This window comes from Streptomyces sp. NPDC052114, from assembly GCF_040680155.1.
Lineage (GTDB): Bacteria > Actinomycetota > Actinomycetes > Streptomycetales > Streptomycetaceae > Streptomyces.
Genome location: NZ_JBFAWC010000003.1, coordinates 172,088 through 227,898, shown reverse-complemented (window position 1 = coordinate 227,898; position 55,811 = coordinate 172,088). Strand labels below are relative to the sequence as shown.

The following is a 55,811-nucleotide window of genomic DNA, read 5'->3' as shown; positions in this document are numbered from 1 at the left end:
CGACGCGCCCGGCGCCCGCGAAGAGGCGCTGCGCCGCGCCGCCGCCTGCGGCTACCTCGGCGTACCCGACACGACTGAGCAGGAGGTCGAGCGATGAGCCGCCCCGGAGGTCACCCCGCCGAACCGCGCCGCCTCACCCCGTACGAGTACGCCGCCACCCACGGCCCCCGCGCAGGTGACCGGGTCCGGCTCGGCGACTCCGGTCTGACGATCCGGGTGGAGTCGGATGCGCAGTTGTACGGGGACGAGTTCCTTGCCGGGTTCGGGAAGACGGCCCGGGACGGGTTGCATCTGAAGGCTGCCGCTGTCCGTGAGACGTGTGACGTGGTGATCAGCAACGTCGTGGTCATCGACGCCGTGCAGGGCATTCGGAAGGTGTCGATCGGGATCCGGGAGGGGCGGATCGCCTCCATCGGGCGGGCCGGGAATCCCGACACCCTCGACGGCGTCGACGTGGTCGTCGGCACCGGCACGTCCATCGTGTCGGGGGAGGGGCTCATCGCCACCGCCGGCGCCGTGGACACCCACGTCCACCTGCTCTCGCCGCGGATCATGGAGGCGTCGCTCTCCTCCGGTGTGACCACGATCATCGGCCAGGAGTTCGGGCCGGTGTGGGGCGTGGGCGTCAACTCGCCCTGGGCGCTGCGCCATGCGTTCAATGCCTTCGACGCCTGGCCGGTCAACATCGGCTTCCTGGGCCGGGGTTCGTCCTCCCACGACGCCCCGCTGATCGAGGCGCTCGCGGAGGGCGGCGCGTCCGGCTTCAAGGTGCACGAGGACATGGGCGCGCACACCCGGGCCCTGGACACGGCGTTGCGGGTGGCGGAGGAGCATGACGTCCAAGTCGCCCTGCACAGTGACGGGTTGAACGAGTGTCTGTCGGTCGAGGACACCCTGAAGGTCCTGGAGGGGCGGACCATCCATGCCTTCCATATCGAGGGGTGCGGTGGTGGTCACGTACCGAATGTGCTGAAGATGGCGGGCGTGCCGAATGTGATCGGCTCCTCGACCAACCCGACGCTGCCCTTTGGGCGGGACGCGGTTGCCGAGCACTACGGGATGATCGTGTCGGTCCACGACCTGAAGACCGATCTGCCCGGGGACGCGGCGATGGCCCGCGACCGCATTCGTGCCGGGACGATGGGTGCGGAGGACGTGCTGCACGACCTGGGCGCGATCGGGATCACGTCCTCGGACGCGCAGGGCATGGGCCGGGCCGGGGAGACCGTGCGCCGCACGTTCGCGATGGCGGGGAAGATGAAGGCCGAGCTGGGCCCGATGGAGGGCGACGGCGCGGACGACGACAACGCGCGCGTGCTGCGCTACATCGCCAAGCTGACCATCAATCCCGCCCTCGCCCATGGTCTGGCCCACGAGGTCGGCTCCATCGAGGTCGGCAAGATGGCCGACATCGTCCTCTGGCGCCCGCAGTACTTCGGTGCCAAGCCGCAGATGGTCCTCAAGTCAGGCTTCCCCGCCTACGGGGTCACCGGCGACCCGAACGCGGCCACCGACACCTGCGAACCCCTCGTCCTCGGCCCGCTGTTCGGCGGGCACGGCCCCGTACCGGCCGACATCTCCGTGGCCTTCGTCGCCCAGGCCGCCGTCGACCAGGGCAACGACACCATGCCCACCCGCAGGCGCCGCGTCGCCGTCCGGGGCACCCGCGGCATCGGCCCCGCCGACCTGCGCCTGAACTCCCGTACCGGAGCCGTCGACGTCGACCAGCGCACCGGCCTGGTCACCCTCGACGGCGACCCGGTCCGCTCCGAGCCCGCCGACTCCGTCTCCCTCAACCGCCTGTACTTCCTGTGAGGACCCCGCGATGACCTTCCGCATGCCCCCCGAGTGGGCCCCGCACGAGCGCACCTGGATGGCGTGGCCGAGCCCCAACCCCACCTTCACGAACGAGCGGGAACTCGCCGAGGCGCGGGCGGCCTGGGCGGGCGTGGCCCGCGCCGTGCGCCGCTTCGAGCCCGTCACGATGATCGTCGGCACCGGCCAGGCCGAGTCGGCCCGCGCGCTCCTCGGCCCCGACGTCGAGCTGGTCGAGCGGGAGCTGGACGACGCGTGGATGCGGGACATCGGCCCCACCTTCGTCCACGACGGCGAGCGCCTCGCCGCGGTCGACTGGACGTTCAACGGCTGGGGCGCCCAGGAGTGGGCGCGCTGGGAGCACGACGCGAAGATCGGCCGGCACGTCGCCGACCTCGCGGGCGTCCCCGTGCACCCCTCGCCCCTCGTCAACGAGGGCGGCGGCATCCACGTCGACGGCGAGGGCACCGTCCTGCTCACCGACACCGTCCAGCTCGACCCGCACCGCAACCCCGGCCTGACCCGCGAGCGGGTGGAGGAGGAGATCCACGCCCGCATCGGTACGGAGAAGGCCATCTGGCTGCCGCGCGGACTCACCGGCGACTACGGACAGTTCGGCACCCGCGGCCACGTCGACATCGTCGCCGCCTTCGCCGCCCCCGGCGTGGTCCTCGTCCACTCCCAGCAGGACCCCGCCCACCCCGACTTCGAGGTCAGCGAGGAGATCGTCGCGACCCTGCGCGGACAGACCGACGCGCGCGGCCGCACCCTGGAGATCGTCGAGGTGCCCGCCCCGACCGTCCTGAAGGACGACGAGGGCTGGGTCGACTACTCGTACATCAACCACTATCTCTGCAACGACGGCGTCGTCCTGTGCGCCTTCGACGACCCGAACGACGAGGTCGCGGCGGGCATCTTCCGCCGTCTCTTCCCCGGCCGGACGGTGACGCCCGTCGACGCCCGTACGATCTTTGCCGGGGGCGGTGGCATCCACTGCATCACCCAGCAGCAGCCGAAGGTGTGATCAAGGAGTACGGGATGGCAGGGCAGGCCCGCGCGCGGAAGAACGCCCCACCGCGTGAGGACGTGCTGTCCGCCGCCATGGAGATGATCGCCGAGCGCGGCCTGGAGAAGCTGACCATGGCCGCGCTCGGCCGCGCGGTCGACATGAGTTCGGGCCATCTCCTCTACTACTTCCGCACCAAGGACGAGCTGCTCCTGCGCACCCTGGAGTGGAGCGAGGGCCGCCTCGGCGCCGAGCGCGGCCGGCTCCTGGCCCGCGCGGGCACGGCGCGCGAGCGCCTCGACGCCTACGTCGAGCTGTACGTCCCCGACGGCGTCGGCGACCCCCACTGGACGCTCTGGCTGGAGGTCTGGAACCGCTCCCTGAACGCCGACGAGGAGGGCCGCGACCGGCAGGCCGCCATCGAGGGCGCCTGGCACCGCGACCTGGTGGCGCTGCTCGCCGAGGGCGTCTCGCGCGGCGAGTTCGGCGCGGTCGACCCGGACCGGTTCGCGGCGCGCCTGCGGGCGCTGCTGGACGGCTTCTCCATCCACGTGGCGATCGGCCTGCGCGGCACGGGACGCGAGCAGGTCCTCACACACGTGCGGGAGTTCCTGGACGGGACGCTCGCCCCGGACGACGCTCGGGACCCCCGGCGGCCTGTCTAGGCCGTACGCGGTCCGACGGACTGCCGGGCGTCGGGTGGTGGCTTGTATCCCCCCGCCACGTGCGGTGAGACCGGAGTGAACAGAGAGATCCACGAGGTCAGAGCGATCTGAGCGAAACAGGCCCCGCGCGGGCGGCACGTCCACGCGCCGCCCGCATCGTGAGACGAGGCCGCGCGGGGCGCGCGCGCTGTGGCAGCATGCCCCCGTGCTCTCGTTCGCCATGATTATTGGCAGCAGGCGCGCCGGTCCGCAGTGACCGCCTCGTACCACCACGTACGGGCGGACACCGTCGTCCTCGACCCGCGCGCAGACCTCTCGCACCCGCGAGGGGTTTTTTCGTTTCCCGGCCCAACCGCAGCCGGGCACGGAGCGCACGGGATCATGGGGGGCGGTGGCGCCGGTCCTTCCGGTAGACCGAGATCCGAATCAGGAGCCAGACAGCATGACGGAAACCAGCACACCCGACGATTCCTTCCATGTCTTCGACACGACGCTGCGCGACGGCGCGCAGCGCGAAGGCATCAACCTCACCGTCGCGGACAAGCTGACCATCGCCCGCCATCTGGACGACTTCGGCGTGGGCTTCATCGAGGGCGGCTGGCCCGGCGCCAACCCGCGCGACACCGAGTTCTTCGCGCGGGCCCAGCAGGAGATCACCTTCCGGCACGCCCAGCTCGTCGCCTTCGGCGCCACCCGCCGCGCCGGCGCCAAGGCCGCCGACGACCCGCAGGTCAACGCCCTGCTCGCGTCCGGCGCCCCGGTCATCACGCTGGTCGCCAAGTCCCACGACCGGCACGTCGAGCTGGCCCTGCGCACCACCCTCGACGAGAACCTGGAGATGGTCCGCGACACCGTCTCCTATCTGCGGAGCCAGGGGCGGCGCGTCTTCGTCGACTGCGAGCACTTCTTCGACGGCTACCGCGCCAACCCCGAATACGCCAAGTCCGTCGTGCGGGCCGCCGCGGAGGCGGGCGCCGACGTCGTCGTCCTGTGCGACACCAACGGCGGCATGCTGCCCGCGCAGGTCCAGGCCGTCGTGGCCACCGTCGCCGCCGACACCGGCGCCCGGCTCGGCATCCACGCCCAGGACGACACGGGCTGCGCCGTCGCCAACACCCTCGCCGCCGTCGACGCCGGCGCCACGCACGTGCAGTGCACGGCCAACGGCTACGGCGAGCGCGTCGGCAACGCCAACCTCTTCCCCGTCGTGGCGGCCCTGGAGCTCAAGTACGGCAAGCAGGTGCTGCCCGAGGGCGCGCTGCGCGAGATGACCCGCGTCTCGCACGCCATCGCCGAGGTCGTGAACCTGACCCCCTCGACGCACCAGCCGTACGTGGGCGTCTCCGCCTTCGCCCACAAGGCCGGGCTGCACGCCTCCGCGATCAAGGTCGACCCCGACCTGTACCAGCACATCGACCCGGACCTCGTCGGCAACCGCATCCGCATGCTCGTCTCCGACATGGCGGGCCGCGCCTCCATCGAGCTCAAGGGCAAGGAGCTCGGCATCGAGCTCGGCGACGACCGCGATCTGGTCGGCCGCGTGGTGGCGCGCGTCAAGGAGCGCGAGCTCCAGGGGTACACCTACGAGGCGGCCGACGCCTCCTTCGAGCTGCTGCTGCGCGAGGAGGCCGAGGGCAGGGCGCGCCGCTACTTCCGCGTCGAGTCCTGGCGGGCCATCGTCGAGGACCGCCCCGACGGCACGCACGCCAACGAGGCGACCGTGAAACTGTGGGCCAAGGGGGAGCGCATCGTCGCCACGGCCGAGGGCAACGGCCCCGTCAACGCCCTGGACCGCGCGCTGCGCGTCGGCCTGGAGCGGATCTACCCCCAGCTCGCCAAGCTGGAGCTGGTGGACTACAAGGTCCGCATCCTGGAGGGCAAGCACGGCACGTCCTCGACCACGCGCGTCCTGATCTCCACCTCCGACGGCGTCGGCGAGTGGTCGACGGTCGGCGTCGCGGAGAACGTCATCGCCGCGTCGTGGGGGGCGCTGGAGGACGCGTACACGTACGGGCTGCTGCGAGCCGGCGTCGAGCCGGTCGAGTAACCCGCCCGCGACCTCGGCTCCACCCCTCCCCGGGCCTCCGTCGGCGGCGCCCCTGAGTTACGTTCGAAGCATGAGGAATCGGACGAAGCGGATCACCGTCGGTCTGTCCGGGCTGCTGCTCGCCCTGGGTGCCGTGTCGATCACGGCGGCGCCCGGGGCCTTGGCCGCGCCCGATGCCCCGGCCGGGCCCGGGGCGCTGTCGGCGTCCAGCGTGTCGGTGGTCGCCGACGCCTGGGAGAAGAGTCCGGTGTACGTCGATCCCGCGGCGTCGGACCAGCTGTCCGACGCCCAGGCGGACGCCCTCGCCCAGAAGATCAAGAAGGCGGACAAGCCGGTCTTCGTGGCCGTGCTGCCCGACGACTTCCCGCAGCAGGACCTCTTCAGGAAGCTGCGGGCCGAGACCGGTGTGACGGGGGTGTACGCGGTGCGGCTGGGCAGCGCCTTCGACGCGAAGGCCGACCGTTCGGTCCTGCGGCCCAACGCCGTCGAGAACCTCGTCGCGCTCGTCCAGGGCGAGGACACGAACCGGCAGCTCAACCACTTCGTCGACCAGGCCGTCGTCCAGGCGGGCGGCACGGCTCCGCAGTCCTGGGGCGGGGGCTCGGACGACGGCGTCTCGGTGGGCGCGCTCGTCGGCGTCGGCGTGGTGGCCGTCGCGGGTGTCGGCACGGCGTACGCCGTGGTGCGGCGCAAGAAGCGGCGGCACGAGGAGGAGCAGCGCGAGGCGCTGCGCAAGCTGGCGGTCGTCGTCGACGAGGACATCACCGCGTTCGGCGAGGAACTGGAGCGGCTCGACTTCCACCCCGCGGAGGCGGGGGCGGACGACGCGATGCGCGCGGACTACGAGCGGGCGCTCGACGCGTACGAGAAGGCGAAGTCGTACATGGCGGCGGCGACCCGGCCCGAGGACGTGCGGGGGGTGACGCAGGCGCTGGAGGACGGCCGGTTCTCGCTGGCGCTGCTCGCCGCGCGGCGCGAGGGGCGGCCGTTGCCGGAGCGGCGGGCCCCGTGCTTCTTCGACCCGCGGCACGGGCCTTCGGCCGAGGACGCGACGTGGGCGCCGGCGGGCGGGGCGGCGCGGTCGGTGCCGGTGTGCGCCGCGGACGCGGCGCGGCTCGCGGACGGTGAGGACCCGATGGTGCGGACCGTGGCGACGGAGTCCGGGGAGCGGCGCCCCTACTGGGAGGCCGGGCCGGCGTACGGGCCGTGGGCGGGCGGCTACTTCGGCGGCGGCATCCTGCCGGGTCTCCTCATCGGCACGATGCTGGGCGGCATGATGTCGAGCCCCGCCTACGCGGCGGACTACGGCTCCGACTACGGCGACTTCGGCGGCGGCGACTACTCGGGTGCGGACTTCAACGCGGACGACTTCGGCGGAGGCGACTTCGGCGGGGGCGGCGACTTCGGAGGCGGCGGCTTCTGACTGGCGGGGGCGCCTTGGGCGGTGCGCCTCCTGTCCGTCTTGGGGCGGGGCTGCGTTGGCGTCTTGCGGTGTGTGGTCTGCCGTCTCGGGGGCGGGCGTCGTTGGCGTCTGCGCCTTGTCGGGTCTGCGCGGTTGCTTCGTCTGTGGGGCGGGGCCGCGGGGGTATGTGCGTACTCGCCATCCCTGCGCCCCGCCTCAAGTCCAAAGGCGCTATTGCTGGCTCGGTGCTCCGTTCGCACATACCCCCACGTCCCCTCGGGAGCGCTTGCGGGCGCGGCCCGGTGGGGGCCGGTGCGCTCGCGCTGCGCCCGGTGGGCAACCTGCCGCCGGTCCCGCCGCTGTGGGCGGCGGCGCTGTGGGCGTCTGGCCGTCCCTGCTGTGGGCAGGCGTTCCGCAAGGCGGAACGGGTGGGCACAGCCCACGGTGCCGGGCAGCGGGAAGCGTGGCTCCAGCCCCGGCGCAGCCGGACCGTGCCGGGTGGCGATGACCGTGGCGCCCGCCCCGGTGCAGGCGGGGAAGAACCCCGGTGCCGGGCGGCGATGAGTGTGGCCCCAGCCCGGCGCAGCCGGAGCGTTCAGGGGCGCAGTAGCGTGAGGTCCTCGCCCCAGGAGTCGACCGTGCCCCCGTGCCCCGCCCCCCGCGCCGCCCGCTCCACCAGAGCGAACAGCGCCCGCTGTGCGACCAGATCGCCGTCGGCGACGATGCGGTCGAGGACGGGCAGGAGACGGGGAAGCGACCAGTGCGGGGCGCCCAAGGGATACCTGGCCAGCTCCCACTCCAGGTACTTGTTGTACGGCCGCACCCGCCCGTGCAGCGCGAACAGCGCGGTCAGGAACCACGGCACGCTCTCGGCCGCGTCGAGGTGCGCGGCCCGACGGCGGCCGTCGCGATGGCTCTTGGCCGAGCGGTAGAGCGAGTTGATGTAGGCGTCCAGGCTGTCGGCGGCGAGCCGGCGCGCCTCCTCCGGGGTCAACGTCGCCTTGCGCGCCACCAGTTCGGCGACCCCGCCGTCCAGCCGGTCGAGCAGGACCCGGCAGTGCACGAACGCATACCTGTCCCACGCGTACGCGTCCCCCGGCAGCCCGCGTGTACGGAACCGCGACAGCGGCAGCACCACCGCGTCCAGCTCCGGCGAGCGCAGCCCCGCCAGGTCCGTCGTCTCCGCGTCGTCCGCGGTGATCACGTACATGTCGTGGTCGGAGTGCTCCGTCGCCATGTCCTCCCGCGCCCGTGAGCCGCTGAGGACCAGGCCGACGACGCCGGGATCCGCCTCGGCTCGCGTCACGTAGGTTTCGAAGGCGTTGCCCATGAGGACGACGGTATCCCCTCGTTCCTCAGCCGAGTCGGGGCGCCGCCCGGTCCGGTGGCGGCATCGTCCACTGGCCCGAGTGGCCCGGTGGGAGTGCCAAGTCCCTGCGTACCGCCGCGTAGTAGCCGTGACGCGCACCGCGCTGGCGCTCCAGCAGATCGCTCCAGGCCCGGGGATCCCGCGTCCCGTCACGCAGGAACCGTTCCATCTCGATCACCGTCACCACCCACGTCCGCGCCTGCTCCACCACGTCCGGCGCGCCCAGCATCAGCAGCGCCTCGCCCGCCGGATCCCGCGCGTCGGCGGCCTCGGTGAGCTGGCGTTCCGCGTCCGTGGGGGAGAGCGGGTGGGGATGGGGGTCGTTGCCGAGGTGCGCGGCCAGCCGGTAGGTGAGGGTGACGGTCTGCTTCAGGACCCTGGCGTACTCGGTGTAGACCGCGAGCCGCCGCTCCTCCCACCGGGCCGCCTGCTCCCGCCGGAACCGGATCCGGTCCCCGCGCATGATCGCGACGTAGGAGCCGAGGGCGCCGATGATCACGCCGATGAGCGCGGGCAGTTGCTGTATGAACTCGGGCACGGCGAAACCGTAGCCGAGCGCCCGCCGTCCGTGGGGGCGGAGGCGGGCGCGCTCGTGGTGCGGCTCGGCCGGTGCGCCGGCCGGAGCTGACGGTGGATCAGCCGGCGTTCTTGATGGCCGAGATGTCGAAGTTCAGCTTGATCTTGTCGGAGACGAGGACGCCACCGGTCTCCAGCGCCGCGTTCCAGGTCAGGCCCCACTCCGAGCGCAGGATCGTCGCCTTGCCCTCGAAGCCCACGCGCTCGTTGCCGAACGGGTCCTTCGCCGAGCCGTTGAACTCCAGGTCGATGGAGAGCGGCTTGGTGGTGCCCAGGATCGTCAGGTCACCGGTGATGCGGTAGTCGTCGCCGCCCAGCGCCTCCGCCTTGGTGGAGCGGAAGGTCATCTCGGGGAACTCGTCGGTCTTGAAGAAGTCCGCGCTCTTCAGGTGACCGTCACGGTCGGCGTTGCCGGTGTCGATGCTCTCCATCGTGACGTCGATGGAGGCCGTCGAGGCGGTCGGGTCCGCGCCGTCCAGGTGCAGCGTGCCCGAGAAGTCGAGGAAGGAGCCCTTGACGTTCGTGACCATGGCGTGCCGGGCGACGAAGCCGATCGTCGTGTGCGCCGGGTCGATCGTGTAGTCGCCGGTCAGCGCGGCGAGCTCCGGGTTCACCGCGGCGGTGGCGGCGGCCGGGGCGGCGGTGGTGTCGGTGTCGTTCTTGCGGCCGAAGAGACCCATGACGTGCTCCTTGGGGACGAGCTCCTGTGGGGAGCTGCTGTTGAATGTTCAACGAGATTGAATGTAGCGCGATTCGGTTCAACATTCAACCTCTAGCGGAGTGTGCCCGGGATGTGACGCGCCGGGGTCGCGCGGTGGTACTCAGTCTCTCCGTGCCCCGGTGATTCCGCGCGGCGTGGCGGGGGTGATGTCCGGTGGTGGCGCGTGTCGTCGCGTGGCGTCATGTGGCGTCATGTGGCGTCGGTGTGGTGCCGGTGTGGTGCCAGATTTTTTTCGCTCCTTTTCTTGCACTGCTGACCTGCGCAAATGTCGTCATCGGGACGCGCGTGGGGCGCGCATGGCGCCCGTGGCACTTGCTGTGGCGCCAGAGTGATGCCACTATGGCGTCATGAACCTCACGCAGTACGTCGACCAGCTCCGGCAGGAGCTCGCGGTCGCCGCCGAAGCCGGCGGCGAAGAGGCCCGCGCCCTGGCCGAGCGCCTCACCGCCCCGCTGGAGTCGGCCACCCGGCTCACCCTGCTCAACGCCCTGTCCGCCGCCGCGGAGGAGATCACCAGCGATCTCGCGCCGGGCTCGGTCGACCTGCGGCTGCGTGGCCTCGATCCCGAGTTCGTGGTGACACCCCCGCCGTCGGTCGACACGTTCGACGCCCAGGCCGAGTACGCGGCGCTCATGTCGGCGCAGCCGGCACCCCCGCCGCCGCCCCCCGCCCCCGACGCGGCGGACGACGGCACCACCGCCCGGATCAACCTCCGCCTCCCGGCCCACCTGAAGGCCCGCGTCGAGGAGGCGGCGAACCGCGACGGCCTCTCGGTCAACGCCTGGCTCGTCCGCGCGGTCTCCGGCTCGCTCGACCAGCCCGGCGGCCGGGCGCCCACCCGCCGCGAGTCCCGCCGGGAGGGCAACGGCTTCACCGGATGGGTGCGGTAGCCCCCGTCCGGAGGCCGCCGGCACACCGCCCGCGCACAGCAACGCACTTCACCCACACCGAGCCGCCGAGCCCCGCCAGCGGAGCGTTCGGGCTCGCAGAGCCACGAGGACGGGACAGCCATGCCTTCTTACGACACTCCGAAGCCCATCACCGTCGACGTCAGCCTCTACGCCGGGCGCCTGCGGGTCGTCGCCGGTGACCGCGCCGACACCGTCGTCGAGGTGCGTCCCACCAGCGAGAGCCAGGAGCTGGACGTCAGGGCCGCCCAGCGCACCCACGTCGAGTTCTCCAACGGCAAGCTGCTGATCAAGGGCCCCAAGGACCGCCTGCTGTTCAGCAGGAGCAACCCGTCGGTCGACGTCGAGATCGCGCTGCCCGCCGGCTCCGCCCTGTACGCCGCCACCACCGCGGTGCACCTCACCGCCGAAGGCACCCTCGGCGACTGCGAGTTCAAGACGTCCGCGGGCGACGTGCAGGTCGAGCGGGCGGCCCGGGTCAAGCTGGGCACCGGCTTCGGCGAGATCGCCGTGGGCCGCGCGAACGGTGCGGCCGACATCAGCACGGGCTCCGGCCAGATCCGCGTCGGTGAGGCGACGGGCCCCCTCGGCATCAAGAACTCCAACGGCAGCGTCCACCTCGGCGACATCGAGGCCGCCGCCACCGTGAAGACCGCCAACGGCGCCATCACCGTCGACCGCGCCACCGCCGACGTCACGCTCAAGACCTCCAACGGCGCGATCGAGGTGGGCGAGCTGGTGCGCGGCACCGCCGTCCTGGAGTCGGCCGCGGGCCGGATCAAGGTCGGCATCCGCCAGGGCACGGCCGCCTGGCTCGACGTACGCACGAAGTTCGGTGTCGTGGACCAGGAGCTGGAGGCCTCGGACGCGCCCGGCGAGCCCACGGACACCCTCAAGCTCCAGGCCCGCCTGGGCATGGGTGACATCACCGTCCACCGCGCCTGAGGCCCTCGCCCCCCTGGCCCCCGGCGCTCGCCCGTAGCGGCCTTCCTTCCCTGCCGGCTCCGGCTGCGCCCCTCTTTCCCTCCACCCCCGCTGTCGCCCAGGCAGCCGTCCGGAATCAGTTTCGAACTGGTGTCCGGTACCGAGGCTGCCCCCACCCGAAAAGGAACGGACATGGCAACGCCCCACCAGGCGCGCCCGGCGGCGATCACCGCCACCGGCCTGCGCAAGTCCTTCGGCGAGAAGACCGTCCTCGACGGCATCGACCTGCGCATCCCCGAGGGCACGATCTTCTCCCTGCTCGGCCCCAACGGCGCCGGCAAGACCACCGCCGTGCAGATCCTGTCGACGCTCGTCCCGGCCGACGCCGGAGAGGTGCGGATCGCGGGCCACGACCTGGGCCGCGAACCGGAGAAGGTGCGCGCCGCGATCGGCGTCACCGGCCAGTTCTCCGCCGTCGACAACCTCATGACCGGCGAGGAGAACCTGCTCCTCATGGCCGACCTCTACGGCTTCGGTCGCCGCCAGGCCCGGCAGATCACCGCCGACCTCCTGGACCGGTTCGACCTCGTCGAGGCCGCGCGGAAGCCCGCGGCGACGTACTCCGGAGGCATGCGGCGCCGGCTCGACATCGCGATGACCCTGGTCGGCAGCCCGCGGATCATCTTCCTCGACGAGCCGACCACCGGCCTCGACCCGCGGAGCCGCCACGGCATGTGGGAGATCGTCCGCGACCTCGTCTCCGACGGCGTCACCGTCCTGCTCACCACGCAGTACCTGGAGGAGGCGGACCAGCTCGCCGACCGCATCGCCGTACTGAGCGGCGGAAAGCTCGTCGCCGAGGGCACCCCCGGCGAGCTCAAGCGCCTCGTCCCCGGCGGCCACGTCGTGCTGCGCTTCGCCGACCTGGCCGGTCTAGAGCGCGCCGCCCGCACCCTCGGCATCGGCACCCGCGACGACGACGCCCTCAGCCTGCAGATCCCCAGCGACGGCAGCGTCAAGTCCGTGAAGTCGCTGCTCGACTGGGTCGAGGCCACCGAGACCGAGGTCGAGGGCCTCACGCTCGACACCCCCGACCTGGACGACGTCTTCTTCGCCGTGACCGGCCGCACCGACAACGAGAAAGTGACGACCCGATGAGCGCCTCCGCCCCCGCCACGTCCGCCGCCGCCCCGGCCGTCGTCCGCGCCCACACCCCCGTGCCGACCACGGCGCTGCGCAACTCCCTGACCATGCTGCGCCGCAACCTCAGACACGCCCGCCGCTACCCGGCGATGACGATCAGCCTGGTCAGCATGCCCATCGCCATGCTGCTGCTCTTCAACTACGTCTTCGGCGGCGCGATGGCGACCGGCATCGGCGCGCGGTCGTCCGGCGAGTACCTCGACTACCTCGTCCCCGGCATCCTGCTGATGGCCGTCGGCGCGGGCGTCCTGCCCACCACGGTCGGCGTCTGCACCGACATGACCGAGGGCATCGTGGCCCGCTTCCGGACCATGCCGATCAGCGGCGCCTCGATCCTGACGGGCCGCGCCGTCGGCGCGGTGATCCAGATCCTGCTCAGCGTCGTCCTGGTCATCGGGGTCGCCCTGCTCGTGGGGTTCCGCTCCGACGCCGAGCCGCTCGCCTGGGTCGCCGCGGCCGGACTCCTCGCCCTGATGTCCTGCGCCCTCACCTGGCTCGCGGTCGCGCTCGGCCAGCTGGTCAAGGCCCCGGAGGCGGCCAGCAGCGTCGCCCTGCCCTTCTCCTTCCTGCTGCCCTTCCTCAGCAGCGTGTTCGTGCCGCTCGACTCGATGCCCGACTGGCTGCGCCACTTCGCCGAGTGGCAGCCCTACACCGCCTTCACCGAGACGCTGCGCGGCCTCCTCGTGGGCGGCGAGATCGGCAAGTTCGGGCCGCTGGCGGTGGGCTGGGGCCTCGCCATCACCCTGGTCGGCTTCCTGTGGGCGCGCTCGCTGTTCCGGCGGGCCGCCACCCGCTGACCCCCTGACCCCGCGGAGCCACGGGGGTGCCTCGCGGACGGGCGCCGCGCGACTACAGTGTCGCGCGGCGCCTCCTCGCGGTTGCGGAACCGGTGCCCACGGTTGTCGGCCCTCACCAATCGGACCGTCGGCCGGACCCCCGTTCGGGCCTCCGATGTGAGATGCCTCTCGCCCGGGGCCGGGCCGCCCGGCCGCTGACATCCCACTGTCATCCCGCTGTCAGATGACTGACATCGCACTGACACAGGGGTCACTAGGGGTAGCCCGGGCGGCACCCCTTTGTGGAACTCCCACAACGGAACCGGGTCTGAACCGTCACTTCTTCAGTGCCCCCGACCTCTTCTGTCCGGGGGTGCCAGGAAAACGGCCCGGAGACTGTACAGAGTCGACGGTCCGTTTCCCTGGGGGCGCTCCGTAAGGTCGCTACATGACCGTTTTGGACGAGACCGCTTCATCCGGGGGCGAGCCCACCGACTCGCGTGGGCGCGTGGCCGAGCTGCACGAGATCCGTGCGGAGGCGCTGCGCGGGCCCAGCGAGAAGGCGACCGAGGCGCAGCACGCCAAGGGCAAGCTGACGGCGCGCGAGCGGATCGAGCTCCTCCTCGACCCGGGTTCGTTCAACGAGGTCGAGCAGCTGCGCCGGCACCGGGCCACGGGCTTCGGCCTGGAGGCCAAGAAGCCGTACACGGACGGTGTCATCACCGGCTGGGGCACGGTCGAGGGCCGGACGGTCTTCGTGTACGCCCACGACTTCCGCATCTTCGGCGGCGCGCTCGGCGAGGCGCACGCCACGAAGATCCACAAGATCATGGACATGGCCATCGCGGCCGGTGCCCCGCTGGTCTCCCTGAACGACGGCGCGGGCGCCCGCATCCAGGAGGGCGTCTCGGCGCTCGCCGGCTACGGCGGCATCTTCCAGCGCAACACCAAGGCCTCGGGAGTGATCCCGCAGATCAGCGTGATGCTGGGCCCGTGCGCCGGTGGCGCCGCCTACTCCCCGGCGCTCACGGACTTCGTCTTCATGGTCCGTGAGACCTCCCAGATGTTCATCACCGGCCCGGACGTGGTCCGCGCGGTGACGGGCGAGGAGATCACCCAGAACGGCCTCGGCGGCGCGGACGTGCACGCCGAGACGTCCGGCGTGTGCCACTTCGCGTACGACGACGAGGAGACCTGCCTCGCCGAGGTGCGCTACCTCATCTCGATGCTGCCGTCGAACAACCGGGAGAACCCGCCGGCCCACGAGTCGGAGGACCCCGCCGAGCGCCGCTCGGACGTCCTGCTCGACCTGGTCCCCGCGGACGGCAACCGCCCCTACGACATGGCCAAGGTCATCGAGGAGATCGTCGACGAGGGCGACTACCTCGAGATCCACGAGCGCTGGGCGCGGAACATCATCTGCGCGCTGGCCCGCCTGGACGGCAAGGTCGTCGGCATCGTCGCCAACCAGCCGCAGAGCCTGGCCGGCGTCCTGGACATCGAGGCCTCCGAGAAGGCCGCGCGCTTCGTCCAGATGTGCGACGCCTTCAACATCCCGATCCTCACCCTGCTGGACGTCCCCGGCTTCCTGCCCGGTGTCGACCAGGAGCACGGCGGGATCATCCGCCACGGCGCCAAGCTGCTGTACGCGTACTGCAACGCCACCGTGCCGCGGATCTCCCTGATCCTGCGCAAGGCCTACGGCGGCGCCTACATCGTCATGGACAGCCAGTCCATCGGCGCCGACCTGACCTACGCCTGGCCGACCAACGAGATCGCCGTGATGGGCGCCGAGGGCGCCGCCAACGTGATCTTCCGTCGGCAGATCGCGGCCGCCGAGGACCCCGAGGCCATGCGCGCCCGCATGGTCAAGGAGTACAAGGCCGAGCTGATGCACCCCTACTACGCCGCCGAGCGCGGTCTGGTCGACGACGTCATCGACCCGGCCGAGACCCGCGAGGTCCTCATCAACTCCCTCGCGATGCTCCGGAACAAGCACGCCGACCTGCCCTCGCGCAAGCACGGCAACCCCCCGCAGTAGCAGCCGGACCTGCCCCTGCGCCGCAGTAGCCCACAAGGAGAACGCTGCACATGACTACACCTGACATCCGCGTCGAAAAGGGCCACGCCGAGCCCGAGGAGGTCGCGGCCATCACCGCGATCCTGCTGGCCCGCGCCGCCGCGCAGCCCGCCGCCGCCCCGGCCCACCGCGGCCGCGACAAGGCCGGCTGGCGCCGCCTGGAGCGCACCCCGGGCTTCCGGGCGCCGCACAGCTGGCAGGGCTGACCCACCGCCGTACGAGGCCCCGCTCTCCTCCTGGGAGGGCGGGGCCTCGACGCGTTCCCGGACCGGGACGTGACGCCGCGACCGCCGTAGACTTGAGGGGCGGCAGTGCACCACGGCGTGGTCCGGTCATGAACGCACGCATCGAGGACTACGCCCTCATCGGCGACCTGGAAACGGCCGCGATCGTCGGCAGGGACGGGTCGGTCGACTGGCTGTGCCTGCCCCGCTTCGACTCACCGGCCTGCTTCGCCGCCCTGCTCGGCACGGACGAACACGGGCTCTGGCGGGTCGCCCCGGTGCACGGCGGCCCGTGCGCCCGGCGCTCCTACCGCCGGGACACCCTGGTGCTCGACACCTACTGGGAGTGCCCCTCCGGCACCGCGCGCGTCACCGACTTCATGCCGCCCCGTACGGCCCACGGTCCCTGCCTCGTACGGGTGGTCGAGGGCCTGACCGGCACCGTGGCCATGCGCAGCGAACTGCGGCCGCGCTTCCACCACGGCCGGGTCACGCCGTGGACGCGGGCCGAGGGGCGCTGCACGGTCGCCGTCGCCGGACCCGACGCGCTCTGGTGGAGCGCGGACGGCCCGATGGAGATCCGCGGGGACACCACCCACGCCTCCCTGGTCGACTTCACCGTCCGCGCGGGCCAGTGCCTCTCGCTGCGGCTCGCCTGGGCGCCCTCGCATCTGCCGGACCCGCCCCAAGCGCTGGCCGTCCCCGCGGAGACGGCCCTGAAGGCGACCTGCGACTTCTGGTGCCGGTGGACCGCCCGTTGCTGCTACCAGGGCCCGTGGCGCGAGGCCGTCACCCGCTCGCTGATCACGCTGAAGGCCCTCACGTACGCGCCCACCGGCGCCATCGTCGCGGCGCCGACCACCTCGCTTCCCGAGCGCCTCGGGGGCGAACGCAACTGGGACCACCGCTTCTGCTGGCTGCGCGACTCCGCCCTGGCCCTCTCCGCCCTGCTGCGCGGCGGCTACCGGGACGAGGCGACGGCCTGGCTCGACTGGCTGGTCCGCGCCGTCGCGGGCGACCCCGCGGGCCTGCAGGCGGTCTACGGACTCGCCGGGCAGCGGCGGCTGCCGGAGACCGAGGCGCCGTGGCTGCCGGGATACGAGGGATCGAGGCCCGTCCGGTTCGGGAACGCGGCGGTCGACCAGTTCCAGCTCGACGTCTACGGCGAGGTCCTCGACACGCTGCACCTGGCGCTGCGCGCGGGCGTCCCGGTGGGACCACATCTGTGGAGCCTGGTGACGTCCCTGATGAGCCAGTTGCGGGCGCGCTGGCGCGAGCCGGACCGGGGGCTGTGGGAAGTGCGCGGCGAGCGGCGGCAGTTCGTCCACTCCAAGGTCATGGTGTGGGTCGCCGCCGACCGGGCCCTGCGCATGGGCGACATGCTCGGCAGGACCGAGTGCGCCGCGCAGTGGCGCGCCCTGCGCGACGAGGCACACCGGGAGGTGTGCCGGGCCGGCTGGGACGCGCGGCGGGGTTCGTTCGTCCAGGCCTACGGTGCGCCGGAGCTGGACGCCTCGGCCTTGCTGATCCCCAGGGTCGGCTTCCTGCCCGCCCACGATCCCCGGGTGCGCGGCACCGTCCTCGCGATGCGTGCCCTGGACCACCACGGCTTCCTGCGCGGATCCACGCGGGGAGGGCCGGGCCCGCGCGCCGTGGACGGCCCGCCCGGCTCCGAGGGCACGGTCGTGGCCTGCTCCCTCTGGTACGCCGACGCGCTGGCGGCGACGGGCCGTACCGCCGAGGCCCGGGAGGTCTTCGAGCGCGTCCTGGCCGTCCGCAACGACGTGGGCCTGCTCGCCGGGCAATGGGACCCGGTGAGCCACCGCCACCTGGGCAACGCGCCCCGGGCGGCCAGCCATGTCGCGCTGGTCGACACGGCGTTCGCCCTTCAGGACGCGGGGGCGTGACCCCGGCGCCGGACCGCTGTCAGGAGGACCATGCCCGAGTCGCCGTAGTCCGGCAGCGTCGGGTCGGCGTCGATGCGGGTGACCGCGAGCCGTTCCGTGACCGGCGCGAACACCTCGGTGACGAGCGCGGGATCCACCGGACAGCCGGGCCATCGCGAGGCGGCCCCGATGCGATACGTCGGCATGTTCTCCATGAACGCCGCGACCAGGTGTCCACCCGGCACGACCGAGCGCGCGAAGCGGTGGCAGAAGTCGGTGAACTCCGCGAAGTCCTCGGTGACGCCCTCCGCGACGAAGTTCATCGACGCGATGTCGTACGTCCCCTGCGGCACCGCGCGCACGTCCCCGTGCACCACCCGCACCGGCTCCAGGGCCTCGGGCAGCGTCGCGGGAAGCGCGGGATCGAGGCGCCGGCACAGCGCGTAGAACGGCAGCCAGCTGTCGTCCGGGCCCTGCTGGAGCTGCCGGCGCAGATAGGCGACACCCGCGGCGCTCGCCTCGACGGCGTCGACACGGCGGCTCGCGGCGGCGGCGAGCATCAGCGGGTAGAGGTTGGGGCCCGCCCCGAACTCCAGCGAACGGGCGGCGGCCCGCGGGGCGAACCGGCGGTAGAAGGCGGAGTGGTGGGCGATCACCGCGGCATCGGAAGGGTGCAGCTCACGGTAGTTCTCACCGAGGTAGTCCCCGACGGGCCAGCCGTCCCAGTCCACGTCGTCGTTGCGGATCACCGGCATGGCGGTCAGTTCCCCGGCCGGGCGGGAAACCGCTCGAAGAGACGGGTCAGCACGGCGTTGAGCCGGTCGATGTCCCGGTCGGAGTTGAGGGCCGTGACCTGGACGCGGAACCCGACACGGTCGCGCGGCACGAGCGGGTAGGCGGCCAGTGTCACGTAGATGCCCTCCTGCCACAGGTACTCGGCCACCGCCGCCAGGTCCGACGCGTCGCCGAGGGGGATCTCCACGATCGGCAGCCGGTCCGCGTTGAGCGTGCGCACGCCCAGTCCCGCCAGGTGGTCGAGGACCCGGACGGTCTTGCGGTACAGCTCGGCCCGGATGGCGTCGCCACGCCGGTCGTTGACCTCCAGACCGGCGAGCGCGGTGGCGAGCGACGCGGTCGGCGAGGGGCCGGAGTAGAGGTAAGGGGCCGCCGCGACCTTGAGCTCGTCCTTGAGCCGGGTCGGCAGCGCGAGGAAGGCGAGCAGCGACGAATAGGCCTTGGAGAACCCGCCGACGAGCACGACGTTGTCGTAACTCTCGCCGGTGTGCCGCACCACGCTGTTTCCCCGTGCCCCGTACGGACACGGTTCGCCGGGTCCCCGTTCGCCGATCACGCCGAAGCCGTGGGTGTCGTCGAGGTAGAGCGTGGCGTCCAGCTCCCGGCACAGCCGGGCCAGGGCGGGTACGTCGGCGATGTCCCCGCTCATGCTGTTGACGCCGTCCAGGCAGACCAGGCGCGTCGACCCCGGGGGCGTCCGGCGCATCATCGTGGCCAGTTCGCCGGGGCGGTCCGCGTGGAACCGGTGCAGCGTCGCGCCCTGCCCGCGGGCGGCCACGCAGCCGTCGTACACCGTCCGGTGCGCCGCCGCCTCGACGAACACGTGCCCCCGGTCCGCCAGCACGGGGATCACCGAGGCGTGGATCAGCGTGGCGGTCGGCAGGAGCAGGGTGTCGGGGGCGCCCAGCAGGGCGGCGAGACGTTCCTCGATCTCCGGATAGAGCCGGGGGCTGCCGAGCAGCCGGGACCAGCTCGGGTGCGTTCCCCAGCGGCGGACCGCGGGCTCCACGGCGTCGATGATCTCGGGATCGCAGTCGAATCCCAGGTAGTTGCAGGACGCGAAGTCGATGAGCCAGTGGTCCCGGCTGCGGATGTGCCGGCCGCGGACCTCGTCCAGGACGGCATCGCTCATCGGGCTGGTCCGCCGCAGGTGTGCCAGATCGCTCCGGCGCGGGTCGACGGGCACGCGCGGGAGCCCGGTGTCGTCGCTCATGGATCCTCCCTCTCCGGCCACGGGGAGACCGGGGACACCGGGGCGGCCGGGGCGAGCGGGGTGCCCCGGCCGCCCCGATCGCCCCGCTCGCCCCGGAGCAGGCACCGCCCCTGCTCCGCCGTCAGCGGCCGCGCGAAGAGATACCCCTGCCCGAACCGGCAGCCCATCCCGGCCAACAGGTCCCGCTGGACGGGCTGTTCGATCCCCTCGGCGATGACCTGGAGCCCCATCGTGTCGGCGAGGTGCACGATGCCCTCGACGAGGGCGACCTGACGGGCGTCCTCGGCGATCTCGTCGATGAAGCTCTTGTCGATCTTCAGTACGTCGATGGGGAAATCGCGGAGATAGCGCAGCGAGGAGAACCCGGTGCCGAAGTCGTCGACCGCGATCCGCACGCCGAGGTCCTTCAGCGCGGTCATGACCGACTGGATGCGGGCGTCCTGCCGCATCAGCACCGATTCGGTGAGTTCGAGCTGCAACGACCCCGGCGCGAGTCCGGGCGTATCCAGGGCCCTGCGCACCTCGTCCAGGAAACCGGTGTCGCGGAACTGGCGCGCGGACACGTTGACGCTGACATAGGGATCCCGGTCCCGGGCGTGCCCCACCGCCTGCAGGGCGGCCATGTCCGCGACGGCGCTCCCGAGGACCCAGGCACCCAGCGGCGTGATGTGTCCGGTCTCCTCGGCGAGCGGGATGAACTCCTGCGGCGGTACCGGACCGCGCCCCGGGTGCGGCCAGCGGGCCAGCGCCTCGAAGCCGACGATCTCGGCGGGGGCCACCGCGACCCGCGCCGCCGGCCGCCCCGCCGGGGCACCGTGCCCGGCGATGTCGACCACGGGCTGGTAGCGCAGGGTGAACTCCCGCTCGGCGAGCGCCCGCTCCAGGCTCGCCTGCAGCGCGTGCCGCTCCCGTATGCGCACGTGCAGCCGCTCCTGGAACCGGCGCCACTGACGCTTGCCCGCCGCCTTCGCCGCGTATAGGGCCAGGTCGGCGTGGGCGAGCAGCTCCTCCGCCCCCGTGCTGTCCACGGCCGTGGCCACGCCGACGCTCGCGGACACGCTCACGGAGTCACCGGGCAGGTCGAACGGCCTGCTGAGGGCCTGGACCACCTGCGCGGCGAGGATCTCGGCGTCGGCGGGCTCCTTGGCATCCTCCATCAGGACGGCGAACTCGTCGCCCCCCAGGCGGGCCGCGGTGTCACTGCGGCGCAGCGTCCCCGAGAGCCGGGTGCCGACCGCGGTGAGGAGCCGGTCCCCGACCGCGTGCCCGAGTGTGTCGTTGACCGTCTTGAAATCGTCCAGGTCGATGAAGAGCACACAGGTCAACGTCGACTCCCGGCGCCCGCGCAGCAGCGCCCGCTCGATGCGTTCCAGGAGCAGCGTCCGGTTGGGCAGGCCGGTCAGCGCGTCGTGGAAGGCCCGCTGGGTGAGTTCGTGCTCCAGCTGACGCTGCTCGGTCACATCCCGCAGGGTGACGACGAGCCCGCGCACGGCCGGGTCCTGACGCAGATCGCTGCACCGCACCTCCACCTCTATGTGGCCCTCGTCCCGCGGCACCCACCAGTGGTCGTGGGAGTCCTGGCCGATGCCCGCGCGCAGCGCCGTGAACACCCGCCACGCGCGGTCCCGGTCGCGCGGGTCCACCAGATCGGGAAGGCGCGATCCGGTGGGCGCCGCGGCGCCGAAGACGGCCCGCGCCGAGGGGGTCGCGTACCGGACGGTGTCGTCGTCGTCCACGATGAGGATGACGTCGGAGGCGTTGCGCACCAGCGCGGCGAAGTACGCCTCGCTCTCCCGGCGGATGATCTCCTCGCGCAGGGCGATCCGCTCCAGCGCAAGCCCGGCGTGCGAGGCGAGGATCTCCAGGGAGCCCCAGATCTCGGTCAGCTGCCGTTCGGACCCGGCGGCGACCAGGAGGCCCTGGGGCGTGCCGTCCGCGGGGCGGTGGCGCGGGACCATCGGGCAGATCAGCGCGGTGTCCGCCCCCGCGAGGCGGGCGGCCACGTCCGGCTCCAGCGTGTCGACCGGCACCAGCCGGGTGCGGCGCGGGGCGGGGGCCGGGGACGGCACCGGCGACGCCGTGCCGGTGGTGAGGACCAGGGACGCGGTCCCGGGCCCGGAGAGCGCGGCGACCGTCCGCTCGCAGGTGTCCGTGATCTCCTTCGTGGTGATCGCCGCGACCAGCGAGGCCGCGGCGGCCCGCAGCGCACGCTCGCGGTCGACCGCCCTGCGGTGCGCCACCACCATGCCCGCGAGGCGCAGGATCACGAGCAGGAACAGGACGACGGAGAACCCGGCGATCACGGCCGCGTCATGGGCGCCGCCGACCAGCGCCTCGGTGAGCAGGACGCCCGGCGCGATCAGCGTGGCCAGGGCGAGCAGCACGAGCCGGTGCCGGGGCGGCAGCAGCGACTGCCGCTGCTGTGCGCCGGCCGTCAGCTCCACCATCGACGGGTGCAGCCCGGCAAGCCCCCAGGCCGTGTAGAAGACGATCCAGCCCGAGTCGAGGAGCGTGCCCGCCTGCCAGGACCCGCTGAGCTGAAGGATCCCGTAGGCGATGTCGAAGCCCAGGAGCGTGAGCGTGCCGAGAACCAGCAGCCGCAGGGAGCGGTTGGGCCCGGACACGGAGCCGGGGGTGAGCAGGCGCGCCAGGAGGGCGAGGACCAGGACGTCCCCGAGCGGATACGCGATGCTGATGACGCGCTGTGCCCAGGTGAGCCCCTCCACCTCGGTGAGCGGCTGGACCAGGTAGACCCAGACGGGCAGCGCGAGCCCCGCGGTGATGATCAGGGCGTCCAGCAGGCTCGGCAGGTCGCGGCCCGCCCAGCGGTAGCGGACGAGACCGAGGAGTCCCGCCGCGAACAGCGCGTACACCGCCAGGTAGCAGCCGTCGGCGGGGGAGGGGAACGGGTTCGACTCGTGTGCGTACTCCTCCAGCACGTTGTAGTACGTGTCGCCCGTGGCGAACGCCAGCAGCCCGGCGGCCAGCGCCCACCAGGGCCAGCGGTGCGCGGGCCGGTGCACGTGCACTCCCACGAGCACCGCGGCGACGCCCCCGAGGCCGATCAGCGCCCACAGCGGGGCGCGCAGCCCGGGAAGCGTCATGTACGCGGTGGTGAGGCCGGCGACCAGCGCGCAGTAGCCGATCGTGAGCCGGCGGGCCCGTGGCGGTCCCGGAGGATGTGCCCGAAGCATGGCCAAGCGCCTCCCCGCAGGGCAGGGACACCGGGCCGAGAGTCACGCGTCAACCCCGGGGTCTCGCTTCTCTTGATCGTAGGCCCGCCCGCCGGGCGCCTGCATCTTCAGCGCTCGTCGGGCAGCGCGGCCCCGACCGGTGGGGGCGTACCGACGGTCCGCCCGAAGTAGTCCACGCTCCCGGTGTCGGTGCCGAACAGCTTCCGCAGGTCGAGGCCGTCGTCCGCGAGGGCGGAGCAGTCCGGTGCGAGCAGGTGCGCGTCGTCGGGGGAGTCGACGGCGGGCAGCGCGCCGCCCGCGAAGCAGGGGTCGGTGCTCAGGCCGACCGGCTCTTCGCCGAGCCGCTCCTGGCCGGTCGCCCGGCTCCACGCGCCGAGGTCGTGGAAGGCGCGGTCGCCCCACTGAATGGTCCAACGCCCCTGCTGTACGCGGTAGTTGTTGCCTTGCAGGACGGCGTTCGCCGCGGTGAGGCCCTGGTCCACCACGGCCAGCGGGGACCCGTCGGTGACGAAGTTGTTGTTGCGGACGGTGACGCCGCTCTCGCCGTCCATCAGCCGCAGGGCAGGGCCGCCGGCACCGTCGTCCGTCGCGGTCATCACGACCGTGTTCTGGTAGATCAGCAGATCGCGTACGTCGTGGCCGTAGACGGCGAGCCCGCCGAAGCGCGGCAGCTTGCGGCCGTTGTCGGCGCTGAGGTTGTAGCGGATCGCGTTGTCGGTGTGCGCCCCGTTCACCGCGCGTGTGTAGGCGTAGATGCCGGGGCCGTCGTTGTGGAACGCCAGGTTGTACTGGATCGTCGAGTGGGAGACGTTCTCGTCGAAACCGAACCCGGCGCCGTCGACGTCGGAGCCGGTGTGGTTGCGGTAGGAGGTGTTGTGCTCAAGCACCACCCCCGTGGCGTCGTACGCCCAGATCCCCACCGGTCCCGAGGGTGCCGTCGCCGCCCCGTCGGCGCCGTTGTCGTGGGCGCTGGAGCCGCGCACCACGGCGTCGCGCACGGCGCCGAGGACGATGCCGTTCCCGGTGTGGCGGTCGGCCGCCGAGGGGTCTCCGGCGTTGCGGTACGCCTCGACGTCCTCGACCTCGACGTTCTCGTGGGAGTAGGCGGGCCCGCCGGGATCGAAGGAGGGGCCGTAGGTGAGCAGACCGGCGTCCTTGTTGCCGTGCAGCCGGGCGTGCCGCACGGTCACGTCCTTGAACCCGGCGCCCTTCGCGATGCCGCCGACGGAGATGCCCACCCGGAACCCGGAGACCGTGACGTCGAGGACGGCGACCCCGTCGAGCCTGCCGCCGCCCGGACGGTCGTTGTAGAGGTTGATGCCGCTGGAGCTCCGGTAGGCGCCGCTGTCCCCGGTGAGGGTGAGACCGCGGATCTCCACCCCCGCGGTGTTGTGCACGGAGACGCCCGGGGTGCCGTCGGCCGCGATCTCGGCCCGGCCCGTTCCGTACGACCCGATCACCACGGGACGGTCCGCCTCGCCCGCCTCGGTGCCGTTGACGGTGACGGTGCCGCTGAACCGGGCCCCGCCCTCCAGGAGCAGCCGGTCGCCGGGCCGCAGCCCTACGCGTTCGGCGCGGTCGAGGGAGCGCCACGCCCGGTCGGGGGCGGTGCCGTCGTTCCCGTCGTCGCCCCGCGGGCTGACGTAGTACGCGGTGGCCGACGGCACGTAGTGGGGCGTGGCCGCGCAGCCGCCGGTGACGAGCAGCGCGCTCACGGCGACGGCGCCGACCGGGACGGCACGGCCCCGGGCGGCGGTGCCCGCGGCTCTCCCGCGCACGGGGATCAGGCCTCCACCGGCAGCCGCGCGGCCCGTGGGGCGGACTGCGCGGAGAACCACGCCACGGTGTGCCGCAGCCCCTCGTCGAGGGGGACGCGCGGCATCCAGCCGAGCTGCTCGACCGCCGCGTCGATCACCGGACGGCGGCGGGCCGGATCGTCGACGGGCAGCGGGAGGTGGACGATCGGCGAGGCCGATTTCGTACTGCGCAGCACGAGTTCGGCCAGCTCGCGGACGGTGCGCTCGCTGGGGTTGCCCAGGTTCACCGGGCCGGGACGGTCGCTGTCGAGCATGGCGGTCAGGCCCCGGACGAGATCGTCGACGTAGCAGAAGCTGCGGGTCTGGCCGCCGTCGCCGTACAGGGTCAGCGGCTCGCCTGCCAGAGCCTGGCGGATGAAGGTGGAGACCACCCGCCCGTCGTGCGGCCGCATGCGGGGACCGTACGTGTTGAAGATGCGCACGATGCCGACATCGACGCCGAGGGTGCGCCGGTAGGCCGTGGACAGGGCCTCCGCGTACCGCTTCGCCTCGTCGTAGACACTGCGCGGGCCGATCGGGTTGACGTGGCCCCAGTACCTCTCGGGCTGCGGGTGGACCTCCGGGTCGCCGTAGACCTCGCTGGTGGAGGTGAGCAGGAAGCGGGCGCCGTGCCGCTGGGCGAGGCGCAGGGCGTTCTCGGTGCCGTGACTGCCGACGGCCAGGGTCTCCAGGGCCAGGCGGTGGTAGTCGGGCGGCGACGCGGGGCTCGCGAGATGGGCGACGGCGTCGACGGGCCCCGGCACGTCGAAGGGCACCGTCACGTCGGTGTGGACGAAGCGAAAGCGGGGCGAGCCGTGCAGGTGGGCGATGTTCGCCGGTTCCCCGGTGCAGAAGTTGTCCAGGCACCAGACCGTGTCGCCCCGGCGCAGCAGTGCCTCGCACAGGTGCGAGCCGACGAACCCGCCGCCGCCGGTCACCACGACTCTCATGACGCACCTCCCGCCGGTGCGGCCGACGCGGCGGACGGCGAGAGTCCGGGGCGGCCCGGGGCGTGCACCGCCCAGCCGGCCGCCGACCACAGGTGCGGGTCGAGGGCGTTGCGGGCGTCCAGGAGGACGGGGGAGCGCACCAGCGAGGCGAGCGCGACGGGGTCGAGGCTCCGGTAGGCGGGCCAGTCGGTGAGGTGCAGGACCAGATCGGCGTCCTCGCACGCCTTGTCGACCTCCAGGGCGTAGGCGAGCTCGGGGCGGACGGCGCGGGCGTTGTCGAGGGCCTCGGGGTCGTGCACCCGGACCTCCGCGCCCTGCTCCCGCAGGGCGGCGGCCACGGCCAGCGCGGGCGAGTCCCGGACGTCGTCGCTGCCCGGCTTGAAGGCGGCGCCGAGCACGGCGATCCTGCGTCCGGTGAACGAGCCGCCGAGGAGCCGGCGGGCCCGGTCGACGGTGCGCCGCCGCTGGCGCGTGTTGATCCGGTCGACCTCGTGCAGGAACGCCACGGCTTCCCCGGCACCGATCTCCTCGGCCCGCGCGGCGAAGGCCCGGATGTCCTTGGGAAAACAGCTGCCGCCGAAACCGAGTCCGGGGGAGAGGAAGCGCGGGCCGATCCGGGAGTCGGCGCCGATGGCCCGGGCCAGGAAGGACACGTCGGCACCCGCGGCGTCGCACACCTCCGCCATCGCGTTGATGAAGGAGATCTTGGTGGCGAGGAACGCGTTGGCCGCCACTTTGACGAGTTCCGCGGTGGCCGGATCGGTGCTGAAGAACGGTACGCCGACGGTGATCATCGGTGCGTAGACCTCCCGGAGCACCTCCTCGGCGTGCGGCGAGGCCACGCCCACGACCAGCCGCTCGGGCCGCAGGGTGTCCTGGACCGCGGACCCTTCGCGCAGGAACTCGGGGTTCCAGGCGACCTCCGTCCCGGGCGCGGTCCCGGCCAGGCGGGCGGCGATCCTGGCCGCCGTGCCCACCGGAACGGTCGACTTGCCCACGAGGAGGCTGCCGGGCCGCAGACGCGGGGCCAGGCCGTCCACCACGGCATCCACGTGGCGCAGGTCGGCGGCTCCGCCGTCGGGACGCTGCGGGGTCCCCACGCACACGAAGTGGGTCCCGGCGAACGCGGCGCCCTCGGCGAGCGAGGTGGAGAACCGCAGTCTGCCCGAGGCGACGTTCCGGGCGAGCAGTTCGTCCAGGCCGCGCTCGTGGAGGGGCGCCCGGCCCGCGGACAGGGAGGCGATCCGGTCGGCGTCGATGTCGAGGCCGAGGACCTGGTGGCCGATGTCGGCCATGCACGCGGCGTGCACCGTACCCACGTATCCGGTGCCGATCACTGTCATCCGCATGACGACGCTCCTCAGGGGGTGTGCTGGTGGTTGTCAGGGCGCCGGCCGGGACCGGTGTAGCCGTGCGGGTTGAGCTGCTGGAAGCGCCACGCGTCCCGGCACATGTCGGCCAGGGTCCGGGTGGGGCGCCAGCCCCAGGCGCGTGCCACGGCGCGCGCGTCGGCGACGAGTTCGGCCACGTCGCCGGGGCGGCGCGGCATGATCTGGTACGGGACGGGCCGCCCGCAGGCCTCGCCGAACGCGGCGACGACGTCGAGGACCGAACGGCCCGAGCCCGCACCGAGGTTGAACACCCGCATGCCGGTGCCGTCGGCGAGATGGTCCAGGGCCACGCGGTGCGCGTCCGCGGTGTCCATGACGTGCAGATAGTCGCGGACCGCGGTGCCGTCTTCGGTGTCGTAGTCGGCGCCGAAGACGGGCAGGCGCTCCAGCCGTCCGGCGGCCACCTGGGCCACGTAGGGCATCAGGTTGTCGGGGACGCCGCCCGGGTCCTCGCCGAGCAGTCCGCTGGGATGGGCGCCGACGGGGTTGAAGTAGCGCAGCGCCAGCACGGTGAACTCCGGGCAGCGCGCGCACACGTCGGCGAGGATCTGTTCGCAGAGCCATTTGGAGGCCGCGTACGGGTTGGTGGGCCGGGCGGGCGTCGTCTCGTCGAGGGGGCCGTGACCGGCGTCGCCGTAGACCGAGCAGGAGGAGGAGAACACCAGCTGGTGCACTCCGTGCTCCCGCATGACCCGCAGCAGCGCGGTCGTGCCGCCGACGTTGGTGTCGTAGTACTGGACGGGCATCCGCGTCGACTCGCCCACGGCCTTGTGCGCGGCGAAGTGCACGACGGCGTCCACGGAGTGACGGTCGAAGACGGCCGACAGGGCGCGCCGATCGCGGATGTCCAGCTCGTACACGGCACCGACGAACCGGTCGGCGATCCGCTCCACCCGGTCGAAGACCCGCGGGGTGCTGTGGGAGTAGTCGTCGATCACGATCACCTCGTAGCCGTGGTCCAGGAGTTCGACGCAGGTGTGGCTGCCGATGAATCCGGCTCCGCCGGTGACGAGGATCGTGGAGGGTGCGCTCATGGCCGGTCACCAACTCAGGACGGCGGCTGCGTACGCCGGGTAGAGGACGAGGCCGGTGGCGACGGGCAGGGCCGCCAGCAGGCCGAGGATCAGCGGGACGCGTGCGGCGGGCAGCGCACGGGTGAAGGGGAGGCCCGCCGCGCGTGCCGTCTCGCGCACGTGGAGCAGGGGGACGGCGAGCCCGACCGTCGCGTACGTGGCGGCGGCGAAGAGGCACAGGAAGACGTAGCCGGCCGAGGGGCGGGCCAGCTCGCCGAACAGGGCGACGCAGGACAGGGCGGCGGCGAGCAGGAGGTAGGGGAGGGTGAGCCGGGCGGGGAACGGCCGGAGCCCGCCCGGCTCCTTGGGAGTGACCTTGAAGACGACCGGTCGCGAGCGCAGCCGCTGGCCGACGGCGCCGAACAGCCCGAGGACGACGTAGGGCCAGCGGGCGAGCGCGAAGAGCCAGGTCTCCCAGCTGACCAGCGGCGCGGAGGGCGGGCGCAGCAGGCCGCGGCGGCGCAGCAGGCACAGGGTCAGGAGCAGCCATACGGGCATGGACCAGAAGCGTGCGAGGAAGTCGAAGTAGTTGACGTTCATCCACGGCAGTCCGGTGAGCACGGCGACGGGCGGGAGTGCCAGGCCCGCGACGATCATCAGGCCGAGGAGCGGGTAGTAGCCCAGGGCGTAGGAGAAGCGCAGCCGCAGCACGAGGGGGAGCCGGAGCACATGGCGCGGGAGCAGGCCGACCAGCATCGTGGTGAGGCTGCGTGACCACTGGTACTCCTGCGTGATCATGTCGGCGAAGCTGAGGGGCCCGTCGCCGTGCGCCTCCGCGTCGATGGCGAAGGCGCCGTGCCAGCCGGCCGAGTTGAGCAGGTACGTGGTGGAGAAGTCCTCGGCGAGCTCGGGCCCCAGGCCCCCGATGTCCCGCAGGGCGCGGGTGCGCACGGCGTAGTGCGAGCCGATGCACATCGGCGCGAGCCCGTCGCTGTGTCCCAGCTGCACGGCGCCGTGCCAGACGGCCTCCCGGTACAGCCGCCCCCGGGCCGCCCACGACGCCGTGCCGTTGGCGTCGCACATGCTGGGCGCGGCGACGTAGCCGATGGCGGGGTCGCCGAACGGCCTGACCATCTCCGCCAGGTAGGTCGCCGCGGGGACGTGGTCGCAGTCGAGCTGCGCGACCACGCCGTAGTACCGGTAGCCCCAGCAGTCGTAGAAGAAGGCGAGGTTGCCCTCCTTGCAGCGGGTGCGGCGCGGCCAGCTGTCCCGGTGGTACGCGGCGACCCCGCGCCGGGAGGACATCCGCACCCCGTGCGCGCGGCACCAGCCGGTGATCTCCCCGGTCGGGTCCTCGTCGCACAGCCAGACGTCGTAGGCACCGGGGAAGTCCTGGGCCAGCATCGCTTCGAGGGTCCGCCGGGCGGTGGGCCACGGTTCCGAGGGGGCGCGGGTCACGACGAACGCCACGGGCAGGGCCGGAACGGGAAGGTCCGGGTTGATCCGGCGCAGCCGCAGGGCGGCCACGAAGAAGTAGCAGGGCAGGCCCGTCAGGTAGAGCAGCAGGACGCTGTTGACGAGGAGGCCGGCCCACCCGACGCGGTGCTCCGGCCGCAGCCACCAGGACCAGAACCACAGAAAGCTCAGCGCCCAGCACACCGCGATCCCCAGGAGGGCGGCCCGGTCGCGCCGGGGGAGCACGGGCCGGAACGTGGTGGGCCGGACCGTGCGCCGGGGGATCGGGCGGCGGAAGACGGGGCCCCCGGCGGTGATCCGGACGACGTTGCCGTCCGAGATCCGGGCGAGCTCGCGCTCCACCTGGACCAGATCCGCCGTCATCGGCTCGCTGCGCGTCATGGCGACGCTCCTTGGGGCCCGACGCTGTACGCTGACTGCGTACGTTTACGTCGTATATGTACGACTTTGCACCCGATGTCTCCTGAGGTCAAGGGGGCCAGAGAAGCGGAGGCGGCACCCGTGGCGGACGAGAAGGCGGCGAAGAAGGAGACCGCGGAGAAGAAGGAGGCCGCGGCACAGGGGCGGCGCGCCAGCGACCGCGGCCGCTACGGACGCCTGAGCCGGGAGCGCGTCCTGGCCACCGCGCTAGAGGTGGTCGACCGCGACGGCCTCTCGGGCCTGAGCATGCGCAAGCTCGGCGCGGAGCTGGGCGTGGAGGCGATGGCGCTCTACCGGTACGCCGCGGGCAAGGCCGCCCTGCTCGACGGCCTGGTCGAGGCGTTCTGCCAGGAGCTGGAGGAGGAGCTGGCCGCCGGTCCCCGGGAGGCCGACTGGCAGCGGGAGCTGCACCGCATCGCGCTCGCCACCCACGGCGTCGCGCTGCGCCACCCGAACATGGTCCCGCTGCTCGCCACGCGCCTGCTCTCCACTCCGCTGGCCCGTCGCCCGGCGGCCGTGCTCCGCAGCGACGAACGCGTCCTCGCGCTCCTCCACGAGGCGGGCATGGGGGAGCGCCGCACGGTGCGGGTGCACCGCGCCTTCACGGCGTGGCTGCTCGGCTATCTCCTCGTCGAGCTGCGCGCCATGGACGACGAGCCCGGCGAGCCGGACCCGGCCTTCCGCCTCGGCCTGCACCGCATGCCCGCGCGGGAGTTCCCGCGGCTCAGGGCGACCGCCATCGCCCTGGACGGCCGGGGCGGGCCCCGGCAACTGGCCGACGGGCTGGACGCGTTGCTCGGCTCACCGCTCCTGCGCGGCGACGGCTGACGACCGGGCCAGCGCCCGCACCGCGGGATGCCAGGCCCCGTCCCGCGGCCCGGACAGCACGAGCCGGCGGGAGATCCGCGGCGCGACCGGCAGCAGCACCAGGTCGGGCGGCACCAGGGGGCGGGAGACCTCGGACAGGACGGTCACGCCGAGGCCCGCCTGCACCATGCCGATCAGCGTGGCCAGGTCACGGACCCGGTGTTCCGGCGCGAACCGCAGCCCCGCCAGGTCGTGCAGCCGGCGCACGCGGTCCTCGCAGCCGCCCGGCGACGTCAGGAAGTCGTCGTCCTCCAGCTCGCGCACGTCGACGACGGGTTCGTCCGCCAGCGGATGGTCGCGGCGGAGCAGGACGCGGTAGCCGTCGACGGCGAGCTGGACGCCGGGGCCCGGCGGCGGGTCGATCAGCACCGCGGCGTCGGCCGTGCCGTTCTCCAGCCAGCCGGTGATCTCGTCGCTGCCGCCCTCGAAGACCCGTACCGAGATTCCTGGTTCCCGCTCCGCCCAGCGGCGCACCAGGTCCGGGACGAGTCCCCGGCGGACCGTGGGCGTCGCGGCCAGGCGCACGGTGCCGGTCCCGGAACCGGCGGCGTCCGCCGCCACCGCCTCCACACCCCGCACCGCCGACAGCGCGTCGCGGGCGTACGGGAGGACCCGCTCGCCGAGCGCCGTCGTCCGCACCGGACCGGACCGCACGAGGAGCGGGGCGGCGAACTCGCGCTCCAGGGAGGCCACGGCGCGCGACACCGCCGACTGGCTCAGGCCGAGTTCGACGGCGGCCGCGCTGAACCCGCCCGCGTCGACGACGGCGAGAAAGGCCCTGAGCTGCGGGAAGTTCACGGTCATGCGGCGGCCTCATGGGTCTATGACGGCGATGCGTTGGATCAATGGTGCCAGGTGGGGCGAGAGTTGCCCCGGGCCGCCGCGGTGGTGGCCACGGACCACGACCGCGAGGAGAGCCATGCCCCACATCAGGGCCACCGTCACCGACCCCGACCTGCCCGCCGACACCCGGCGCGCCCTCGCCGAGGGCCTGACCCGGCTGGCCGTCTCGGCCCTCGGCAAGTCCGCCGAGCGCACGATCGTCCACCTCGACCTGGTCCCCGCCGACCGCTACTACGTCGGCGCGCGACCGCTGACCGACGGCCGCGACGCGCACCTGGAGGTCAGCATCACCGCGGGCACCAACAGCGCGGCGGAGAAGGCCGCGTTCCTCACCGGGGCCACCGCGTTCCTCACGGACCTCCTCGGCCCCCTCGCCCGCGGCGGCGTGGCCCTGCACGAACTGCACCCCGAGAGCTACGGCTACCAGGGCGTGACCCAGTTCGAGCACTACCGCCACAACTGACGGGGGCCCGCACGCCGAAGCGTGCGGGCCCTCATCCGCGTACGGGTAAAAAGACGTGCCGCGTACTACCGCAGCCGCGCCATCAGGGCGTGCTCGACCAGGGTGATCAGCGCGCTCTTCGCATCGGCGCGGTGGCGCGCGTCGGTCGTGATGATCGGGGTGTCCGGGCCGATCTGGAGTGCCTCGCGGACCTCGTCCGGCGTGTACGGCTGGTGGCCGTCGAAGCCGTTGAGGGCGATCACGAAGGGCAGCCCGGAGTTCTCGAAGTAGTCGACAGCGGGGAAGCAGTCGGCGAGCCGCCTCGTGTCGACCAGGACGACCGCGCCGATGGCGCCACGGACCAAGTCGTCCCACATGAACCAGAAGCGGTCCTGACCGGGCGTACCGAAGAGGTACAGGATCAGGTCCTGGTCCAGGGTGATGCGACCGAAGTCCATGGCCACCGTCGTGGTGGTCTTGTCTCCGGTGTGGGTGAGGTCGTCGATGCCCGCGGACGCGGACGTCATGACGGCCTCGGTGCGCAGCGGGTTGATCTCAGAGACCGCCCCGACGAACGTGGTCTTGCCCACGCCGAAGCCGCCCGCCACCACGATTTTCGCGCTGGTGGTGGAGCGGGCTGTTGCTCCGCCGCTAGAGCTTGCGAAGTCCACTGAGCACCCTTTCGAGCAGTGTCACGTCTGGCTGGCCGCCGGCGGTCTCGTCGCCGCCGGGCTGATGAATGGCGACAAGTCCGGCCTCCGCCAGGTCGGCTACGAGGATCCGGGCGACGCCGAGGGGGATGGAGAGCAGTGCCGAGATCTCAGCCACTGACTTGATCTCACGGCACAGGTTGCAGATCCGCTGATGCTCGGGCAACTGGCCCTGCAACTGATGCGGTTGTGCGGTGGTGTGCACCAGCGCCTCGATGGCGAGCTGGTAGCGGGGCCTGGTGCGGCCGCCCGTCATGGCGTACGGGCGCACCAGGGGGTTGTTCGCGGACCCGGCGGGCGCCGGCTCGGGGGCGCGTCGCTGGGGTTGCACGGGCTGGATACGGGGTGCCTGTCCCGGATTGCCCTGGTCGTACGGGCGCGGCCCGGGTTGCTGGGGCTGCGCGTACGGCTGACGGCGGTGGCTCGGCGCAGAGGGGAAGTTGTACCGGTTCGGGCCGCCGTCGTGCTGGCCACCCTGGCCGTGACCAGGGGACCAGTTCGCCGATGACGAACCGTCTGGGGGTGTTGCCACGTTGCTTCCTCCTCCAACTGTGCCGGGCACCATCACTGTGGAGCCGCGTCCCGAAACCTTACGGCCCCGGGACGCGAAAACGCACCGTCTGTCTGTTAGTTGAGAAGGCTCCCCTGAAGCTCCGCGCGCAGGTCCGGAGTGAGAACTGTGCCCGCGCGGTCGACAAGAAGTGCCATCTCGTACCCAATGAGACCGATGTCCGCATCCGGGTGGGCGAGAACGGCCAGCGAGGAGCCGTCGGAGATGGACATGATGAAGAGAAATCCTCTCTCCATCTCCACAACGGTCTGGGTCACGGAGCCGCCCTCGAAGATCCGGGAGGCCCCGGCGGTCAGCGAGGTCAGACCCGAGGCGACGGCCGCGAGCTGGTCGGCACGGTCGCGGGGGAAGCCTTCGGACATCGCCAGAAGGAGTCCGTCGGCGGAGACCACCACCGTGTGGGACACCCCGGGGGTGTTGTCCACGAAGTTGGTGATCAACCAGTTCAGGTTCTGCGCCGCCTGGCTCATCGGGCTCACACTAACGCTCCTGGTTGTAGGTGCTATCAGGGCTGAAGCCCTGGCCATTCGTGTCACTTCCCGCAGTGCGCCCCCGCTGGACGCCGCGGCGCAGGTTGCTCAGCCTGCCCCGTACGTCCTCGGGGTCGCGGGAGACCTGGGGGCCGCCCTGCGGAGTCTGTTCCGCCGTGCCCTCGACCAGATTGGCCTTGGGTACCCGCCGCGGGAGCCCGGACGAGGTGACCCCGCCCGCCTTGGGCTCCTTGAGGCGTTCGGCGCGCTGCCAGCGCTCGTCGTTGCACGAACGCCACTGGTCGTCGCCCTGGCCCTCGTCCGCGGCGGGGTCGGCGTTCCCGTTCCCGTTCGCGGCGGAGGAGCCCCTGCGGGGGAGGCCCGCGTCGGTCATCTCGTGGACGACGGACGGAGTCGGTCCTGGACGGTCGAAGCCTACGCGCTCCGCGTCGGGCGCGGGGGCCGCCGGAGCAGATTCCGCTTCCTGCCCGTACTCGGGCCGGTAGCCGTCACCGGTGGGCCAGTCGTCCTGCTGGGAACGCTCCGGATACGCGATCTGCGGATCCTGGTAGCCGTCCTGGGCCGGGTAGTACTGCTGGTCGGCGGGGTACTGCTGCTCGGCGGGGTACTGCTCGTTGCCGTAACCGCCCTCGGTGTACTGCGCGTCGGCGTACTGCCCGGTGGCGTACGGGTCGCTGTCGTAGGACACCCGCGGCTCGTCGTAGGCGGCCTGCGGCTCCTCGTACGCGGCCCTCGGCTCCTCGTACGCGGGCGCCTGCTGCTCGTACCCGCCCTGCTGCTGCGCCTGCGGGTGCGGCTCGACCTCGTCGCGGAAGAGCGGACGGCCCCCGGGCTGGTGGGCCTGGGCCTCCAGGGCCGCGCGGCGCTCCTCGCGCATCAACGAGCGGCCCACCGGGTCGAGTTGCTCGGGCGCCTCGGCGCCGTCGCCGTGGTAGCGGCTGTCGTCGAAACCGAGCTCCGCGGCCGTGCGCAGCGGCTCGACCTCGTGGACCTGCTGCTCCGGGATGATCGAGGAGACGGTGAACTCGGGGTCGTGCGGGGCGTGGTCGCCACCGCCGCCGTGCGTGATCCCGTCCGGCAGCATGACCAGCGACGTCGTGCCCGCCTGCTCGCCCGAGGGGCGCAGCTGGACGCGGATGCCGTGCCGGTCGGAGAGCCGGCCGACCACGAACAGGCCCATGCGCTGCGAGATCGCGGCGTCCACGGTCGGCGGGTTGGCGAGCTTGTGGTTGATGTCCGCGAAGTCCTCGGCGGTGAGGCCGATGCCCTTGTCGTGGATCTCGACCATGACGCGGCCGTCGGGCAGCCGGGTGGCGGTCACGCGGACCTTGGTCTGCGGCGAGGAGAACGAGGTGGCGTTCTCCAGGAGCTCGGCGAGCAGGTGCACGAGGTCGGTCACGGCCAGGCCGTGGATCTCGGCCTCCGGCACGCCCTCCAGCTCGATGCGCTCGTACTGCTCCACCTCGGAGGAGGCGGCGCGCAGCACGTCGACCAGCGGCACCGGCTGGTCCCAGCGGCGGCCCGGCTCCTCGCCGGACAGGACGAGGAGGTTCTCGCCGTTGCGGCGCATACGGGTCGCCAGGTGGTCCAGGCGGAAGAGGTTCTCCAGCTGGTCCGGGTCGGCCTCGTTGTTCTCCAGATCGGTGATCAGGGTCAGCTGGCCCTCGATCAGCGACTGGTTGCGGCGCGAGAGGTTGGTGAAGATCGCGTTGATGTTGCCGCGGAGCAGTGCCTGCTCGGCGGCGAGCCGCACGGCCTCGCGGTGCACCTGGTCGAAGGCGCGGGCGACCTCGCCGATCTCGTCCGTGGACGTGATCGGGATGGGCTGCACACGGGTGTCGACGCGGCCCGGGTCGGTGCGCGAGAGCTGGTCGACCAGCATCGGCAGGCGCTGCTCGGCGATGCCGAAGGCGGCGGTGCGCAGCTGGCGCATCGACTTGGACATCTGGCGGGCCATGAACCCGGCCAGGATGAAGGCGGCGAGGAGCGCGAGGACCACGATGGCGCCGGTGATGTAGGCGTTGCGCTGGGCGTCGGCGGCGATGTCCGAGGCCTCGTCCACGGCCTTGTCGGCGAGGTCCGACTCGATGGTGCGGTAGGCGTCGAACTTGGCGGTGGTGGTGGCCCACCAGGCCTCGCGGGTGATGCCCTTGCCGGCCAGCTCGACGCGCGCGCTCGGCTGGGTGCTCTCCAGCGCGGCGATGGCGCTGACCATCTTGTCCTGCGTGGGCGGCGGGACGAAGGTCTTGCCCTCGGCCTTCGCGGCGGCCGCGGCCTCCTTGGCCTGCTTCTCGCCGGCGGCCGTCAGGTCCTTCTTGGCCTGCTCCAGCTTGGCGACGTCCTCGGGGGTGCCGCCGCCGGTGTACTCCTCGATGGCGATGCGCTCGAGGTAGGCGTACGAGGCGAACGCGGTGCGCTGGAGCGTCAGCGAGCCGGTGCCGGGGCCGGGCTTGACCAGCAGCTGCGTGCCGATGGACCGCTGCAGCGAGAGCGCGGCCTTGGAGAGCGAGATCGCGTAGACGGTACGGCCGTAGCTGGTGATGTTGCCGGTGCCCAGACCGAGCTCGTTGGCGAACTCCATCAGGGGGTGCTGGATGGCGACGTAGCCCTCTTCGGTCTTCACGCCGGTCAGCTTGGTGGTGTACGCGTTCTGCCGCAGCGGGGTCAGGTGCGGCTCCACCTTGTGGAAGGCGTCGAGACGGCGCCGGAGGCCTTCCTTGTCGGGCATCTTCTCGCTGGCCGCCTTGAACTCGGCGGCGGCCGCGTCGGTGGCCTTGCGGGCCTTGACGACGGCGGGGTTGTCCCGGTCGCCGCTCAGGAGCGGGGCGGCGGAGATGTCGCGCTCCTCGATGAGGCGGTTGCCGTAGTCGAGGGAGGCCCGCACCAGGCGGGCGGTGTTCTCGGCGTCCTGGGCCTGGGTCCAGGTGTCGATGGAGCTCTTGACCTGGAAGCCGCCCATGACGAGGCCGACGAGCACGGGTATGAGCAGGATCGCGTTCAGCCGCGTGGGCACACGCCAGTTGCGCGGGGACATCCGTCCGCCGGAGGGAGCCTGGGGCTCGGGGCCGGAAGCGGCGGTGACGTCAACGGGGGACGCCGCCGCACGCGGCGGCGGGGTGAAGTTGCCCCGCGCGTCCCCGCTGGTGGGGGGTGCCGCGGGGCTCGGCTTGCTTCGCCTCACTCGACCAACAACCTCTCGGCGGCGGCACACCAGTCGTGCCGCTGTCGTCTCCAAGGCCCGTGCTACTGGGCAGTTCAGCGCATTCCAGCACGTCAGGGGCCGCTCTTCCAAACAGTGGGAAGCGGAACTTCCACGTGGTGTAAGCCTCAGATAAATCGGTCATAAAGAGCGAGCCCCGCCAAAAGGCGGGGCTCTTGTGCGCACAGCGGCACCAGGTGACCGCGATGTGTGGCGGTCACCTGGCAATTCTCTGTCGAAACGTTATGAACACGGCGGGCGGCCGTGTCAAAGGACACAGGCCGCTCCGTGTGATGTACGGCAACTGCCGTATGGCCTCGCCTACTTGAGACGTGCCATCAGTGCGTGCTCGACCAGCGTGATCAGGCCACTCTTTGCGTCCGCACGGTGTCGTGCGTCGGTCGTGATGATCGGCGTACCGCTTCCGATCTGGAGCGCTTCGCGCACCTCGTCGGGGGTGTAAGGCTGGTGGCCGTCGAAGCCGTTGAGGGCGATGACGAAGGGCAGCCCGCTGTTCTCGAAGTAGTCGACGGCCGGAAAGCAGTCGGCGAGACGGCGGGTGTCCACCAGCACGACGGCGCCGATCGCGCCGCGCACCAGGTCGTCCCACATGAACCAGAAGCGGTCCTGACCGGGCGTGCCGAAGAGGTACAGGATCAGGTCCTGGTCGAGCGTGATGCGGCCGAAATCCATCGCGACGGTGGTCGTCGTCTTGTCCCCGGTGTGGGTGAGGTCGTCGATGCCCGCGGACGCGGACGTCATGACGGCCTCGGTGCGCAGCGGGTTGATCTCGGAGACCGCCCCGACGAACGTGGTCTTGCCCACGCCGAAGCCACCCGCCACCACGATCTTCGCGGAGGTGGTGGAACGGCCTGCGCCCGAGCCGTTAGAGCTTTCGAAGTCCACTGAGCACCCTTTCGAGCAGTGTCACGTCAGGCTGGCCGCCGGCGGACTCGTCGCCGCCGGGCTGGTGGATGGCGACGAGCCCGGCCTCGGCCAGGTCGGCCACGAGGATCCGGGCGACGCCGAGCGGCATCGAAAGCAGCGCCGAGACCTCGGCCACCGACTTGACCTCACGGCACAGGTGGCAGATCCGCTGGTGCTCGGGGAGCAGCCCCATCAGCTGGGCCGGGTCGGCCGTCGTGCTCACCAGCGCCTCGATGGCGAGCTGGTAGCGGGGCCGGGTCCGGCCGCCGGTCATCGCGTAGGGACGCACCAGCGGCTGGTCGCCCTCCATTCCGTACGACGCATCAGAGCCGTACGGGTTGTGAGAGGCGGTGGGCGGGGTCATGGATCCTCCGGGCGGGACAGCAGGTCATCTGCGTGTGCCGTCTGACAGAGCCGGTGGGGGCAGTGTGGCGGCCGGACGGTTGGTCAGTACGTTCGGTCGGTGGGGCGGCCGAAGGGGCGAAGCATCGAAGCCGACGCGGGGCCTAGTGGAGCAGGCTGCCTTGAAGTTCGGCGCGGAGGTCCGGGGTGAGGACGGCGCCCGCACGGTCGACGAGGAGCGCCATCTCGTACCCGACGAGGCCGATGTCGCACTCGGGGTGCGCGAGCACCGCCAGGGACGAGCCGTCCGAGACGGACATGATGAAGAGGAACCCCCGCTCCATCTCCACCACCGTCTGGGTCACGGAGCCGCCCTCGAAGATCCGGGAGGCGCCGGCGGTCAGCGAGGTCAGCCCGGAGGCGACCGCGGCGAGCTGGTCGGCGCGGTCGCGCGGGAACCCCTCCGACATGGCCAGAAGGAGGCCGTCGGCGGAGACCACGACCGTGTGGGACACCCCGGGGGTGTTGTCCACGAAGTTGGTGATCAACCAGTTCAGATTCTGTGCCGCCTGGCTCATCGGACTCAACTAACGCTCCTGCTGGTGAGTGGGGAAACTGCCGGTCTGGCCGGTACCGGCCTGGCGACCCTGCTGGATGCCCCGACGGAGATTCGTCAGCCGGCCGCGTACGTCGTCGGGCGCACGCGAGACCTGCGGACCTGTGCTGTCCTGCTGCTGCTGGGCCGTGCCCGCGACCAGATTGGCCCGCGGGACGCGGCGCGGCAGCCCGGATGTGGTGACGCCGCCCGCGGACGGCTGCCGGACGCGCTCGGCCTGGCGGCCCAGCTCGTCATTGGGGGAGGTGCGCCAACCGCTCGGCATGTTGCCGCCGTTGGTGCCGGTGTCGCCGCCCGGGGCCGCGGGCGCGGCGGCCGGCTCCTGATGCTGGCCGCGCGAGGGGAGCGGACGGCGCGGCGGCTCGGGGGCCCGGCGCGGCGCGGCCTCGGGGGCCTGGTGGCCCTGCGGCGCGGCCTGCGGGTTGTGCCGCTGGGGCGCCTGCTGCTCGGGCTGTGCGGCCTGCTGGTTCTGCTGCTGCTGGAACCAGTTGGTCTCCAGCGTGTCGTACAGCGGGGTGCGGCCGTCGCCGGGACCGGCGGCGGGGAGCAGGTCCTCGGGCTCCGCGGGCTGTGCGGCCTGCGGCTGCGGGGGGATGCCCGGGTGGGCCTCGCCCTGGTCGCGGCGCGGGGCCGGGGGCCGCGGCACGGTGTAGTCGGGGTTCTCCCGGCCGCCCTGCGGCGCGAGTCCACCCGCCTGACCCTGCTGCTGGTTCTGCTGGTTCTGCTGGTTCTGCGGTACGGACGGCAGGTCGGCCTGGCGGCCCTGCTGCGGCCCGGCCTGGCCGCCGAAGACGTCCGAGCGGACGAACTGGCCGGACTGACCGGACGAGTCGGTGTCGCGCGTCGGGAGACCCGGCGGCGGCGCGTCGAAGTCCGGGCGCGCGAACTCGGCGGTGGAGCCGGGGCCCTGCCGGTCGTCCGCGCCCGCCGTCGGCTGGGGGAACTGACCGGTGGACTCGTGTTCCTCGTGACCCCGCGGGGCGTCGAAGGGATCGCGCGAGACCTGCGGCTGCGCGTTCTCGTCGCTCCAACTGGGCACGCGCGGCTGAGGGTTGCCCCCGGGCAGCTCGGCACGCGGCCCGCCGCGCGGCGGCAGCTGCGGCCTGCGGCCCTGGTCACCGGCGTCGGCCGACGGGTTCATGGCGTTCGTACGCTGCTGGGGCACCGGAGGCTGCGGCGCGTTGCCGCCCCGGCCGCCCTGCGGCGCCTGCGGCTGCTGGCCCTGGCCCGGACCCTGCTGTCCCTGCGGCACGGCCGGCGGACGCTGCTGTCCCGTGTCCCGCGCGGGCAGCGCGGCCCGCGGACCCGAGCCCGCGACCTGCTGGCGGGGCGGGGTGGCACCGAGCCGCCCCTGGCCGCCCTGACCACCGGCACCGGGACCGCCGCCGAGTGCGGGGCCGCCACGGCCGGGGCCGCCGGGCAGGCCGGGACCACCGGCGAGACCGGGACCGCCGAGCGAGGGACCGCCGTTGCCCGCGCCGGCACCGCGGCGCGCGGCGGCGGCACCCGCGGCGGCCTGCGCCGCGGCGGGACCGCCGGTCGGGGCGGGGGCACCGGGCTTGCCCGGCGCCTTCTTGCCGCCCTGGGCCACGTCGACGGGCAGCATGACCAGCGCGGTCGTACCACCGGAGTCGGACGGGCGGAGCTGGATGCGGATGCCGTGGCGCTGCGAGAGGCGACCGACCACGAACAGACCCATGCGGCGCGAGACCGAGACGTCCACGGTGGGCGGCGAGGCGAGCCGCTCGTTGATCGCCGCGAGGTCCTCGGGCGACAGGCCGATGCCGGTGTCGTGGATCTCGATGAGCACCCGGCCGTCGGGCAGCGCGTGACCGGTGACCTTGACCTTGGTCTGCGGCGAGGAGAAGGAGGTCGCGTTCTCCAGCAGCTCGGCGAGCAGGTGCACGAGGTCGTTGACGACGCGTCCGGCGACCTCGGTCGCGGGCACGGCGGAGAGCTCGATGCGCTCGTACTGCTCCACCTCGGACGCGGCGGCACGCAGCACGTCGACGAGGGGGACGGGCCGGGTCCAGCGGCGGCCGGGCTCCTCACCGGCGAGCACGAGGAGGTTCTCGCCGTTACGGCGCATGCGGGTCGCGAGGTGGTCGAGCTTGAAGAGCGAGGACAGCTGGTCCGGGTCGGCCTCGCGCGACTCCAGCTCGGAGATGAGCGAGAGCTGGCGCTGGATGAGGCCCTGGGAACGGCGCGAGAGGTTGGTGAACATCGCGTTGACGTTGCCCCGCAGAAGGGCCTGCTCGGCGGCGAGGCGGACGGCCTCGCGGTGCACGTCGTCGAAGGCCGCGGCCACCTGGCCGATCTCGTCCCGGGAGTGCACACCGACGGACTCGACGGAGGTGTCGACGTCCTGCGGGTCCGACTCCGAGAGCTGCTTGACCAGCTCGGGCAGCCGGTCCTGGGCGACCTTGGTCGCGGTGTCCTGGAGCCGGCGCAGCGAGCGGATCATGGAGCGGGCCACGACGAAGGCGCCGACGAGCGAGACGCCGAGCACGAGCAGGATCAGCGCACCGTTGAGGATGGCCGACTGCTCCGACTCGTTGCGCAGCTCGCGGGCCTTCTGCTCCATCTCGCCGAGCAGCGTCAGCTCGATCTTCGACATCGCGTCGATCTTGGTGGTGTCGTTGTCGATCCAGTCCTTGTAGGACCGCTTGTCCTGGAGCTTGATGCCGCCCTCCTGCTCGAGCACGCGCTTGGCGTACTCGTTGGCGGCCTTGATCCCGGCGTTGCCGCCGTCGATCGGCTTGGTGAGCTCCTCGGCGTTGCCCGCGTAGATCTTGCTGAACGTCTGGAGCTGCGAGCGCTCCTTGTCGTTGGCGCTGAGACCGAAGGTGCGGTCGGTCTCGGAGATCTTGCCGTACTCGGAGTCGTTCGGCGGCAGGGCCGCGGCGATGATCGCGCGCTGTACGGACGCGTACTCCTTGGCCGAGGAGAACGCGGCCAGGGCGCGGGTGCGCTGGATCATCTCCGGGTTGCTGGTCGCCTGCGCCATGTCCTGCGACAGCGCGAGCAGCTGCTCGACGAGCTGGCTGTAGGCCTCGACGGTCTGCGAGGTGGACTTGCTGTCCTTGAAGGCGTCCTTGCGGACCTTGTTGATGCCCTGGAGCTGCTGGGTGATCTGGACCGCGCTGTGCCGGACGCCGAGGAGGCCCTTCTCGCCGTCGGTGTCGTTGAGGTCCTGGGTGCCCTGAAGGAAGTTGCGGTAGACCCGGTCGGTCCTGTCGCGCGCGCCCTTGACCGTGTAGTCCGAGGCCTTCGCGCCGTGGGCCAGGGGGCCCGCCGACTTGTCGCGCTCCTCCTGGAGCGCCGCGGCCAGCTCGGTGGCCTGCTTGGTCATGTCGGTGAGCAGCTTCATGTTGTCGAGCTGCTGGATCTCGTCCATGGACGAGTTGATGCGGAGCGCGCCGAGGGAGGTCGCGGTGATCACGGGGAGCGCGAGCAGCGAGACCAGGCGGGTGGAGATGCGCCAGTTGCGCAGGGCTATTCGGGAGCCGGGACCCGTGGGCGTCTTGGCGCCGGCCGTGCTCTTGCCCTTGGCCGCGGCGCCCTGGGGGCCGCTGTCGCCGGGCGTGCCCGGTCCGGGGTTCTGGGCGTGCTGGGGGGAGGAGCCGCGGTCGGTCCCGCCGCGCTCCGGTTCCGCAGCGGCTTCCCCTCGGCCCTGACGGGTCTGGGGAGATCCCGTGCCATCCCTCTTGAAACGTCCCTGCACTAGCGTCGCAACCTCTGGACCAGGCGTCCTCCCGCGCGAACGGTCGGACGGTGTCGGCGTCGTGGGGCGGAAAGCACCCCATGGATGGTCGTGAGTGAGCCGGCGCTGCTCCCCCTTCCCGCCGCCACTCGGCGCTGCGTTGCGCCCCTGCGCGCCGGTTCGATCCCGCGGCGGTCCCGGGAATTCCAGCACAGTGCCGGATCTCCAACAAGGCCCGTGTGTCGCGCCGCCACCTACGTGACGCCATGTGAGTGCGGAGTCACGAGACGTAGAAAGTGATCTAGGAAAAATCGGACCCAAACCCATAAAGCTCCTGGGGGTGAGGGGTGTCCCAGTCTTCATGATCAGGAGCGGAATGGTCGCTTCAGTGGCGCAATGTCCGTTTCCGGGAGGTCGAACCTCGGTGTGGTTTGACCCTTTTGTCGGCTCACTCGTGAGCAAACTCACACGAAGATCATGGCCTCTTCTGGACTTTGGCCGGGAATTGGATGTTTAGCCTGACGCTTTACAGGGATGGCGAATCCGACAACCCGCGTCCGTCATATGACGCCTCGACCGACAGGGCCCGAACGGCAGATGAAGACTGTGAAGTCCACGATGTTCCGCAACATAGCCAACCCGCGCCGCACCACTCTCGCGCACCTCAAGGACGCCGACGAGATGCAGGCGGCGCCGCAGCAGCCGGAGCACGCGGTCGAACTGCCGACGCAGACCGCCAACCCCCGGCGCACGATCCTCATGGACGCGCCGGAGCCGCAGACCCCCGTCGCGGGCTGACGAACGGCAGGTCGCCGCGGCTCGCCGCGTTAGCCTGGGTCGTCAGACTTCACCCATCCCGACAAGGGGCTAAGGCTCTCGTGCGCATCGCCAGATTCTCCATCGACGGCAATGTCGGTTACGGCGCGGTCGAGGGGGAGGGCCCCGAAGGGCTCGTCCTCGACATCATCAAGGGCATCCCGTACGCCGACTTCGAGCTCTCCGGCACCAAGGTCCCGCTGAGCAAGGTCCGCCTGCTGCCGCCCGTGCTCCCGAACAAGATCGTGGCGTTCGGCCGCAACTACAAGGAGCACGCGGCGGAGCTCGGCAACGAGGTGCCCGACGCCCCCTTCGCGTTCCTCAAGCCCTCCACCTCGCTGGTCGGCAGCGGCGACGCCGTCACGTACCCCTCCTTCTCCCAGGAGCTGCACCACGAGGCCGAGCTGGCCGTGGTCATCGGCCGCATGTGCCGCGAGGTCCCCCGGGAGCGGGCCAAGGACGTGATCTTCGGCTACACCTGCGCCAACGACGTCACCGCGCGCGACGTCCAGCGCCGCGAGAAGCAGTGGGCCCGCGCCAAGGGCTTCGACGGCGCCTGCCCGCTCGGCCCCTGGGTGGAGACCGGCATCGACCTGGCCGCGGCCAACGACCTCACCATCCAGTGCACGGTCAACGGCCAGCAGCGCCAGCTCGGCAGCACCAGCGAGATGATCCACCCGATCGAGGATCTGATCGTGAACATCTCCGAGGCCATGACGCTGCTCCCCGGCGACGTCATCCTCACGGGCACCCCGGCAGGGGTCGGCCCCCTCAACGTCGGCGACGAGGTCGCCGTCACCATCGAAGGCATCGGCACTCTCACCAACAAGGTGATCAAGCGTGGCTAACGCGACCCCCGTACGCGTACGGTTCTGTCCCTCGCCGACCGGCAACCCCCATGTGGGCCTGGTCCGCACCGCCCTCTTCAACTGGGCCTACGCCCGGCACAACGAGGGCACCCTGGTCTTCCGCATCGAGGACACCGACGCGGCCCGCGACTCCGAGGAGTCGTACGAGCAGCTCCTGGACTCGATGCGCTGGCTGGGCTTCGACTGGGACGAGGGCCCCGAGGTCGGCGGCCCGCACGCGCCGTACCGCCAGTCGCAGCGCATGGACATCTACCGGGACGTCGCCGCCAAGCTCATCGACGCGGGCCACGCCTACCCCTGCTACTGCACCACCGAGGAGCTGGACGCGCGCCGCGAGGCCGCCCGCGCCGCCGGCAAGCCGTCCGGCTACGACGGCCACTGCCGCGACCTCACCGACGAGCAGAAGCAGGCGTACGAGGCCGAGGGCCGCAGCCACATCGTGCGCTTCCGCATGCCCGACGAGGCCACCACCTTCACCGACCTGGTCCGCGGCGAGATCACGGTCCAGGCGGAGAACGTCACGGACTACGGCATCGTGCGCGCCAACGGCGCCCCGCTGTACACGCTGGTCAACCCGGTCGACGACGCCCTGATGGAGATCACCCACGTCCTGCGCGGCGAGGACCTGCTCTCCTCCACCCCGCGCCAGATCGCCCTCTACAAGGCGCTGATCGAGCTCGGCGTGGCCAAGGCGATCCCCGAGTTCGGCCACCTCCCGTACGTGATGGGCGAGGGCAACAAGAAGCTCTCCAAGCGCGACCCGCAGGCGTCCCTGAACCTCTACCGCGAGCGCGGCTTCCTGCCCGAGGGCCTGCTCAACTACCTGTCCCTCCTGGGCTGGTCGTTCTCCGCGGACCAGGACGTCTTCACGATCCCCGAGATGGTCGCCAGGTTCGATCTCGCGGACGTGAACTCCAACCCGGCCCGCTTCGACCTGAAGAAGGCCGAGGCGATCAACGCCGACCACATCCGCATGCTGGACGTGAAGACCTTCGCCGAGGCGTGCGCGCCCTGGCTCAGGGCCCCGCACGCCAACTGGGCCCCCGAGGACTTCGACGAGGCCGCCTGGCAGGCCGTCGCGCCGCACGCCCAGTCCCGCCTGAAGGTCCTCTCGGAGATCACGGCCAACGTCGACTTCCTGTTCCTGCCGGAGCCGGTCTTCGACGAGCCCTCCTGGACGAAGGCCATGAAGGAGGGCTCGGACGCCCTCCTGCGCACGGCCCGCGCCAAGCTGGAGGCGGCCGACTGGACCTCTCCGGAGTCCCTCAAGGAGGCCGTCCTGGCCGCCGGCGAGGAGCACGGGCTCAAGCTCGGCAAGGCGCAGGCCCCGGTCCGCGTCGCCGTCACCGGCCGCACGGTCGGCCTGCCCCTCTTCGAGTCCCTGGAGATCCTGGGCAAGGACAAGACCCTGTCCCGCATCGACGCGGCCCTGGCGAAGCTCGCCGCGTAAGCGCGTCCCGCACGACGAAGGACCCGGAAGCCGCCACGGCTCCCGGGTCCTTCGCGTACGTTCGGGGCATGCCGATCAAAGCCGTGGTCTGGGACATCGACGACACGATCTTCGACTACGCGCGTGCCGACAGCGCCGGTATGCACGCGCATCTGACCGCCGAGGGCCTCGTCGAGCGGTACGAGTCGGCCGAGCGGGCGCTGGCCCTGTGGCGGCGGCTCACGGAGCGCCACTGGGCGCGCTTCGGCGCCGGTGAGGTGGACTTCCAGGAGCAGCGCCGCGACCGCGTGCGCGACTTCCTCGACGCCCCCGCCCTGGCCGACCCGGACGCCGACGCCTGGTACGCGCGTTACGTGGGTCACTACGAATCGGCCTGGTCCCTCTTCCCGGACACCGTCCCCACCCTGGACGCCCTCGCCGACGGCTACCGTCACGCGGTCCTCTCCAACTCCGCCCTGGCCGTCCAGGACCGCAAGCTGAGCATCCTCGGCATCCGCGACCGCTTCGAGGCCGTCCTGTGCGCGGCCGAACTGGGCGTCTCCAAGCCCGCCCCCGAGGCCTTCCGGGCGGTGTGCGAGACGCTGGCCCTGGAGCCCGCCGAGATCGCCTACGTGGGCGACCAGCCGGAGATCGACGCCAGGGGTGCCCGGGACGCCGGACTGCTCGGGATCTGGCTCGACCGCAACGGCGGCGTGCGGGAAGGCCCGTCGGGCGTACACCGCATCACGCGCCTCTCCGAGCTCCCCCCGGTGCTGCGGGCCGATACCCGTTTTGGAGCGCCGTCCACCTTCGGGTAATGTTCTTCCTGCGCCGAGGGGAGCGGGACGAAAGCCCCGAACCGGAAGCGCAAGCCAAGCAAGATCCCTTCGGGGATGGTGTTTCGGTGGCCTATGGTGTAATTGGCAGCACGACTGATTCTGGTTCAGTTAGTCTAGGTTCGAGTCCTGGTAGGCCAGCTCGCAGAGCTCATCTGCACCGTGGATCTCATCCACAAAGCCCCCGTTGTGTAGCGGCCTAGCACGCCGCCCTCTCAAGGCGGTAGCGCCGGTTCGAATCCGGTCGGGGGTACAGATCCTTCCCGCGGGAACAGATCGGGTCGCACCCACTGTTTCTGATGCAGGATCGCTAGGGCCCCCGTTGTGTAGCGGCCTAGCACGCCGCCCTCTCAAGGCGGTAGCGCCGGTTCGAATCCGGTCGGGGGTACGGAGTTGGTCTAAACCACATTGGTCTATGGTGTAATTGGCAGCACGACTGATTCTGGTTCAGTTAGTCTAGGTTCGAGTCCTGGTAGACCAGCTCGGATCTGCGGAAACGCAAGATCCACGCCCCCGTTGTGTAGCGGCCTAGCACGCCGCCCTCTCAAGGCGGTAGCGCCGGTTCGAATCCGGTCGGGGGTACAGAACGGCAAGGGGCCTTCCCATCGGGAAGGCCCCTTCGTCATTCCTCCGTCGCCTCCGGGGGATCGTGCGCGAAGCGGCGGTTCGACTCCTCCGCCTGCGCGATGCGGCGCAGGCCGAGCAGCACCGGCTCGTACAGCACCGTGAGGGCGACGGCCGCTTCCAGCTGCCGGTCCCGCGACGCGTACCGCTCGATCAAGTCCAGGTCCGAGACGGCCAGTTGGCGCCCGGCGTGCGCATAGGGCGCCAAGTCGTCCACGGCGCACGGGTATCCGAGCCGGGACAGGGTGGCCACCGCGGTCACCAGCATGCGGTACGCCGGTGACTCGTCGCCGTACTCCTGCGCGTGCTCCCAGTCGAGCCGGGCCAGCAGGGCGTCGACCGTGCGGCGCGCCTCCCGGGTCGCCGCGTCCTCCTCGTCGGCCTCCGGTCCGTGCGGCAGCGCCCATACGGCCGTGCCCAGACGGGAGTTGTGGTCCAGCGACTCGTCCTCCAGGGCGGTCAGGACCTCGCGCGCCGAGGCGACGGGGACCCGGCCCACCTGGATCAGCGCCCGCACGAGCCGGAGCCGCTGGAGGTGCTCCTCGTCGTACTCGGCCTGCGTCGCGCTCACCCGCTGTCCGGGCGGCAGCAGGCCCTCGCGCAAGTAGTACTTGATCGTGGCCGTGGGGACCCCGCTGCGCCGGCTCAGCTCCGCCAGTCTCATCGGCTCGTGCCTCCTCTTGCGCCTTCGTTTGGAGAGTGGCACTATCCAATCATGGATAGCGGAACTATCCAATGTTCGGCCGGAGCTCTACCAAGGGGGAAACGCCATGAGCAGCAAGCCGATCGAAGGGCGCATGACCGCCGACGCGCAGGGTGGCGTGGTGGTCTTCCACATCGGGATGCGCATCAACAACTTCCGCGCCGTGCGCAGCTGGTGGCCCGTCTTCCTGGCGATGCCGCGCATGCTCAAGGAGCTGTCGCGGGACCGGGGGAGCGGGATGCTGGGGTACCGGCTGCTCCTGAGCGGGGCGCGCGTGATGTACGTCGTCCAGTACTGGGAGTCGCAGGAGAAGCTGCTCGCGTACGCGGCGGCGCCGGACAAGGAGCACCGGCCCGCGTGGGCGGCCTTCAATCGCCGCATCCGGGAGGGCAGGGGCAAGGTCGGCTTCTGGCACGAGACGTTCGTCGTGCCGGCCGGTGCCCATGAGGCGGTGTACGTCAACATGCCCGCGTTCGGCCTGGGCGCGGCCACCGGTGTGATTCCGGTGGGCCGGCGCGGGGACCGGGCGGCCGACCGCCTCAAGGCGGCCTGAGCCGCGTGGGAGCGGGGGAGCCGTAGGGCCACGGGCAAGCGAAGAGCGCCGGAAGGGCCGCCGCGGCGTTGAGGCGGTTCCTTCCGGCGCTCTGTACGTGCTCCGGTGTGGCGCGGCCGTGGGCCGCGCCGGGTGGCGTCAGCCCGAGCGGCGCAGGGCCTCGGAGAGGCGTCCGGCGGCGTCGATGACGGCCTGTGCGTGCATGCGGCCCGGGTGGCGGGTCAGGCGCTCGATCGGTCCGGAGACCGAGACGGCGGCCACCACGCGGTTCGAGGGCCCGCGCACCGGTGCGGAGACGGACGCCACGCCCGGCTCGCGCTCGCCGATCGACTGGGCCCAGCCCCGGCGGCGTACGCCCGAGAGGGCCGTGGCCGTGAAGCGGGCGCCCTGGAGGCCGCGGTGCAGGCGCTCCGGCTCCTCCCAGGCCATCAGGATCTGGGCCGACGAGCCCGCCTTCATCGTGAGCGTCGAGCCGACCGGGACGGTGTCCCTGAGGCCCGAGAGGCGCTCCGCCGCGGCCACGCAGATGCGCATGTCGCCCTGACGGCGGTAGAGCTGCGCGCTCTCGCCCGTCACGTCGCGCAGGTGCGTGAGCACCGGGCCCGCCGTGGCGAGCAGGCGGTCCTCGCCCGCCGCCGCCGCGAGTTCGGCGAGGCGCGGGCCGAGAATGAAACGGCCCTGCATGTCACGGGCCACCATCCGGTGGTGTTCCAGTGCCACGGCCAGTCGGTGGGCCGTGGGTCGTGCGAGCCCCGTGGCCGCGACCAAGCCCGCGAGGGTGGCCGGACCGGACTCCAGGGCGCTCAAGACAAGGGCCGCCTTGTCGAGAACGCCGACGCCGCTAGAGTTGTCCATGCGTCGATACTCCCGTCTCACTCTGTGAAACGCAAGTTCAAATTCTCGTGGAACGCGCCACTCTGTACGAGCGATCCGCGGACCAACGGGTCGGCGGCCGACGCGCGGCACGAGGGGTACGCACGTCGGCGAACGGATTCTCTAGTTGGGCCGGCGAACAGCCGGTCGGAGGGAAAGCGATGGGTAGGACACTCGCGGAGAAGGTCTGGGACGACCACGTCGTCCGGCGCGCCGAGGGCGAGCCCGACCTCCTCTTCATCGATCTGCACCTGCTGCACGAGGTGACCAGCCCCCAGGCCTTCGACGGCCTCCGGCAGGCCGGCCGCCGGGTGCGGCGGCTCGACCTCACCATCGCGACCGAGGATCACAACACCCCGACCCTCGACATCGACAAGCCCATCGCCGACCCGGTCTCGCGGGCGCAGCTGGAGACGCTGCGCAAGAACTGCGCGGAGTTCGGCGTGCGGCTGCACCCGCTGGGCGACGTCGAGCAGGGCGTCGTCCACGTGGTGGGACCGCAGCTGGGACTGACCCAGCCCGGCACCACGGTGGTCTGCGGCGACTCGCACACCTCCACCCACGGCGCCTTCGGCGCGCTGGCGTTCGGCATCGGCACCTCGCAGGTCGAGCACGTGCTCGCCACCCAGACGCTGCCGATGGCCCGCCCGAAGACCATGGCCATCACCGTCGACGGCGAACTGCCCGACGGCGTCACGGCCAAGGACCTGATCCTCGCGATCATCGCGAAGATCGGCACCGGCGGCGGCCAGGGCTACATCCTGGAGTATCGCGGCTCGGCCATCGAGAAGCTCTCGATGGAGGCCCGCATGACCATCTGCAACATGTCCATCGAGGCGGGCGCCCGCGCCGGGATGATCGCCCCGGACCAGACCACCTTCGACTACATCGAGGGCCGTGCCCACGCCCCGCAGGGCGAGGACTGGGACGCGGCGGTCGCGTACTGGAAGACCCTGCGCACCGACGACGACGCGGTCTTCGACGCCGAGGTCTACATCGAGGCCGCCTCGCTGGCGCCGTTCGTCACCTGGGGCACCAACCCCGGGCAGGGCGCGCCGCTGTCGGCGAACGTCCCCGATCCCGCTTCGTACGAAGACGAGTCGGAGCGGTACGCCGCCGAAAAGGCCCTGGAATACATGGGGTTGACCGCCGGGCAGGCGCTGCGCGACATCAAGGTCGACACCGTCTTCGTAGGTTCCTGCACCAACGGCCGCATCGAGGACCTGCGCGCGGCGGCGTCGGTCGTCGAGGGCCGCAAGGTCGCCGACGGCGTGCGGATGCTGGTCGTCCCGGGCTCGGTCCGGGTCGCGCTCCAGGCCGTCGAGGAGGGCCTGGACAAGGTCTTCACCGCCGCCGGCGCCGAATGGCGACACGCGGGCTGCTCGATGTGCCTGGGCATGAACCCCGACCAACTGGCCCCCGGCGAGCGTTCGGCGTCCACGTCGAACCGCAACTTCGAGGGCAGGCAGGGCAAGGGCGGCCGCACGCACCTGGTCTCCCCGCAGGTCGCCGCCGCCACGGCGGTCACCGGCCACCTCTCCTCGCCCGCCGACCTGTCCGACGCCCCCGTGACCGCCGGAGTCTGAGAACCATGGAAGCTTTCACCACGCACACCGGCCGGGCCGTCCCGCTGCGCCGCAGCAACGTCGACACCGACCAGATCATTCCCGCCCACTGGCTGAAGAAGGTCACCAGGGACGGCTTCGAGGACGGGCTCTTCGAGGCCTGGCGCAAGGACCCCGAGTTCGTCCTCAACCGCCCCGAGCGCCAGGGCGCCACGGTCCTGGTCGCGGGACCCGACTTCGGCACCGGCTCCTCCCGGGAGCACGCGGTGTGGGCGCTGCAGAACTACGGCTTCAAGACCGTCATCTCCTCGCGCTTCGCCGACATCTTCCGCGGCAACTCGCTGAAGAACGGCCTGCTCACCGTGGTGCTCGACCAGAAGGTCGTGGACGCGCTCTGGGAGCTGGTCGAGCGGGACCCGCAGGCCGAGATCACCGTCGACCTCCAAGACCGCCAGGTCCGCGCGGAGGGCGTCACCGCCGACTTCGAGCTCGACGAGAACGCCCGCTGGCGGCTCCTGAACGGCCTGGACGACATCAGCATCACGCTCCAGAGCGAGGCGGACATCGCCGCCTATGAGTCCGGGCGCCCCTCGTACAAGCCGCGGACCCTTCAGGTCTGACGTCCCCGCAGCACCCCGCAACGCCCTGATGTACCCCCAATCGTGGACGGTTGGGGGTACTTCTGTGTGCGCCGGGCGGGGGCACCGCGATGACCTGAACGGGTGGTCTCAACTCCCTTGCTCCGGACGGAAGAAGAGGCCGGAAATCCCCTTGTACTTGGCCTGTCGGGGTACCCTCAGGAGGGCCCTGAACGGCGGTAGTTACCCCCTGCGGAGGCGACAACTCGCCCCAGATGGCACAATCGGTGCATGGGACGTGACAGCCAACTCGAGCTCTACGGGCTCGTCGCGGACCAACTGAAGGAAGCGCACTCTCGGGTGCGTGCACTGCAAGTCCCGGAGGGCGTACGGATGGCGCTGACCCGGAAGCTGCTGGTCATTACGGCTGCGGCCAAACACGATCTCGCCGATGCGGCAAGGCGTCTGGAGCGATTGATGGCGTCCCTCGACGAAGTTGACGAGGGCCGATTCCCCGAGGACACCTGAGCATCGCGCCTCAACGGGCCTTCGAGGAACTCCGAGATGGGCCAGTTCGTTGCGGCACAAGGGTGATTAGCCCGTTTCGTGTTTGATTTGCGGTATATATCTGCCTAACGTGCGAAAAAGCCGGAGTATTTCGCTCCCGGCAATGTCTCCGAAGGGGAAGACGTGAACAAGGCGCAGCTCGTAGAAGCGATTGCCGACAAGGTCGGGGGCCGTCAGCAGGCCGCCGACGCCGTGGACGCGGTCCTGGACGCCATCGTCCGTGCCGTCGTCAGCGGGGACCGTGTTTCGGTCACCGGCTTCGGCTCGTTCGAGAAGGTCGACCGCCCGGCCCGTTACGCCCGCAACCCGCAGACCGGGGAGCGCGTGCGGGTCAAGAAGACCTCCGTTCCGCGCTTCCGTGCGGGCCAGGGCTTCAAGGACCTGGTCAGCGGCTCGAAGAAGCTCCCGAAGAACGACGTCGCGGTCAAGAAGGCGCCCAAGGGCAGCCTGACCGGCGGTGCTTCGGCGACGGTCAAGAAGGCCGCGGCCAAGAAGGCGACCGCCAAGAAGGCGACGGCGAAGAAGACCACCGCCAAGAAGACGACCGCCAAGAAGACCACGGCGACGGCGAAGAAGGCCACGGCGACGGCGAAGAAGACGACCGCCAAGAAGGCCACGGCGACGGCGAAGAAGACGACCGCCAAGAAGGCCACGGCGACGGCGAAGAAGACCACCGCCAAGAAGGCCGCTCCGGCGAAGAAGGCGACGGCCAAGAAGACCGCTCCGGCGAAGAAGGCCACCGCCAAGAAGGCGCCCGCCAAGAAGTCGACGGCGCGCAAGACGACCGCGAAGAAGGCCACCGCCCGCAAGAAGTAAGGGCACCAGGGCACTCACGCGCCGGGCCGGGCTCCCACGGGGGAGCCCGGCCCGCGTCGTGTGTCCGCACCGGCCCCGCGGGGCGCCCGCGGGGGTCTCAGAACGTCTGCAGCGTCACCAGGGTGATGCGCCGGGCCCCGCCCTCGCCGTCGACCTCGATGCGCACGCGCTGCCCCGGGCGCAGCAGCCGCAGCCCGCCCGCGTCGAACGCGGGGGCCTCGAAGGGCACCGGGGTGCCGTCGTCGAGCAGCACGCTGCCGCTGCGGGTCTCGGAGTCGTACGTGTACGCGGTCGCCTGCATGGGGAGCAGCGTACTCAGCCCGCGGGCGGCACACGCCCCCGGAGCGGTGTCCTCAGTCGGAGATGAGCAGCCGGGCGGCGGCCGCCGCGGTGCGCGGTCCCACGCCGAGCGAGAGGGCGGCCATCAGGTCCTCTCCGGTGTCCACGTCCTGGCGTACGGAATCGACGTCGTCGAGCGCGAGTTCCACGGCGCCGGACGCCGTGTGCCGGGCCCGCGAGGACGGGCCGAACGCGGGGCGCAATTCCGTTCCCGCCGCCGCGGCCAGCAGGGTCGTCCCGATTCCGGCGGCGTCCGGCACGAATGCCCGGGGGAAGAGGGCGGCGCCGTCGAGGGCGCGGGCCAATTCCGGGGGCCGCAGCGCCGGCAGATCGGCGTTCAGGGCCGCGACGGAGATTTCGGCGCGTTCGGCGCGTACGACCGCCGTTCCGTGCCGCAGCGCGGCGTTGAGGCCCTCTCCCGGCAGATCGGGCACGACCCGCGCGCCGAGGGCCGCGAGCTCGCGCCCTGCGAGCGCGTCGTCCGTGACGACCGCCACATCCCGCACCGCCGGGCACGCCAGCGCGGCGGCCACGGTGTCCTGCGCGAAGGCGAGCGCGAGACCCGGGCGGAGGCCGTCACCGGCGGTGGCGCCGAGCCTGCTCTTGGCGAGCGCCAGCGGTTTCAGGGGTATGACCAGGGTCCACTGCACGGGCGCTCCGTCCTTCTCGTCGCGCCCATTGTGACCTGCCGGGGGGCTCGGGCACTTGGGCGGGCGTACGGTGTTCTCGACAGACCGGCAGCCTGGGGCGACACTTGTGCGGCCGACCAGGTTCATGGAGGAAGGTGTCCGCGTGTCCCGCCGCAGAATCGGCTTCTGGTACCGCCTTGCGGCGGTCATCGCAAAACCGCCGCTGGTGGTTCTGTTCAAGCGGGACTGGCGTGGAATGGAGCACATTCCGGCCGACGGAGGATTCATCACCGCGGTGAATCACAACTCTCATATCGACCCGTTCTCGTACGCCCACTTCCAGTACAACACCGGCCGGGTCCCGCGATTCCTCGCAAAGGACGGGCTTTTCAAAGGCGGCTTTGTCGCCAAAGTGATGAAGGGCACGGGCCAGATCCCGGTCTACCGCGAGACCACGAACGCGCTCGACGCCTTCCGTGCCGCGGTCGACGCGATCGAGCGCGGCGAGTGCGTCGCCTTCTACCCCGAGGGCACCCTCACCCGGGACCCCGACATGTGGCCGATGACGGCCAAGTCCGGTGCCGCGCGGGTCGCCCTGAAGACCAAGTGCCCGGTGGTCCCCGTCGCGCAGTGGGGCGCCAACCTCGCCCTGCCGCCGTACAGCAAGAAGCCGGCCTTCTTCCCGCGCAAGACCCTCCAGGTGAAGGCCGGGGCACCCGTCGACCTGTCGCGCTTCTACGACCAGGAGCCGACGCCCGAGGTGCTGCGCGAGGTGACCGAGACCATCATGGCCGCGGTCACCGAACTCCTGGAGGAGATCCGGGGCGAGAAGGCCCCCGACACGCCGTACGACCCGCGCAGGGCGCGGCTGGAGCAGCGACGCAAGGCGGCGGGCCGTAGCGGCGGCCCGCAGAGCACCGCAGAGAGCACCTCGGAGGACAGCAAGTGACGAACCCCGTGAACTCGGCAGGCGCTGTGAAGGCCGCCGTCTTCGGAACGGGCTCCTGGGGTACGGCCTTCGGCATGGTGCTCGCCGACGCGGGGTGCGACGTCACCCTGTGGGGCCGTCGCGCCGAGCTCGCCGACGCCGTCAACTCCACGCGGACGAACCCGGACTACCTCCCCGGAGTCGAGCTCCCCGAGAACCTCAGGGCGACCACCGACCCGGCCGAGGCCGCCGCGGGCGCCGACTTCACGGTGCTCGCCGTGCCCTCGCAGACGCTGCGCGGCAACCTCGCCGAGTGGGCGCCCCTGCTCGCCCCCGACACCGTCCTCGTCTCCCTGATGAAGGGCGTCGAACTGGGCTCCGCGATGCGGATGAGCGAGGTCGTCGAGGACGTCACGAAGGTGGCCGCCGACCGGATCGCCGTCGTCACCGGGCCCAACCTGGCCCGTGAGATCGCCGCGCGGCAGCCCGCCGCCGCCGTGGTCGCCTGCCGGGACGAGGCCGTCGCGCAGCGCCTTCAGACGGCCTGCCACACGCCCTACTTCCGCCCGTACACGAACACCGACGTGATCGGCTGCGAGCTGGGCGGCGCCGTCAAGAACGTCATCGGCCTCGCCGTCGGCATCGCGGACGGCATGGGCCTGGGCGACAACACCAAGGGCTCGCTCATCACGCGAGGCCTCGCGGAGACCACCCGGCTCGGGCTCGCCATGGGCGCCGACCCGCTCACGTTCGCCGGACTCGCGGGGCTCGGTGACCTGGTGGCCACCTGCTCCTCGCCGCTGTCGCGCAACCACACCTTCGGCACCAACCTCGGCAAGGGCATGACCCTGGAGGAGACCATCGCGGTCACCAAGCAGACCGCCGAGGGCGTCAAGTCCTGCGAGTCCGTGCTGGATCTGGCCCGCAGGCACGGTGTCGACATGCCCATCACGGAGACGGTCGTGGGGATCGTGCACGAGGGTACGCCTCCGCTGGTCGCCCTCAAGGAGCTCATGTCGCGCAGCGCCAAGCCCGAGCGTCGCTGACGGCACGCCTGACTACTCGGGGACCAGCGGGTACTCTCAACGCGATATGAGCAGCGAGAACCTCCCCCAGAGCCCTGAG

Annotated in this window: 51 protein-coding genes and 5 tRNA genes (2 of these 56 running past the window's edge); 32 read left to right on the top strand and 24 right to left on the bottom strand. The window is 71.8% G+C overall.

Translation table 11 applies throughout. The annotated features are described in order from the left end of the window. The 6 genes from ureA to AB0L89_RS07945 form a co-directional block, all read left to right on the top strand. Positions 1-97, top strand: partial view of an urease subunit gamma gene (gene ureA, locus AB0L89_RS07970; protein ID WP_365136106.1) — the 3' end only. The gene continues 608 nt to the left of window position 1, outside the view; 97 of the gene's 705 nt are visible here — the last part of the coding sequence; its start codon lies beyond the left edge, outside the window; its stop codon occupies positions 95-97. Further along, complete coding sequence (locus tag AB0L89_RS07965; RefSeq protein ID WP_365136103.1) at positions 94-1,815, top strand: urease subunit alpha; 1,722 nt, start codon at positions 94-96, stop codon at positions 1,813-1,815. The genes ureA and AB0L89_RS07965 overlap by 4 nt, the downstream gene beginning before the upstream one ends. A gap of 10 nt (positions 1,816-1,825) precedes the next feature. After that, positions 1,826-2,839: an agmatine deiminase family protein gene (locus tag AB0L89_RS07960; protein ID WP_365136100.1), complete on the top strand. Its 1,014-nt coding sequence runs from the start codon at positions 1,826-1,828 to the stop codon at positions 2,837-2,839. Positions 2,840-2,853: 14 nt separating this feature from the next. After that, on the top strand, positions 2,854-3,486 hold the full coding sequence (locus AB0L89_RS07955; protein ID WP_365136097.1) for a TetR/AcrR family transcriptional regulator: 633 nt from the start codon (positions 2,854-2,856) through the stop codon (positions 3,484-3,486). Between the two features lie 442 nt (positions 3,487-3,928). Next, a complete protein-coding gene (cimA, locus tag AB0L89_RS07950) occupies positions 3,929-5,533 on the top strand; it encodes a citramalate synthase (RefSeq protein WP_365136094.1) in 1,605 nt (534 codons plus the stop codon). Between the two features lie 70 nt (positions 5,534-5,603). Continuing rightward, positions 5,604-6,956, top strand: coding sequence for a hypothetical protein (locus tag AB0L89_RS07945; protein ID WP_365136091.1), 1,353 nt, complete (start codon positions 5,604-5,606; stop codon positions 6,954-6,956). Positions 6,957-7,530: 574 nt separating this feature from the next. Here AB0L89_RS07945 and AB0L89_RS07940 read toward each other — a convergent pair. From AB0L89_RS07940 to AB0L89_RS07930, 3 genes are all read right to left on the bottom strand, one after another. Then, on the bottom strand, positions 7,531-8,265 hold the full coding sequence (locus AB0L89_RS07940) for a hypothetical protein (protein WP_365136089.1): 735 nt from the start codon (positions 8,263-8,265) through the stop codon (positions 7,531-7,533). 25 nt (positions 8,266-8,290) lie between these two features. Further along, positions 8,291-8,842 carry a hypothetical protein gene (locus AB0L89_RS07935; RefSeq protein ID WP_365136086.1) on the bottom strand — a complete coding sequence of 184 codons (552 nt, stop codon included), beginning with the start codon at positions 8,840-8,842 and terminating at the stop codon, positions 8,291-8,293. A gap of 97 nt (positions 8,843-8,939) precedes the next feature. Continuing rightward, the gene (locus tag AB0L89_RS07930) at positions 8,940-9,560 is read right to left on the bottom strand and encodes a YceI family protein (protein WP_365136083.1); all 621 of its coding nucleotides are present in this window, start codon (positions 9,558-9,560) and stop codon (positions 8,940-8,942) included. A gap of 388 nt (positions 9,561-9,948) precedes the next feature. Here AB0L89_RS07930 and AB0L89_RS07925 point away from each other — a divergent pair, with 388 nt between their 5' ends. The 7 genes from AB0L89_RS07925 to AB0L89_RS07895 all read left to right on the top strand — a co-directional run bounded on the left by AB0L89_RS07925 (position 9,949) and on the right by AB0L89_RS07895 (position 17,623). Continuing rightward, positions 9,949-10,491, top strand: coding sequence for a hypothetical protein (locus AB0L89_RS07925; protein ID WP_365136080.1), 543 nt, complete (start codon positions 9,949-9,951; stop codon positions 10,489-10,491). 120 nt (positions 10,492-10,611) lie between these two features. After that, positions 10,612-11,454, top strand: coding sequence for a DUF4097 family beta strand repeat-containing protein (locus tag AB0L89_RS07920; protein ID WP_365136077.1), 843 nt, complete (start codon positions 10,612-10,614; stop codon positions 11,452-11,454). 171 nt (positions 11,455-11,625) lie between these two features. Further along, positions 11,626-12,591 carry an ATP-binding cassette domain-containing protein gene (locus AB0L89_RS07915; RefSeq protein ID WP_365136074.1) on the top strand — a complete coding sequence of 322 codons (966 nt, stop codon included), beginning with the start codon at positions 11,626-11,628 and terminating at the stop codon, positions 12,589-12,591. Beyond that, on the top strand, positions 12,588-13,433 hold the full coding sequence (locus AB0L89_RS07910; RefSeq protein WP_365136071.1) for an ABC transporter permease: 846 nt from the start codon (positions 12,588-12,590) through the stop codon (positions 13,431-13,433). The genes AB0L89_RS07915 and AB0L89_RS07910 overlap by 4 nt, the downstream gene beginning before the upstream one ends. Before the next feature lie 427 nt (positions 13,434-13,860). Beyond that, positions 13,861-15,453: an acyl-CoA carboxylase subunit beta gene (locus tag AB0L89_RS07905; RefSeq protein WP_365136068.1), complete on the top strand. Its 1,593-nt coding sequence runs from the start codon at positions 13,861-13,863 to the stop codon at positions 15,451-15,453. A gap of 50 nt (positions 15,454-15,503) precedes the next feature. Next, positions 15,504-15,698 carry an acyl-CoA carboxylase subunit epsilon gene (locus AB0L89_RS07900; RefSeq protein ID WP_055698157.1) on the top strand — a complete coding sequence of 65 codons (195 nt, stop codon included), beginning with the start codon at positions 15,504-15,506 and terminating at the stop codon, positions 15,696-15,698. A 128-nt stretch (positions 15,699-15,826) separates the two neighbouring features. Then, complete coding sequence (locus tag AB0L89_RS07895; protein ID WP_365136065.1) at positions 15,827-17,623, top strand: glycoside hydrolase family 15 protein; 1,797 nt, start codon at positions 15,827-15,829, stop codon at positions 17,621-17,623. Here the strand turns inward: AB0L89_RS07895 and AB0L89_RS07890 are convergent. From AB0L89_RS07890 to AB0L89_RS07855, 8 genes are all read right to left on the bottom strand, one after another. Continuing rightward, positions 17,605-18,357 (bottom strand): class I SAM-dependent methyltransferase, encoded by a 753-nt coding sequence (locus tag AB0L89_RS07890; protein ID WP_365136062.1) that lies wholly within the window; start codon positions 18,355-18,357, stop codon positions 17,605-17,607. The two genes, AB0L89_RS07895 and AB0L89_RS07890, sit on opposite strands and share 19 nt — an antisense overlap. 5 nt (positions 18,358-18,362) lie before the next feature. After that, positions 18,363-19,610 carry a pyridoxal phosphate-dependent aminotransferase family protein gene (locus AB0L89_RS07885; protein WP_365136059.1) on the bottom strand — a complete coding sequence of 416 codons (1,248 nt, stop codon included), beginning with the start codon at positions 19,608-19,610 and terminating at the stop codon, positions 18,363-18,365. Beyond that, the gene (locus AB0L89_RS07880; protein ID WP_365136057.1) at positions 19,607-22,804 is read right to left on the bottom strand and encodes an EAL domain-containing protein; all 3,198 of its coding nucleotides are present in this window, start codon (positions 22,802-22,804) and stop codon (positions 19,607-19,609) included. Before AB0L89_RS07880 ends, AB0L89_RS07885 begins: the two co-directional genes overlap by 4 nt. A gap of 107 nt (positions 22,805-22,911) precedes the next feature. After that, positions 22,912-24,582, bottom strand: coding sequence for a right-handed parallel beta-helix repeat-containing protein (locus AB0L89_RS07875; protein ID WP_365136054.1), 1,671 nt, complete (start codon positions 24,580-24,582; stop codon positions 22,912-22,914). Positions 24,583-24,587: 5 nt separating this feature from the next. Beyond that, positions 24,588-25,550 (bottom strand): UDP-glucuronic acid decarboxylase family protein, encoded by a 963-nt coding sequence (locus AB0L89_RS07870; protein ID WP_365136051.1) that lies wholly within the window; start codon positions 25,548-25,550, stop codon positions 24,588-24,590. Next, on the bottom strand, positions 25,547-26,899 hold the full coding sequence (locus AB0L89_RS07865) for a UDP-glucose/GDP-mannose dehydrogenase family protein (protein WP_365136048.1): 1,353 nt from the start codon (positions 26,897-26,899) through the stop codon (positions 25,547-25,549). The genes AB0L89_RS07870 and AB0L89_RS07865 overlap by 4 nt, the downstream gene beginning before the upstream one ends. A gap of 11 nt (positions 26,900-26,910) precedes the next feature. Beyond that, positions 26,911-27,975, bottom strand: a complete 1,065-nt coding sequence (gene galE, locus AB0L89_RS07860; RefSeq protein ID WP_365136044.1) for a UDP-glucose 4-epimerase GalE — start codon at positions 27,973-27,975, stop codon at positions 26,911-26,913. Between the two features lie 6 nt (positions 27,976-27,981). Continuing rightward, positions 27,982-29,811, bottom strand: a complete 1,830-nt coding sequence (locus AB0L89_RS07855; protein ID WP_365136041.1) for a glycosyltransferase family 2 protein — start codon at positions 29,809-29,811, stop codon at positions 27,982-27,984. 120 nt (positions 29,812-29,931) lie between these two features. Here AB0L89_RS07855 and AB0L89_RS07850 point away from each other — a divergent pair, with 120 nt between their 5' ends. Further along, positions 29,932-30,678, top strand: coding sequence for a TetR/AcrR family transcriptional regulator C-terminal domain-containing protein (locus AB0L89_RS07850; RefSeq protein WP_365136038.1), 747 nt, complete (start codon positions 29,932-29,934; stop codon positions 30,676-30,678). On the opposite strand, the gene AB0L89_RS07845 is transcribed toward AB0L89_RS07850, so the two are convergent. Continuing rightward, entirely contained in the window at positions 30,652-31,521 is an 870-nt protein-coding gene (locus tag AB0L89_RS07845) for a LysR family transcriptional regulator (RefSeq protein WP_365136035.1), read from the bottom strand. The two genes, AB0L89_RS07850 and AB0L89_RS07845, sit on opposite strands and share 27 nt — an antisense overlap. Before the next feature lie 115 nt (positions 31,522-31,636). On the opposite strand from AB0L89_RS07845, the gene AB0L89_RS07840 reads away from it, so the two are divergent. Then, positions 31,637-32,023: a tautomerase family protein gene (locus AB0L89_RS07840; protein ID WP_365136032.1), complete on the top strand. Its 387-nt coding sequence runs from the start codon at positions 31,637-31,639 to the stop codon at positions 32,021-32,023. 65 nt (positions 32,024-32,088) lie between these two features. Here the strand turns inward: AB0L89_RS07840 and AB0L89_RS07835 are convergent, their stop codons facing one another. The 8 genes from AB0L89_RS07835 to AB0L89_RS07800 form a co-directional block, all read right to left on the bottom strand. Further along, positions 32,089-32,673: an ATP/GTP-binding protein gene (locus tag AB0L89_RS07835; protein ID WP_030361923.1), complete on the bottom strand. Its 585-nt coding sequence runs from the start codon at positions 32,671-32,673 to the stop codon at positions 32,089-32,091. Further along, complete coding sequence (locus tag AB0L89_RS07830; RefSeq protein WP_365136029.1) at positions 32,654-33,244, bottom strand: DUF742 domain-containing protein; 591 nt, start codon at positions 33,242-33,244, stop codon at positions 32,654-32,656. Before AB0L89_RS07830 ends, AB0L89_RS07835 begins: the two co-directional genes overlap by 20 nt. Before the next feature lie 95 nt (positions 33,245-33,339). Next, positions 33,340-33,753: a roadblock/LC7 domain-containing protein gene (locus AB0L89_RS07825; protein ID WP_030787419.1), complete on the bottom strand. Its 414-nt coding sequence runs from the start codon at positions 33,751-33,753 to the stop codon at positions 33,340-33,342. Positions 33,754-33,763: 10 nt separating this feature from the next. Next, positions 33,764-36,955 (bottom strand): nitrate- and nitrite sensing domain-containing protein, encoded by a 3,192-nt coding sequence (locus AB0L89_RS07820; RefSeq protein WP_365136026.1) that lies wholly within the window; start codon positions 36,953-36,955, stop codon positions 33,764-33,766. 339 nt (positions 36,956-37,294) lie between these two features. After that, positions 37,295-37,879, bottom strand: coding sequence for an ATP/GTP-binding protein (locus AB0L89_RS07815; protein WP_055698153.1), 585 nt, complete (start codon positions 37,877-37,879; stop codon positions 37,295-37,297). Further along, positions 37,860-38,264 (bottom strand): DUF742 domain-containing protein, encoded by a 405-nt coding sequence (locus AB0L89_RS07810; RefSeq protein WP_055698152.1) that lies wholly within the window; start codon positions 38,262-38,264, stop codon positions 37,860-37,862. The genes AB0L89_RS07815 and AB0L89_RS07810 overlap by 20 nt, the downstream gene beginning before the upstream one ends. A gap of 142 nt (positions 38,265-38,406) precedes the next feature. Next, entirely contained in the window at positions 38,407-38,820 is a 414-nt protein-coding gene (locus AB0L89_RS07805; RefSeq protein WP_055698151.1) for a roadblock/LC7 domain-containing protein, read from the bottom strand. 9 nt (positions 38,821-38,829) lie between these two features. Beyond that, entirely contained in the window at positions 38,830-42,582 is a 3,753-nt protein-coding gene (locus AB0L89_RS07800) for a nitrate- and nitrite sensing domain-containing protein (RefSeq protein WP_365136022.1), read from the bottom strand. Between the two features lie 576 nt (positions 42,583-43,158). Here AB0L89_RS07800 and AB0L89_RS07795 point away from each other — a divergent pair. The 9 genes from AB0L89_RS07795 to AB0L89_RS07755 all read left to right on the top strand — a co-directional run bounded on the left by AB0L89_RS07795 (position 43,159) and on the right by AB0L89_RS07755 (position 47,093). Beyond that, positions 43,159-43,359, top strand: a complete 201-nt coding sequence (locus AB0L89_RS07795) for a hypothetical protein (protein ID WP_365136019.1) — start codon at positions 43,159-43,161, stop codon at positions 43,357-43,359. Between the two features lie 80 nt (positions 43,360-43,439). Then, complete coding sequence (locus AB0L89_RS07790; RefSeq protein WP_365136016.1) at positions 43,440-44,225, top strand: fumarylacetoacetate hydrolase family protein; 786 nt, start codon at positions 43,440-43,442, stop codon at positions 44,223-44,225. Further along, positions 44,218-45,696 (top strand): glutamate--tRNA ligase, encoded by a 1,479-nt coding sequence (gene gltX / locus AB0L89_RS07785; RefSeq protein ID WP_365136013.1) that lies wholly within the window; start codon positions 44,218-44,220, stop codon positions 45,694-45,696. The genes AB0L89_RS07790 and gltX overlap by 8 nt, the downstream gene beginning before the upstream one ends. Before the next feature lie 68 nt (positions 45,697-45,764). Next, positions 45,765-46,493 (top strand): HAD family hydrolase, encoded by a 729-nt coding sequence (locus AB0L89_RS07780; protein ID WP_365136010.1) that lies wholly within the window; start codon positions 45,765-45,767, stop codon positions 46,491-46,493. A gap of 87 nt (positions 46,494-46,580) precedes the next feature. Beyond that, positions 46,581-46,652: transfer RNA gene (locus AB0L89_RS07775), tRNA-Gln, on the top strand. A gap of 39 nt (positions 46,653-46,691) precedes the next feature. Then, positions 46,692-46,764 (top strand) — tRNA-Glu (locus AB0L89_RS07770). 62 nt (positions 46,765-46,826) lie between these two features. Then, positions 46,827-46,899 (top strand) — tRNA-Glu (locus AB0L89_RS07765). Positions 46,900-46,920: 21 nt separating this feature from the next. Next, positions 46,921-46,992: transfer RNA gene (locus AB0L89_RS07760), tRNA-Gln, on the top strand. Positions 46,993-47,020: 28 nt separating this feature from the next. Then, a tRNA-Glu gene (locus tag AB0L89_RS07755) sits at positions 47,021-47,093 on the top strand. A 40-nt stretch (positions 47,094-47,133) separates the two neighbouring features. On the opposite strand, the gene AB0L89_RS07750 is transcribed toward AB0L89_RS07755, so the two are convergent. Further along, positions 47,134-47,799, bottom strand: coding sequence for a MerR family transcriptional regulator (locus AB0L89_RS07750; RefSeq protein ID WP_365136007.1), 666 nt, complete (start codon positions 47,797-47,799; stop codon positions 47,134-47,136). A 106-nt stretch (positions 47,800-47,905) separates the two neighbouring features. Here AB0L89_RS07750 and AB0L89_RS07745 point away from each other — a divergent pair, with 106 nt between their 5' ends. Then, a complete protein-coding gene (locus tag AB0L89_RS07745; RefSeq protein WP_365136004.1) occupies positions 47,906-48,391 on the top strand; it encodes a DUF4188 domain-containing protein in 486 nt (161 codons plus the stop codon). A 138-nt stretch (positions 48,392-48,529) separates the two neighbouring features. Here AB0L89_RS07745 and ndgR read toward each other — a convergent pair whose 3' ends face one another. Beyond that, positions 48,530-49,246, bottom strand: a complete 717-nt coding sequence (gene ndgR / locus AB0L89_RS07740) for an IclR family transcriptional regulator NdgR (RefSeq protein ID WP_058942291.1) — start codon at positions 49,244-49,246, stop codon at positions 48,530-48,532. Between the two features lie 179 nt (positions 49,247-49,425). Between ndgR and leuC the strand changes: the two genes are divergently transcribed. From leuC to AB0L89_RS07720, 4 genes are all read left to right on the top strand, one after another. Further along, complete coding sequence (gene leuC / locus AB0L89_RS07735; RefSeq protein WP_365136001.1) at positions 49,426-50,850, top strand: 3-isopropylmalate dehydratase large subunit; 1,425 nt, start codon at positions 49,426-49,428, stop codon at positions 50,848-50,850. Positions 50,851-50,855: 5 nt separating this feature from the next. Then, positions 50,856-51,449 carry a 3-isopropylmalate dehydratase small subunit gene (gene leuD, locus AB0L89_RS07730; protein ID WP_365135998.1) on the top strand — a complete coding sequence of 198 codons (594 nt, stop codon included), beginning with the start codon at positions 50,856-50,858 and terminating at the stop codon, positions 51,447-51,449. Positions 51,450-51,698: 249 nt separating this feature from the next. Further along, positions 51,699-51,935, top strand: a complete 237-nt coding sequence (locus AB0L89_RS07725) for a hypothetical protein (protein ID WP_055698141.1) — start codon at positions 51,699-51,701, stop codon at positions 51,933-51,935. Between the two features lie 162 nt (positions 51,936-52,097). After that, positions 52,098-52,790 carry an HU family DNA-binding protein gene (locus AB0L89_RS07720; protein ID WP_365135995.1) on the top strand — a complete coding sequence of 231 codons (693 nt, stop codon included), beginning with the start codon at positions 52,098-52,100 and terminating at the stop codon, positions 52,788-52,790. A gap of 97 nt (positions 52,791-52,887) precedes the next feature. On the opposite strand, the gene AB0L89_RS07715 is transcribed toward AB0L89_RS07720, so the two are convergent. Then, positions 52,888-53,091, bottom strand: a complete 204-nt coding sequence (locus tag AB0L89_RS07715; RefSeq protein WP_365135992.1) for a hypothetical protein — start codon at positions 53,089-53,091, stop codon at positions 52,888-52,890. A gap of 52 nt (positions 53,092-53,143) precedes the next feature. Next, the gene (cofC, locus tag AB0L89_RS07710; RefSeq protein ID WP_365135989.1) at positions 53,144-53,779 is read right to left on the bottom strand and encodes a 2-phospho-L-lactate guanylyltransferase; all 636 of its coding nucleotides are present in this window, start codon (positions 53,777-53,779) and stop codon (positions 53,144-53,146) included. Between the two features lie 142 nt (positions 53,780-53,921). Between cofC and AB0L89_RS07705 the strand changes: the two genes are divergently transcribed. The 3 genes in view from AB0L89_RS07705 to AB0L89_RS07695 are tightly spaced (at most 46 nt apart) and all read left to right on the top strand, a layout consistent with a single transcriptional unit that may run on beyond the window. After that, positions 53,922-54,707 (top strand): lysophospholipid acyltransferase family protein, encoded by a 786-nt coding sequence (locus AB0L89_RS07705; protein ID WP_365135986.1) that lies wholly within the window; start codon positions 53,922-53,924, stop codon positions 54,705-54,707. Next, positions 54,704-55,732 carry an NAD(P)H-dependent glycerol-3-phosphate dehydrogenase gene (locus AB0L89_RS07700; protein ID WP_365135983.1) on the top strand — a complete coding sequence of 343 codons (1,029 nt, stop codon included), beginning with the start codon at positions 54,704-54,706 and terminating at the stop codon, positions 55,730-55,732. The genes AB0L89_RS07705 and AB0L89_RS07700 overlap by 4 nt, the downstream gene beginning before the upstream one ends. Before the next feature lie 46 nt (positions 55,733-55,778). Then, positions 55,779-55,811: the 5' end (the start) of a D-alanine--D-alanine ligase family protein gene (locus AB0L89_RS07695; protein WP_365135980.1), read on the top strand. It continues 1,149 nt past the right edge of the window; 33 of the gene's 1,182 nt are visible here — the first part of the coding sequence; the start codon lies at positions 55,779-55,781; its stop codon lies beyond the right edge, outside the window.

What these genes read in the sequence shown, in the direction of transcription:
- AB0L89_RS07920 (WP_365136077.1), top strand. Translation starts at nt 10,612, where the DNA reads ATGCCTTCTTACGACACTCCGAAGCCCATCACCGTCGACGTCAGCCTC.
- leuD (WP_365135998.1), top strand. Translation starts at nt 50,856, where the DNA reads ATGGAAGCTTTCACCACGCACACCGGCCGGGCCGTCCCGCTGCGCCGC.
- AB0L89_RS07855 (WP_365136041.1), bottom strand. Translation starts at nt 29,811, where the DNA reads ATGACGCGCAGCGAGCCGATGACGGCGGATCTGGTCCAGGTGGAGCGC.
- AB0L89_RS07750 (WP_365136007.1), bottom strand. Translation starts at nt 47,799, where the DNA reads ATGAGACTGGCGGAGCTGAGCCGGCGCAGCGGGGTCCCCACGGCCACG.
- AB0L89_RS07960 (WP_365136100.1), top strand. Translation starts at nt 1,826, where the DNA reads ATGACCTTCCGCATGCCCCCCGAGTGGGCCCCGCACGAGCGCACCTGG.
- AB0L89_RS07715 (WP_365135992.1), bottom strand. Translation starts at nt 53,091, where the DNA reads ATGCAGGCGACCGCGTACACGTACGACTCCGAGACCCGCAGCGGCAGC.
- ndgR (WP_058942291.1), bottom strand. Translation starts at nt 49,246, where the DNA reads ATGGACAACTCTAGCGGCGTCGGCGTTCTCGACAAGGCGGCCCTTGTC.
- AB0L89_RS07930 (WP_365136083.1), bottom strand. Translation starts at nt 9,560, where the DNA reads ATGGGTCTCTTCGGCCGCAAGAACGACACCGACACCACCGCCGCCCCG.
- AB0L89_RS07795 (WP_365136019.1), top strand. Translation starts at nt 43,159, where the DNA reads ATGAAGACTGTGAAGTCCACGATGTTCCGCAACATAGCCAACCCGCGC.
- AB0L89_RS07945 (WP_365136091.1), top strand. Translation starts at nt 5,604, where the DNA reads ATGAGGAATCGGACGAAGCGGATCACCGTCGGTCTGTCCGGGCTGCTG.
- AB0L89_RS07915 (WP_365136074.1), top strand. Translation starts at nt 11,626, where the DNA reads ATGGCAACGCCCCACCAGGCGCGCCCGGCGGCGATCACCGCCACCGGC.
- AB0L89_RS07900 (WP_055698157.1), top strand. Translation starts at nt 15,504, where the DNA reads ATGACTACACCTGACATCCGCGTCGAAAAGGGCCACGCCGAGCCCGAG.
- AB0L89_RS07780 (WP_365136010.1), top strand. Translation starts at nt 45,765, where the DNA reads ATGCCGATCAAAGCCGTGGTCTGGGACATCGACGACACGATCTTCGAC.
- AB0L89_RS07905 (WP_365136068.1), top strand. Translation starts at nt 13,861, where the DNA reads ATGACCGTTTTGGACGAGACCGCTTCATCCGGGGGCGAGCCCACCGAC.
- leuC (WP_365136001.1), top strand. Translation starts at nt 49,426, where the DNA reads ATGGGTAGGACACTCGCGGAGAAGGTCTGGGACGACCACGTCGTCCGG.
- cimA (WP_365136094.1), top strand. Translation starts at nt 3,929, where the DNA reads ATGACGGAAACCAGCACACCCGACGATTCCTTCCATGTCTTCGACACG.
- AB0L89_RS07805 (WP_055698151.1), bottom strand. Translation starts at nt 38,820, where the DNA reads ATGAGCCAGGCGGCACAGAATCTGAACTGGTTGATCACCAACTTCGTG.
- AB0L89_RS07745 (WP_365136004.1), top strand. Translation starts at nt 47,906, where the DNA reads ATGAGCAGCAAGCCGATCGAAGGGCGCATGACCGCCGACGCGCAGGGT.
- AB0L89_RS07895 (WP_365136065.1), top strand. Translation starts at nt 15,827, where the DNA reads ATGAACGCACGCATCGAGGACTACGCCCTCATCGGCGACCTGGAAACG.
- AB0L89_RS07880 (WP_365136057.1), bottom strand. Translation starts at nt 22,804, where the DNA reads ATGCTTCGGGCACATCCTCCGGGACCGCCACGGGCCCGCCGGCTCACG.
- AB0L89_RS07955 (WP_365136097.1), top strand. Translation starts at nt 2,854, where the DNA reads ATGGCAGGGCAGGCCCGCGCGCGGAAGAACGCCCCACCGCGTGAGGAC.
- AB0L89_RS07840 (WP_365136032.1), top strand. Translation starts at nt 31,637, where the DNA reads ATGCCCCACATCAGGGCCACCGTCACCGACCCCGACCTGCCCGCCGAC.
- AB0L89_RS07865 (WP_365136048.1), bottom strand. Translation starts at nt 26,899, where the DNA reads ATGCGGATGACAGTGATCGGCACCGGATACGTGGGTACGGTGCACGCC.
- AB0L89_RS07885 (WP_365136059.1), bottom strand. Translation starts at nt 19,610, where the DNA reads ATGAGCGACGACACCGGGCTCCCGCGCGTGCCCGTCGACCCGCGCCGG.
- AB0L89_RS07825 (WP_030787419.1), bottom strand. Translation starts at nt 33,753, where the DNA reads ATGAGCCAGGCGGCGCAGAACCTGAACTGGTTGATCACCAACTTCGTG.
- galE (WP_365136044.1), bottom strand. Translation starts at nt 27,975, where the DNA reads ATGAGCGCACCCTCCACGATCCTCGTCACCGGCGGAGCCGGATTCATC.
- AB0L89_RS07910 (WP_365136071.1), top strand. Translation starts at nt 12,588, where the DNA reads ATGAGCGCCTCCGCCCCCGCCACGTCCGCCGCCGCCCCGGCCGTCGTC.
- AB0L89_RS07965 (WP_365136103.1), top strand. Translation starts at nt 94, where the DNA reads ATGAGCCGCCCCGGAGGTCACCCCGCCGAACCGCGCCGCCTCACCCCG.
- AB0L89_RS07845 (WP_365136035.1), bottom strand. Translation starts at nt 31,521, where the DNA reads ATGACCGTGAACTTCCCGCAGCTCAGGGCCTTTCTCGCCGTCGTCGAC.
- AB0L89_RS07925 (WP_365136080.1), top strand. Translation starts at nt 9,949, where the DNA reads ATGAACCTCACGCAGTACGTCGACCAGCTCCGGCAGGAGCTCGCGGTC.
- AB0L89_RS07725 (WP_055698141.1), top strand. Translation starts at nt 51,699, where the DNA reads ATGGGACGTGACAGCCAACTCGAGCTCTACGGGCTCGTCGCGGACCAA.
- AB0L89_RS07890 (WP_365136062.1), bottom strand. Translation starts at nt 18,357, where the DNA reads ATGCCGGTGATCCGCAACGACGACGTGGACTGGGACGGCTGGCCCGTC.
- AB0L89_RS07870 (WP_365136051.1), bottom strand. Translation starts at nt 25,550, where the DNA reads ATGAGAGTCGTGGTGACCGGCGGCGGCGGGTTCGTCGGCTCGCACCTG.
- AB0L89_RS07810 (WP_055698152.1), bottom strand. Translation starts at nt 38,264, where the DNA reads ATGACCCCGCCCACCGCCTCTCACAACCCGTACGGCTCTGATGCGTCG.
- AB0L89_RS07940 (WP_365136089.1), bottom strand. Translation starts at nt 8,265, where the DNA reads ATGGGCAACGCCTTCGAAACCTACGTGACGCGAGCCGAGGCGGATCCC.